53 protein-coding genes (1 of these 53 only partly in view) are annotated in these 56,244 nt (G+C 64.1%); 23 read left to right on the forward strand and 30 right to left on the reverse strand.

Translation table 11 applies throughout. The features are described from left to right. From folD to ACO2Q4_RS15230, 5 genes are all read right to left on the reverse strand, one after another. A partial coding sequence (folD, locus tag ACO2Q4_RS15210) for a bifunctional methylenetetrahydrofolate dehydrogenase/methenyltetrahydrofolate cyclohydrolase FolD (protein WP_423320320.1) occupies positions 1-745 on the reverse strand: 745 nt, incomplete at its 3' end. Continuing rightward, complete coding sequence (locus ACO2Q4_RS15215) at positions 742-1,290, reverse strand: sarcosine oxidase subunit gamma (RefSeq protein WP_423320322.1); 549 nt, start codon at positions 1,288-1,290, stop codon at positions 742-744. The genes ACO2Q4_RS15215 and folD, both read right to left, overlap by 4 nt. Continuing rightward, positions 1,283-4,213, reverse strand: coding sequence for a sarcosine oxidase subunit alpha family protein (locus tag ACO2Q4_RS15220; protein WP_423320324.1), 2,931 nt, complete (start codon positions 4,211-4,213; stop codon positions 1,283-1,285). Before ACO2Q4_RS15220 ends, ACO2Q4_RS15215 begins: the two co-directional genes overlap by 8 nt. Further along, positions 4,210-4,491, reverse strand: coding sequence for a sarcosine oxidase subunit delta (locus ACO2Q4_RS15225; protein WP_395133885.1), 282 nt, complete (start codon positions 4,489-4,491; stop codon positions 4,210-4,212). Before ACO2Q4_RS15225 ends, ACO2Q4_RS15220 begins: the two co-directional genes overlap by 4 nt. 25 nt (positions 4,492-4,516) lie before the next feature. Next, complete coding sequence (locus ACO2Q4_RS15230) at positions 4,517-5,767, reverse strand: sarcosine oxidase subunit beta family protein (protein WP_311759539.1); 1,251 nt, start codon at positions 5,765-5,767, stop codon at positions 4,517-4,519. Between the two features lie 136 nt (positions 5,768-5,903). Between ACO2Q4_RS15230 and ACO2Q4_RS15235 the strand changes: the two genes are divergently transcribed. Together ACO2Q4_RS15235 and ACO2Q4_RS15240 are read left to right on the forward strand one after the other, a co-directional pair. Next, positions 5,904-6,881 carry a GlxA family transcriptional regulator gene (locus tag ACO2Q4_RS15235; RefSeq protein WP_311759540.1) on the forward strand — a complete coding sequence of 326 codons (978 nt, stop codon included), beginning with the start codon at positions 5,904-5,906 and terminating at the stop codon, positions 6,879-6,881. A gap of 246 nt (positions 6,882-7,127) precedes the next feature. Next, positions 7,128-8,924, forward strand: a complete 1,797-nt coding sequence (locus tag ACO2Q4_RS15240) for an APC family permease (protein ID WP_311759541.1) — start codon at positions 7,128-7,130, stop codon at positions 8,922-8,924. A 52-nt stretch (positions 8,925-8,976) separates the two neighbouring features. Here the strand turns inward: ACO2Q4_RS15240 and ACO2Q4_RS15245 are convergent, their stop codons facing one another. The 6 genes from ACO2Q4_RS15245 to ACO2Q4_RS15270 all read right to left on the reverse strand — a co-directional run bounded on the left by ACO2Q4_RS15245 (position 8,977) and on the right by ACO2Q4_RS15270 (position 16,582). Next, entirely contained in the window at positions 8,977-10,017 is a 1,041-nt protein-coding gene (locus tag ACO2Q4_RS15245; RefSeq protein ID WP_395133889.1) for a heme-dependent oxidative N-demethylase family protein, read from the reverse strand. Positions 10,018-10,029: 12 nt separating this feature from the next. Beyond that, entirely contained in the window at positions 10,030-10,959 is a 930-nt protein-coding gene (locus ACO2Q4_RS15250; protein WP_311759543.1) for a PDR/VanB family oxidoreductase, read from the reverse strand. Then, entirely contained in the window at positions 10,959-11,561 is a 603-nt protein-coding gene (locus tag ACO2Q4_RS15255) for a dimethylamine monooxygenase subunit DmmA family protein (RefSeq protein WP_311759544.1), read from the reverse strand. The genes ACO2Q4_RS15250 and ACO2Q4_RS15255 overlap by 1 nt, the downstream gene beginning before the upstream one ends. Before the next feature lie 69 nt (positions 11,562-11,630). After that, entirely contained in the window at positions 11,631-12,770 is a 1,140-nt protein-coding gene (locus tag ACO2Q4_RS15260) for an aminomethyltransferase family protein (RefSeq protein WP_423320328.1), read from the reverse strand. Positions 12,771-12,808: 38 nt separating this feature from the next. Beyond that, complete coding sequence (locus tag ACO2Q4_RS15265; RefSeq protein ID WP_423320330.1) at positions 12,809-15,181, reverse strand: DUF1989 domain-containing protein; 2,373 nt, start codon at positions 15,179-15,181, stop codon at positions 12,809-12,811. Between the two features lie 57 nt (positions 15,182-15,238). Next, a complete protein-coding gene (locus ACO2Q4_RS15270) occupies positions 15,239-16,582 on the reverse strand; it encodes an NAD(P)-binding domain-containing protein (protein WP_423320332.1) in 1,344 nt (447 codons plus the stop codon). A gap of 167 nt (positions 16,583-16,749) precedes the next feature. Between ACO2Q4_RS15270 and ACO2Q4_RS15275 the strand changes: the two genes are divergently transcribed. After that, complete coding sequence (locus ACO2Q4_RS15275; protein ID WP_423320334.1) at positions 16,750-18,015, forward strand: ABC transporter substrate-binding protein; 1,266 nt, start codon at positions 16,750-16,752, stop codon at positions 18,013-18,015. Here ACO2Q4_RS15275 and ACO2Q4_RS15280 read toward each other — a convergent pair. The 7 genes from ACO2Q4_RS15280 to ACO2Q4_RS15310 form a co-directional block, all read right to left on the reverse strand. Next, the gene (locus tag ACO2Q4_RS15280; protein WP_423320336.1) at positions 17,999-18,715 is read right to left on the reverse strand and encodes a FadR/GntR family transcriptional regulator; all 717 of its coding nucleotides are present in this window, start codon (positions 18,713-18,715) and stop codon (positions 17,999-18,001) included. The two genes, ACO2Q4_RS15275 and ACO2Q4_RS15280, sit on opposite strands and share 17 nt — an antisense overlap. A 106-nt stretch (positions 18,716-18,821) precedes the next feature. Beyond that, positions 18,822-20,165 (reverse strand): type III glutamate--ammonia ligase, encoded by a 1,344-nt coding sequence (gene glnT, locus ACO2Q4_RS15285; protein WP_311759550.1) that lies wholly within the window; start codon positions 20,163-20,165, stop codon positions 18,822-18,824. Between the two features lie 55 nt (positions 20,166-20,220). After that, positions 20,221-21,546, reverse strand: a complete 1,326-nt coding sequence (locus ACO2Q4_RS15290) for an FMN-binding glutamate synthase family protein (RefSeq protein WP_311759551.1) — start codon at positions 21,544-21,546, stop codon at positions 20,221-20,223. Between the two features lie 11 nt (positions 21,547-21,557). Continuing rightward, on the reverse strand, positions 21,558-22,241 hold the full coding sequence (locus tag ACO2Q4_RS15295; protein WP_311759552.1) for a GXGXG domain-containing protein: 684 nt from the start codon (positions 22,239-22,241) through the stop codon (positions 21,558-21,560). Position 22,242: 1 nt separating this feature from the next. Further along, complete coding sequence (locus ACO2Q4_RS15300; RefSeq protein ID WP_311759553.1) at positions 22,243-23,130, reverse strand: class II glutamine amidotransferase; 888 nt, start codon at positions 23,128-23,130, stop codon at positions 22,243-22,245. Positions 23,131-23,385: 255 nt separating this feature from the next. Then, positions 23,386-23,682, reverse strand: coding sequence for a hypothetical protein (locus tag ACO2Q4_RS15305; protein WP_423320339.1), 297 nt, complete (start codon positions 23,680-23,682; stop codon positions 23,386-23,388). Between the two features lie 118 nt (positions 23,683-23,800). Continuing rightward, on the reverse strand, positions 23,801-26,089 hold the full coding sequence (locus tag ACO2Q4_RS15310) for an arginine/lysine/ornithine decarboxylase (RefSeq protein ID WP_311759555.1): 2,289 nt from the start codon (positions 26,087-26,089) through the stop codon (positions 23,801-23,803). Between the two features lie 290 nt (positions 26,090-26,379). Between ACO2Q4_RS15310 and ACO2Q4_RS15315 the strand changes: the two genes are divergently transcribed. Both ACO2Q4_RS15315 and ACO2Q4_RS15320 read left to right on the forward strand, forming a co-directional pair. Further along, positions 26,380-26,769 carry a DUF6152 family protein gene (locus ACO2Q4_RS15315; protein ID WP_395133902.1) on the forward strand — a complete coding sequence of 130 codons (390 nt, stop codon included), beginning with the start codon at positions 26,380-26,382 and terminating at the stop codon, positions 26,767-26,769. Between the two features lie 4 nt (positions 26,770-26,773). Continuing rightward, a complete protein-coding gene (locus ACO2Q4_RS15320) occupies positions 26,774-27,244 on the forward strand; it encodes a DUF2214 domain-containing protein (protein WP_423320342.1) in 471 nt (156 codons plus the stop codon). Positions 27,245-27,265: 21 nt separating this feature from the next. Here the strand turns inward: ACO2Q4_RS15320 and ald are convergent, their stop codons facing one another. After that, positions 27,266-28,384, reverse strand: a complete 1,119-nt coding sequence (gene ald / locus ACO2Q4_RS15325) for an alanine dehydrogenase (RefSeq protein WP_311759558.1) — start codon at positions 28,382-28,384, stop codon at positions 27,266-27,268. Between the two features lie 162 nt (positions 28,385-28,546). Continuing rightward, on the reverse strand, positions 28,547-29,011 hold the full coding sequence (locus ACO2Q4_RS15330; protein ID WP_423320345.1) for a CYTH domain-containing protein: 465 nt from the start codon (positions 29,009-29,011) through the stop codon (positions 28,547-28,549). Between the two features lie 153 nt (positions 29,012-29,164). Here ACO2Q4_RS15330 and ACO2Q4_RS15335 point away from each other — a divergent pair, with 153 nt between their 5' ends. Next, entirely contained in the window at positions 29,165-30,223 is a 1,059-nt protein-coding gene (locus ACO2Q4_RS15335; protein ID WP_423320621.1) for a bifunctional transcriptional activator/DNA repair enzyme AdaA, read from the forward strand. A gap of 6 nt (positions 30,224-30,229) precedes the next feature. On the opposite strand, the gene ACO2Q4_RS15340 is transcribed toward ACO2Q4_RS15335, so the two are convergent. Then, the gene (locus tag ACO2Q4_RS15340) at positions 30,230-30,691 is read right to left on the reverse strand and encodes a YaiI/YqxD family protein (RefSeq protein ID WP_311759561.1); all 462 of its coding nucleotides are present in this window, start codon (positions 30,689-30,691) and stop codon (positions 30,230-30,232) included. 152 nt (positions 30,692-30,843) lie between these two features. Between ACO2Q4_RS15340 and ACO2Q4_RS15345 the strand changes: the two genes are divergently transcribed. From ACO2Q4_RS15345 to ACO2Q4_RS15365, 5 genes are read left to right on the forward strand one after another with little or no spacing between them, the layout of a single operon-like run. Next, on the forward strand, positions 30,844-32,343 hold the full coding sequence (locus ACO2Q4_RS15345; protein WP_423320347.1) for an alpha-N-arabinofuranosidase: 1,500 nt from the start codon (positions 30,844-30,846) through the stop codon (positions 32,341-32,343). 3 nt (positions 32,344-32,346) lie between these two features. Then, a complete protein-coding gene (locus ACO2Q4_RS15350; protein ID WP_423320349.1) occupies positions 32,347-33,414 on the forward strand; it encodes an ABC transporter ATP-binding protein in 1,068 nt (355 codons plus the stop codon). Positions 33,415-33,457: 43 nt separating this feature from the next. Further along, positions 33,458-34,738 carry an extracellular solute-binding protein gene (locus ACO2Q4_RS15355; protein ID WP_423320351.1) on the forward strand — a complete coding sequence of 427 codons (1,281 nt, stop codon included), beginning with the start codon at positions 33,458-33,460 and terminating at the stop codon, positions 34,736-34,738. A gap of 55 nt (positions 34,739-34,793) precedes the next feature. Beyond that, positions 34,794-35,678 (forward strand): carbohydrate ABC transporter permease, encoded by an 885-nt coding sequence (locus tag ACO2Q4_RS15360; RefSeq protein ID WP_311759565.1) that lies wholly within the window; start codon positions 34,794-34,796, stop codon positions 35,676-35,678. Beyond that, on the forward strand, positions 35,675-36,505 hold the full coding sequence (locus ACO2Q4_RS15365; RefSeq protein ID WP_423320353.1) for a carbohydrate ABC transporter permease: 831 nt from the start codon (positions 35,675-35,677) through the stop codon (positions 36,503-36,505). Before ACO2Q4_RS15360 ends, ACO2Q4_RS15365 begins: the two co-directional genes overlap by 4 nt. On the opposite strand, the gene ACO2Q4_RS15370 is transcribed toward ACO2Q4_RS15365, so the two are convergent. Further along, positions 36,495-37,265 carry a FadR/GntR family transcriptional regulator gene (locus ACO2Q4_RS15370; protein ID WP_311759567.1) on the reverse strand — a complete coding sequence of 257 codons (771 nt, stop codon included), beginning with the start codon at positions 37,263-37,265 and terminating at the stop codon, positions 36,495-36,497. The two genes, ACO2Q4_RS15365 and ACO2Q4_RS15370, sit on opposite strands and share 11 nt — an antisense overlap. A 258-nt stretch (positions 37,266-37,523) precedes the next feature. Between ACO2Q4_RS15370 and ACO2Q4_RS15375 the strand changes: the two genes are divergently transcribed. After that, complete coding sequence (locus ACO2Q4_RS15375; protein ID WP_423320356.1) at positions 37,524-38,690, forward strand: HPP family protein; 1,167 nt, start codon at positions 37,524-37,526, stop codon at positions 38,688-38,690. Positions 38,691-38,747: 57 nt separating this feature from the next. On the opposite strand, the gene ACO2Q4_RS15380 is transcribed toward ACO2Q4_RS15375, so the two are convergent. After that, on the reverse strand, positions 38,748-39,023 hold the full coding sequence (locus tag ACO2Q4_RS15380; protein WP_423320358.1) for a hypothetical protein: 276 nt from the start codon (positions 39,021-39,023) through the stop codon (positions 38,748-38,750). A gap of 2 nt (positions 39,024-39,025) precedes the next feature. Then, positions 39,026-39,358 (reverse strand): hypothetical protein, encoded by a 333-nt coding sequence (locus tag ACO2Q4_RS15385; RefSeq protein WP_423320360.1) that lies wholly within the window; start codon positions 39,356-39,358, stop codon positions 39,026-39,028. Positions 39,359-39,535: 177 nt separating this feature from the next. Between ACO2Q4_RS15385 and ACO2Q4_RS15390 the strand changes: the two genes are divergently transcribed. Then, complete coding sequence (locus ACO2Q4_RS15390; protein ID WP_423320362.1) at positions 39,536-40,162, forward strand: dihydrofolate reductase family protein; 627 nt, start codon at positions 39,536-39,538, stop codon at positions 40,160-40,162. A gap of 203 nt (positions 40,163-40,365) precedes the next feature. Here ACO2Q4_RS15390 and ACO2Q4_RS15395 read toward each other — a convergent pair whose 3' ends face one another. The 3 genes from ACO2Q4_RS15395 to ACO2Q4_RS15405 form a co-directional block, all read right to left on the reverse strand. Continuing rightward, the gene (locus ACO2Q4_RS15395; protein ID WP_423320363.1) at positions 40,366-41,298 is read right to left on the reverse strand and encodes a DMT family transporter; all 933 of its coding nucleotides are present in this window, start codon (positions 41,296-41,298) and stop codon (positions 40,366-40,368) included. A 107-nt stretch (positions 41,299-41,405) separates the two neighbouring features. After that, positions 41,406-42,335, reverse strand: a complete 930-nt coding sequence (gene dmeF / locus ACO2Q4_RS15400) for a CDF family Co(II)/Ni(II) efflux transporter DmeF (RefSeq protein ID WP_423320365.1) — start codon at positions 42,333-42,335, stop codon at positions 41,406-41,408. Then, a complete protein-coding gene (locus tag ACO2Q4_RS15405; protein WP_311759574.1) occupies positions 42,332-42,610 on the reverse strand; it encodes a metal/formaldehyde-sensitive transcriptional repressor in 279 nt (92 codons plus the stop codon). The genes dmeF and ACO2Q4_RS15405 overlap by 4 nt, the downstream gene beginning before the upstream one ends. Before the next feature lie 112 nt (positions 42,611-42,722). Between ACO2Q4_RS15405 and ACO2Q4_RS15410 the strand changes: the two genes are divergently transcribed. From ACO2Q4_RS15410 to ACO2Q4_RS15445, 8 genes are all read left to right on the forward strand, one after another. Further along, positions 42,723-43,289: an isochorismatase family protein gene (locus ACO2Q4_RS15410; RefSeq protein ID WP_311759575.1), complete on the forward strand. Its 567-nt coding sequence runs from the start codon at positions 42,723-42,725 to the stop codon at positions 43,287-43,289. A gap of 87 nt (positions 43,290-43,376) precedes the next feature. Beyond that, complete coding sequence (locus ACO2Q4_RS15415) at positions 43,377-44,420, forward strand: YeiH family protein (RefSeq protein WP_423320368.1); 1,044 nt, start codon at positions 43,377-43,379, stop codon at positions 44,418-44,420. Next, the gene (locus ACO2Q4_RS15420; RefSeq protein WP_311759577.1) at positions 44,417-45,337 is read left to right on the forward strand and encodes a LysR family transcriptional regulator; all 921 of its coding nucleotides are present in this window, start codon (positions 44,417-44,419) and stop codon (positions 45,335-45,337) included. The genes ACO2Q4_RS15415 and ACO2Q4_RS15420 overlap by 4 nt, the downstream gene beginning before the upstream one ends. 200 nt (positions 45,338-45,537) lie before the next feature. Continuing rightward, positions 45,538-45,903 (forward strand): hypothetical protein, encoded by a 366-nt coding sequence (locus tag ACO2Q4_RS15425; RefSeq protein ID WP_423320370.1) that lies wholly within the window; start codon positions 45,538-45,540, stop codon positions 45,901-45,903. A gap of 9 nt (positions 45,904-45,912) precedes the next feature. After that, positions 45,913-46,638, forward strand: a complete 726-nt coding sequence (locus ACO2Q4_RS15430; protein WP_311759579.1) for a hypothetical protein — start codon at positions 45,913-45,915, stop codon at positions 46,636-46,638. After that, a complete protein-coding gene (locus ACO2Q4_RS15435; protein ID WP_395133925.1) occupies positions 46,635-47,294 on the forward strand; it encodes a hypothetical protein in 660 nt (219 codons plus the stop codon). The genes ACO2Q4_RS15430 and ACO2Q4_RS15435 overlap by 4 nt, the downstream gene beginning before the upstream one ends. 1 nt (position 47,295) lies before the next feature. Continuing rightward, a complete protein-coding gene (locus ACO2Q4_RS15440) occupies positions 47,296-47,751 on the forward strand; it encodes a hypothetical protein (RefSeq protein ID WP_423320373.1) in 456 nt (151 codons plus the stop codon). 24 nt (positions 47,752-47,775) lie between these two features. Continuing rightward, the gene (locus ACO2Q4_RS15445) at positions 47,776-49,560 is read left to right on the forward strand and encodes a PHA/PHB synthase family protein (protein WP_423320375.1); all 1,785 of its coding nucleotides are present in this window, start codon (positions 47,776-47,778) and stop codon (positions 49,558-49,560) included. Positions 49,561-49,878: 318 nt separating this feature from the next. On the opposite strand, the gene ACO2Q4_RS15450 is transcribed toward ACO2Q4_RS15445, so the two are convergent. Then, on the reverse strand, positions 49,879-50,427 hold the full coding sequence (locus tag ACO2Q4_RS15450; RefSeq protein ID WP_423320377.1) for a hypothetical protein: 549 nt from the start codon (positions 50,425-50,427) through the stop codon (positions 49,879-49,881). Between ACO2Q4_RS15450 and ACO2Q4_RS15455 the strand changes: the two genes are divergently transcribed. Beyond that, positions 50,392-51,588, forward strand: coding sequence for a glycosyltransferase family 61 protein (locus ACO2Q4_RS15455; protein ID WP_423320379.1), 1,197 nt, complete (start codon positions 50,392-50,394; stop codon positions 51,586-51,588). The genes ACO2Q4_RS15450 and ACO2Q4_RS15455 overlap by 36 nt on opposite strands. Before the next feature lie 30 nt (positions 51,589-51,618). Then, positions 51,619-52,341 carry a hypothetical protein gene (locus ACO2Q4_RS15460; RefSeq protein ID WP_423320381.1) on the forward strand — a complete coding sequence of 241 codons (723 nt, stop codon included), beginning with the start codon at positions 51,619-51,621 and terminating at the stop codon, positions 52,339-52,341. A 15-nt stretch (positions 52,342-52,356) separates the two neighbouring features. Here the strand turns inward: ACO2Q4_RS15460 and ACO2Q4_RS15465 are convergent, their stop codons facing one another. Further along, positions 52,357-55,446 carry a polysaccharide pyruvyl transferase family protein gene (locus ACO2Q4_RS15465; protein WP_423320382.1) on the reverse strand — a complete coding sequence of 1,030 codons (3,090 nt, stop codon included), beginning with the start codon at positions 55,444-55,446 and terminating at the stop codon, positions 52,357-52,359. 29 nt (positions 55,447-55,475) lie between these two features. Next, a protein-coding gene (locus ACO2Q4_RS15470) for a glycosyltransferase family 61 protein (RefSeq protein WP_423320384.1) crosses the window boundary here: on the reverse strand, positions 55,476-56,244 show its 3' portion. The gene runs 617 nt beyond the window's last position; only the last 769 of its 1,386 coding nucleotides appear in the window; the start codon falls outside the window, past its right edge; it ends in the stop codon at positions 55,476-55,478.

Here is a 56,244-nt window from a genome sequence, read left to right on the forward strand (position 1 = left end):
TCTCGAAATCGACATCGCCGACCAGGCGGGTGCGGCCGCCCTCGTCGATGCGGTTGATGCCGACATCGATCACCGTCGCGCCCGGCTTGATCCAGTCGCCGGGGATCATCTTCGGACGACCGACCGCCGCGACCAGGATGTCGGCGCCCCGGCAGACCTCGGCCAGGTTCTTGGTCCGGCTGTGGGCGATGGTCACCGTGCAGCTGTCGCCCAGCAGCAGTTGCGCCATCGGCTTGCCGACGATGTTGCTGCGCCCGACCACGACCGCGTTCAGCCCGGACAGGTCGCCCAGCCGGTCGCGCAGCATCATCAGGCAGCCCAGCGGCGTGCAGGGAACCATCGCCTTCTGCCCGGTCCCCAGCAGCCCCACGTTCAGGATGTGGAAGCCGTCGACATCCTTTCCGGGCTCGATCGCGTTGATCACCGCCTCGGCGTCAAGATGGCGGGGCAGCGGCAGCTGCACCAGGATCCCGTGCACCGCCGGATCGGCATTCAGCGCCGCCACCTGCGCCATCAGAGCCTCTTGCGTGGTGTCGGCGGGCAGCTTGTGCTCCCACGAGTTCATCCCCGCCTCGCGCGTCTGGATGCCCTTGTTGCGAACATAAACCTCCGATGCCGGATCCTCGCCAACAAGCACAACCGCAAGACCGGGAACAATTCCCAAACCAGAAAGCTCGGTGACGTGGGCCGCGACGCGGCCACGGATCGCAGCGGCAAATGCCTTGCCGTCGATGATGTTCGTCATGCCGCGACCTCCAGTCGTTCGGCGGCCTCGGCAAGCCCGTGCCAGATCGTGCCCGCGGCCGAGCGCATGCCCAGGATCGCAAGCCGGTTTTCGGCACGACGGATGACGAAGATGCTCATATGGTGAAAGCCGGTCCGCGTGGCCGAACCGGGGCCGAAGCGCCCGGCATCGACATTGACCAGCCGTTCCAGCAGCTGGACGATGGCGGGGGCGGGCCCCTCGGCCTCGAAGGCCACGAAGCCGTCGGTCTGTTCGGTCACCGAGGCGCCGGGCGCGCGGGTTGCGATCTCGGCGGCAAAATCCGTCTCGGCGCGGCCCGGACCCTCAACCATCCATTGTTCGGGACCGGTCCAGAACGCGGCAATGCCATCCGCCTCGACCCATTCGCCCGGTCCCGGCAGGGGCAAGGCGGGGGCCGAACCGCCGCGGCGCAGCGCCACCGAGGCAAGCGCGAGGTCAGAATTCTCGGCCAGCGACAGCCCCCCGAAGCGGGCAGTGCGCGGCGTGGGCGCCCCGAGGGCACAGATCGGTTGCAGGTCAGTCACGCAGACGCACTCCTTCGGGGTCGACGAAATGGGCCGAGACGACGCGCATGGCGACGCTTTGCCCTTGCAGCGGGTTTGCGGCGACGATCACCTCGCCCATGCGCTCCGCGCCATTTTCCAGGTAGCCAAGGCCAATGGCCGAACCGACATGCGGCGAGAAGCAGGCCGAGGTGATCCAGCCCTGATCCGTCGCCGTGCCCTGCGCCGCGCCTTCGGTGAAAAGATGCGAACCCGCGACCACCGGTTCGCTGGCATCAACAGGTTGCAGCCCGACCAGCACGCGCCGTTCGGCGACCATGCCCGCGCGCCGCGACATCACCGCGCCGATCGAGTCTTTCTTGGTGCTGACCATCTTGCCCATGCCCAGCATCTGCGCGGTGGTCTGGCCGTTCAGCTCATTCCCGGCGGCATGGCCCTTTTCGATCCGCATGACGCCAAGCGCCTCGGTGCCGTAGGGGGTGGCGCCCAGATCAGCGCCTTTTTCGATCAGCCGGGCCATAAGCGCGTGGCCATAGCGGGCAGGAACCGCGACCTCATAGGCCAGCTCGCCCGAGAAGCTGATGCGGAACAGGCGCGCTCGCAACCCGCCGCACACCGTCAGGGGGGCGCAGGCCATGAACGGGAAGGCCTCGTTCGACAGGTCGAACCCGTCCACCACGCGCTCAAGCAGCTTGCGGGCATTCGGTCCCGCGAGCGATATCTGCGCCCAGGCGTCGGTGGTCGAGATCAGCTGCACGTCCAGATCCGGCCACAGGCCTTGGCGGCAGAACTCCATATGGCGATAGATGGTGCCGGCATTTGCGGTGGTCGTGGTGACGACGTAGTGATCCTCGGCCAGACGGGCACAGGTGCCGTCGTCCCAGGCAAAGCCGTCCTCGCGCAGCATCAGGCCATAGCGGACCATGCCGACTTTCAGGCTTTTCATCGCGTTGGCATAGACGCGGTCCAGGAATTCGGCCGCATCGGCCCCCTGCACGTCGATCTTGCCCAGCGTGGTCACGTCGCAGATGCCAACGCCCTTGCGGGTGGCCAACACCTCGCGATCCACGGTCTGGCGCCAGGTCGTCTCGCCCGGCTGCGGGAAGTATTGCGCCCGCATCCATTGCCCGACCTCGACAAAGACCGCGCCCTGCGCCTTGGCCCATTCATGGGTGGGCGTCAGGCGGCGGGGCCGGAAATGCGGCCCGGTATCGCCTCCGCCCAGAACCGACAGGGAAACCGGGGTATAGGGCGGGCGGAAGATCGTGGTGCCGGTCTGGTTGATGGTCCGGCCGGTCAGTTCCGCCATGACCGCCAGCGCCGTCACGTTCGCAGTCTTGCCCTGATCTGTGGCCATGCCCAGCGTGGTCCAGCGCTTCAGATGTTCGACCGGACGCATGTTTTCCTGATGCGCCAGCTTGATGTCCTTGACGGTGACGTCGTTCTGGAAATCGACCCAGGCTCGGCCCTTGCCGGGGACATGCCAAAGGGGGTGCTGGTTCTGCGCCGCGTCCTCGGCCTTGGGCAGGTCGGGCAGGGTGGCGGTGATGCCAAGCGCCTCCAGCGCCGCGCGCGCGGCTTCCGCCCCCGAGGCCAGAGCCTGCGTGGTCGTGCCCTTGCCCGCCGCAGCGCCTGCGATGGTCAGGCCCGGGACATTGCCGTCTTCCGCCAGGAAGGCCTGCGCGGCGTCGTCCCATTGCGGGCGACCGCGGTGATGCGAGGCAAGATGCAGGTTCGGGTTCCATCCGCCCGTGACGCCAAGCGCGCCGCAATCCAGCCATTCGGACTTGCCGCCCTGCATGATCTCGATCCGGGTCAGGCCCAGGCGGCCCTTGCTGCCCGTCACATGCCCGCCGGCGATGGTGCGATAGCCACCCTGCGACGCCGCGCCGCTGCGGGCGTCGATCACGGCTGCGATCTCGACCCCCTTGGCGGCCAGATCCAGCGCGGTGCGATGGCCGTCGTCATTGTTGGTGAAGATCGCAACGCGCTTGGCCGGGCTGACCGCCCACCGGTTGGCATAGGTCCGCATCGCGCCCGCCAGCATGATGCCGGGGCGGTCGTTGTCGGCAAAGGGAATGTGGCGCTCGGTCGCGCCGGCGGCCAGGATGGCGCGCCGCGCGGTGATCTTCCACAGGGTCTGGCGCACGCGCTTGCCCGGCACCGCAAGATGGTCCGACACACGCTCGACCGCGCCATAGACGCCGTCGTCGAAGGCGCCCCAGACCGTGGTCCGGCGCATGACGCGCAGGTTCGGCAGGCTGGCGAATTCGGCCTCGACACCGGCGATCCAGTCGGGGGCCGGCATCTCCAGCGGGTTGCTTTCGGCAAGCAGGCGGCCGCCGAGGCGGAAATCCTCGTCGGCGAGGATCACGCGGGCCCCGCTGCGCGCCGCCGTCAGCGCCGCCGCAAGCCCGGCCGCACCGCCACCGATCACCAGCAGGTCGCAATGCAGATAGCCCGCGTCATAGCTGTCCGGATCGGCCTGATGGGTCAGGCTGCCCAGCCCTGCCGCGCGCCGGATCATCGGCTCGTACAGCTTTTCCCAGAAGGCCTTCGGCCACATGAAGGTCTTGTAATAGAAACCCGCTGCGAAGAAGGGCGACATCAGGTCGTTGACCGCCAGCAGGTCGAAGCTGAGCGAGCCGACGCGGTTCTGGCTTTTCGCCTCAAGCCCGTCGAACAGCTCGGTCACGGTGGCGCGGGTGTTCGGCTCTTGCCGGGGGCCGCTGCGCAGCTCGACCAGGGCGTTCGGCTCCTCGGAACCCGAGGAAAAGACGCCGCGCGGGCGGTGATACTTGAAGCTGCGGCCCATCAGCCGCACGTCGTTGGCCAGCAGCGCCGAGGCCAGCGTATCGCCCGCATGCCCCTGATAGGTCTTGCCGTCGAAGGTAAAGTTCAGGCTGCGCGAACGATCGACCAGCCCACCGGAAAGCCGCGTCATGCCGCACCGCCCTTCTTCACGTCGCGGGCCAGTTCCGCGCCCAGGATTTCATGCGTCAGCGTGTTGCGGGTTACGACCAGCCACGAGCGGTCGCCCTGTTCGTGGAACCACAGCTCGCGGTGGACGCCTGCGGGGTTGTCCCGCAGGTGGACATATTCATGGAAGCGTGCGGCCGCGTCCGCGGCCATGCCATCGGGCCGGTCCAGCAGCGAGGCATCGCCCAGATAGCTGAATTCCGAAGAATCGCGCGGGCCGAGAAGGGGATGAGGGATCAGCATGTCGGGTTTCGGTCCAGGATTGCGCTCAATGCAGGTTGGGCGTCGCGCCCATGCCTTTTTCGTCGATGGGATAGCCGCGCTCGAACCGATCAAGGCGCAGGAAGCGCGCGGTTTCGTGCGGGGTGTCGGTTGCAAGCAGATGCGCGAAGGCATAGCCGCTGGCCGGTGTCGCCTTGAAGCCGCCATAGCACCAGCCGGCATTCAGGTAGAGGCCCTCGACCGGGGTCTTGTCGATGATCGGACTGCCGTCCATCGACATGTCCATGATCCCGCCCCAGATGCGCAGCAGGCGCGCGCGGCCGATCATCGGCATCAAAGCCATGCCGCCCTGGGCCACGTCCTCGACCACCGCCATGTTGCCGCGTTGGGCGTAGGAGTTGTAGCCGTCGATATCGCCGCCAAAGACCAAGCCGCCCTTGTCCGACTGGCTGACATAGAAATGGCCCGCGCCAAAGGTGATGACACCGTCGATCGTGGGCTTCAGCCCCTCGGACACGAAGGCTTGCAGCACGTGGCTTTCGATCGGCATCCGCATCCCGGCCATCGCCATGACGCGCCCGGTCGAACCGGCGACCGCGACGCCGACCTTGCCCGCCGCAATATAGCCGCGCGAGGTTTCAAGGCCGCGAAGACGCCCGTTCTCGATCCGCATGCCGGTGACTTCGCAGTTCTGGATCAGGTCGACACCGGCCCGATCCGCGCCACGGGCATAGCCCCAGGCGACGCCGTCATGGCGCGCGGTTCCGGCGCGACGCTGCATCAGCCCGCCCTTGATCGGGAAACGGGCATTGTCGAAGTTCAGCCAGGGATACATGGCGCGCACGCCGGCCTGGTCCAGAAGCTCGGCATCGGCCCCGGCAAGCCGCATCGCGTTCCCGCGCCGGCGATAAGCGTCGCGCTGCGCGTCGGTATGCAGCAAGTTCAGAATGCCGCGCTGGCTGACCATCGCGTTGAAGTTGAATTCCTGCTCCAGCCCTTCCCAGAGCTTCATCGAGAATTCATAGAAGGGCTCGTTTCCCGGCAGCAGGTAGTTCGAGCGGATGATCGTCGTGTTCCGCCCGATATTGCCCGAGCCGAGCCACCCTTTCTCCAGGACCGCGATGCGCGCCTTCCTGAAGGTGTTCGCCAGATAATAGGCGGTCGCAAGACCATGTCCGCCGCCACCCACGATCACATAATCATAGGCGGGTTGCGGATCAGGATTGCGCCAGATTGGCTTCCAGCCCTTATGGCCGGTCAGCGCCTCCTTGATGACCCTAAGCCCCGAATATCTCACGGTTCCTGCTTTCTCGCTTCGTTGTCCTTGACCTTCAGATTAGCCCCGGCAAGGGGCGTTCGTTTGCCCTTGGGGGACAGGTTCTTGCCTGTTGCGGACAGGCCGGGATATATTTTCGTGAAGACGAGGTTTCGCCATGCCCACGACCCCGCCAGCGCCCCTGCGCGTCGGCTTCATCCTGACGCGTGATTACTCGCTGATGTCGCTGACCTCGGCGGTCGAGCCGCTGCGCGCGGCGAATCATCTGGCTGGGCACGAGCTTTACCGGCCGGGCTATTACTCGGTCGAAGGAGGCTTCTCGGCCTCGACCTCGGGCGGGGGATTCCCGACGCTGCGGCTGGCCGAGGCGGGGCCGATGGATCTTGCCTTTGTCGTCGCCGGTGGCAATCCGCTGCGATATGAGGATGCGGCGCTGGCCCGTGGCCTGCGGTCCCTGCAGGCGGGCAAGGTCCGGCTGGGCGGGATTTCCGGCGGTGCCGCAATCCTGGCACGGCTAGGGCTGATGGAGGGGCGGCGCTTCACCCTGCATTGGGCCCATATCGATGCGCTGGCCGAGAACATGCCCGACCTGCTGATCGACCGAGCCCTGTATGTCGTGGACCGCGACCGCTATACATGCGCGGGGGGCGTCGCGGCGCTGGACATGATGTGCGCGCTGATTGCCCGCGACCACGGGGCCGAATTTGCCCGCAGCGTCGCGGACTGGTTCATCCACCCCCGCACCCGCGGCGCGGACGAGCCGCAGCAATCCCCGACCGCGGAACGGTTCGACCTGCGCCATCCGATGTTGGCGGCGGCGGTCGACCTGATGTTCAGCCACCTGTCCGACCCGCTTTCGCCCGGACAGCTTGCCGCGCAGGCCGGGTGCAGCCCGCGCCAGTTGCAGCGGTTGTTCAACGATCAGCTTGGCTGCTCGATGATGCAGTTCTATCGCGAGATGCGGCTGAAAAAAGCCGACGAGCTGATCCAGCAAAGCGCGTTGTCGGTCCTGGACATCGCGCTGATCACCGGCTTTGTCAGCGCCGCGCATTTTTCCCGATGCTTTGCAGAACGATACGGGATGACACCCAGCCGTCGCAGGCAGGGCGCGCGCCCCGGCAGGGCATCGGCCTGATCCCTTCCGCAGCCCGCGTGGACTGGCCGGGAGAGGAAAATAATATTCCTGAGCGTAAGTTTTTCTTGCCTGTCGGGGCCTTTCGGCACAGCCTTTCCGCAAGGGCGAAACGCGACGAATTGACGCAGTAAGGCTGGAAAATCCAACTGCGCGCCGCATGAGCTCCAGCGGGAACGACGGTCCGAGAAACGAGGCCGCGGCCCTGAAAACGATAACAATGGGGAACTGTCTGATGGAGAGGGTGTCATGTCTTCGGTATCTACCGAGACGTCTTCGGCTGCGACGGAGGATCAGGGCTCACTGATCCGCTCGCTCAGCTGGAAAGGCGCGTTCTGGATCGCGGCGGGCGTGCCGCCGCTGGTCCTGTTTTCGATCGGAGGGATCGCCGGAACCACCGGCAAGGTCGCCTTCGTGGTGTGGACCGTGTCCATGCTGATGGGGTTCCTGCAATCCTTCACCTATGCCGAGATGGCGGGCATGTTCGGCAACAAGTCGGGCGGCACCTCGGTCTATGGCGCGACCGCCTGGTTGCGCTATTCCAAGCTGATCGCGCCGCTGTCGGTCTGGTGCAACTGGTTCGCCTGGTCGCCTGTCCTGTCGCTTGGCTGCGCCATCGCCGCGGGCTATGTGCTGAACGCGCTGTTCCCGGTGCCACTGGCGACCTCGCAGCCGGTGCTGGACTGGGTCACGGCCCATCTGGCCAGCCTGCCACCGGGCAGCCCGCGCGTCGCGGAATACCTGGCCGCCAATCCCGCGATCCCCGAGGCCGATGCGATCCGGTCGCTGCTGACCACCGATGCGGTCGCCGCGCTGACTCCCGCGATCCGGACCTGGTCTGCGCTGGAACTGCCGATCCCCGGCCTTGGCTCGCTGCACCTGAACGCGACCTTCGTGATCGGGACGGTGTTGATGCTGCTGATCATTGCGATCCAGCACAGGGGGGTGTCCTCGACCGCTGTGGCGCAGAAATGGCTGGCGATCATCGTGCTGGTGCCGCTGCTGCTGGTCGGTCTGGTGCCGATCTTCTCCGGAGCGATCGACTATTCGAACGTTACCGCGCTGGTCCCGCCCACCGCCGCCTATTCAGGCGAAAACGGGGCTTGGAATGTCGGCGGCTGGACGCTGGTCCTGGGCGGGCTTTATATCGCGGCCTGGTCGACCTATGGGTTCGAAACGGCGGTCTGCTATACCCGCGAACTGCGTGATCCGCGGCGCGACACGTTCAAGGCGATCTTCTTCTCGGGCCTGCTGTGCTGCGTGTTCTTTATCCTGATCCCCTTCTCGTTTCAGGGCGTCCTGGGGCTGGAGGGGATGCTGGCGCCGGGCATCATCGACGGCACCGGCGTGGCCGAGGCGCTTGGCGGGATGATCGGGGCAGGGCCGGTGATCGCGCAACTGTTCACCATCCTGATGATCCTGGCGCTGTTTCTGTCGATCATGACCGCGATGGCGGGGTCCTCGCGCACGCTGTACCAAGGCTCGCGCGATGGCTGGTTGCCCCATTATTTGGGCCATGTGAACGAACAGGGCGCGCCGACCAGCGCAATGTGGACCGACTTTGCCTTCAACCTGTTCCTGCTGGCGCTGGCCTCGGATGCGAGCGGATATTTCTATGTCCTCGCGATCTCGAACGTCGGCTACATCATGTTCAACTTCCTGAACCTGAACGCCGGCTGGATCCACCGTATCGACAGCCCGCATCTGCCGCGGCCATGGAAGGCACCGGTGCTGCTGATCGGTCTGAACACGGTGCTGGCCTTCGTCAACGCGCTGTTCCTGGGCGCGGGTGCCAAGGTCTGGGGCTATTCCAACGCGCTGGTCTCGGGGCTGATCTTTGCCGCGCTGATCATCCCGGTCTTCTGCTGGCGACATTACATCGTCGACAAGGGTCGCTTCCCGAAAGAAGCGATGGAGGATCTGGGTCTCAGCAATGACGATACCAGCCTTGGACCGCGGCGCGCCGGCATCCTGCCCTATCTCGCGCTGATCGCCGGGGCTGTTCTGGTGGCCTGGGCGAACTGGTTCTTCGTGCTACCCACGTAAATCAAAGGGGCTGGCCTCAAGGGCCAGCCCCATCCCGACACGGCCAGGCGTCTCAGTCCGGATAGATGCCCGGAGAGGTCGGCGCCCCGTCGTCAAAGCGCGACAGATAGTCGACGATCATCGGGCGGTTGACCAGGAAGCCCTTGTAGGTCGCCAGATCCTCGGGCAAGTCACGCAGCACGCGGTGGAACCGGCGTCCCCATTTCGGCACCGTCACCAGGTCCTGCAACGAAATCAGATAGCAGCGGATCGGAAAGGCCAGCCCGTTCGAACGCGGCAGCCGCCAGAAGGATTGCAGCTCGACCCGCAGATACTGTTTCTGTCCCAGGTTTTCGGGGGTCAGGCTGCGCTTTTCCGGGCCCCATTCGGGATAGGTCTCGGGGCTGGTGTCCAGCCGTGGATTTACCGTCATGGTCCAGTTCAGCCGCCGCGCGGGCGTGTCCTGGCGGACGTTCAGCAGGAATTTCAGTGCCCGCTGAAAGATCCCCATTTCGGCCGCGCGTGGCACCGGGGCGTGCCATTCGAAGAAATTCATGCCGATGTCGAAGTCCAGGCTCCAGTCCGCCTGGCTTGTGACCATGCCGGCATCCATCCACAGGTTGCCCTCACGCTGGTCCAGAACCGCGAAATCCCCCTGGGTCTGGCGGGTGATGTATTCCATCGGGCCATAGGGCAGGGTGGATTCGTCAAGGAAGGTGAAGGTCTCGTCGATCCCCAGCGGCCTGTTGATCCAGCGCCAGCGGTCCCCGTCACGATGCAGTTCGAAATGTTCGGGGTAATCCTCGGCCTTGCTGGTCATGATCAGTTCCAGCAAGTCCCAGCCGGCCAGCGTCATGTGCGGCAGTGACTGGCAACGGCCCGGATCGCGCATCAGGGTGATGGCGCGGTCTTCCATCTCGGCGACGTAATGTTCGTCGACGTCGAAGCGGGCCTGGAAGACACTCCCATCTGGGCCGCCCTTATGCGGCTCCATATTGACCGAATACATGTATTCGTCCCGGTCGAAGGGGAACGGAAAGCGTCGGATTGCGGCGGGAGAGTTGTAGTAGCTGTAATCGCCGCGGAAGGTCTCTTTGTTGAATTGCATGATCATCACGGGGATTCCCTATCGGTCGATGGTCAGAAGCCTGCCCCGGAATCGGGAAACGCAGGGCATGATCTTGCGCTTGCGTTCCTCGGGTTCCAGCCAGTGGTCGTGATGGTCGATCGTCCCGTCGCAGGACAGGACGTCGGTTTCGCATTGCCCGCAGGCACCGCCGCGACACAGCCATGGTGCATCGATCCCCGCGGCTTCAAGTGCCTCGAGCATGCTTTGATGCGGGCCGACGGTCAGGGTGCGGTTGGATCGCGCACAGGCGACCTCGAAAGGTTCGCCCGGCGCGGGTGCAAGGAATTCCTCGGCATGCAGGGTATCGCCCGGCCAGCCAAGCGCGGCGGCCGTGTCCAGCACCGTTTCGATCATCCGGGCCGAGCCGCAGACGTACAGATGCGTGCCCAGCGGCTGTGCCGACAGGATCGCGTCAAGATCCATGCGCGAGCCTTCGCCGCTGACATGCAACCGGGTCGTGTCGGGCAGCATCGGCAGGGCCGCCAATTCGTCCCGCGCCCGGACCGCGTAATGCAACTCATAGGCCGCGCCCAGCCGCGCCAGCTCCGGCAATTGAGCCAAAAAGGGCGTGATCCCGACTCCGCCCGCGATCAGCAGGTGCTTACGCGCGGCCAGGTTCAGCGAGAACAGGTTCACCGCCGGCCCGATCTGCATCAGCATTCCGGGCTGGGCGTCACGGTGCATGAACAACGAGCCGCCGCGGCCATGATCCTCGCGCTGGACGGCGATTTCATAGCCCGAGCAATCCAGCGGGTCCGAGATCAGTGAATAGGCGTTGCGGCGCAGGACGGGACCGTCCTGCATCTCGACCATGACATGGGCGCCGCCGGAAAAGACCGGCAGGGGCGCACCTTCCGGATGTTCAAAGCGGAACCGTGTGATACGGGGGGAAAGCGGTTCCTTGCGAGTCAGTTTCAAGGTTTGCATCAGATCCGGATCTCCACGGATTCAGGCACTTCGCCCGGTGTTTCGGCATCGATGCAGACGCCCTGGAACGCCCCCACCCGGCGCGAGAAATGGTCGCGCACATAAAGCGACCGCCCGCAGCCGGGGCAGATGTAGGGATCGACGGTCACATCCTCGGCCACGGTCTTGCAATGGACGCATTGCATCCGCCGTGCGGCGGTGCCGCGATGCTCGGCCTGGATCGCGCCCAAGGGCACGCCCGCCGACAGCAGTTGCGACTGGACCTGCGCGATCAGTCCCTCGGCCCCGGCCAGAAAGACCTGAAGGCCCATGCGCGCGTCGCCAAGCAGCGTCGCGATCGCCGGCGAAAGCCCGGCCGTAGACGAGGTTTGCAAAAGCCGCGCCGCCCCGCGCGCCTGCAGGGCGGGGGCGTGTTCGGCTGCATCGCACAAGACCACGCTGGCCTTGGACATAAGTTCGGGGGCGTCATCGGCCAGCGCAAGCAGGGCGGCTGCGCCGGATTTGTCCGCAACCATCAGCGCGGCCCCGCAGCGCCGCGTCTGAAGACGGGCATAACGGGGCCGGCTGGCAATCGGTGCAGGTGGTGGTGGGGTGGCGCTCATTCCAATCATCCCTGGCAGGTTGCAAAAGGCTGCCGGAGGGAGTGTCGGACGCCCCCCGGCCAGGGGGGCCTATCCTTTGGCGGTACGACGCTTCTTGTCGGGATCGAAGAAGGGCATGGTCCCGGTCGTCGCGGCGATCTGGCCATGCGTCTCGCAGTTCACGGTCAGCTTGGTCCCGTCATTGGCGCAGTCGACCGGCAGGCGCGCGATCGCGACGGTCCAGTTGTTCAGCGGAGAATGCATGGCCTGAGTCACGACGCCGATCTGCTTGCCGTCGCGCAGGACCGGAGCGCCGTTTCCGGGAACTTTGTCGCCTTCCAGCTTCAGGCCCCAGATCTTGAAACGTTCCTTGCCCTTCAGGCGGTAATGTTCGTCGGCACCGCGGAAGCCCTGCTTGCCGGGCGAAACGGTGAAGTCCAGCCCCAATTCCCACAGCGTGTCGCCGCCGGGCTGATCCGCAAAGGGGTACATCTCGGAGTTGTCGTAGGGGAAGAACAGCAGGTAGCTTTCAGTCCGAAGCATGTCGAGCGTGGTGAACCGGCAGGGGATGATCCCCATCTCGGCGCCTTCCTCAAGGATGCGGTCCCAGACCATCGGCGCGTCCTGGCCGCGCACGAACAGTTCATACCCGCGCTCGCCGGTATAACCCGTGCGCGAGATCATTGCGGGCTTGCCGAACAGCGAGGTCTGCAGATGCGCAAAATAGGGCAGCTCGCGGATGCCCGGCACATGCTTGGCCAGATAGTCGACGGCCAGCGGCCCTTGCAGCGACAGGTCATGCAGGTTGTCGTCAAAGCGGATCGCGACATCGCGGCCATTTGCCGCCATGCTCAACTGCTCGAACCCCTGGCCCGAGCCGTGGACGACCATGAAGGCATTCGGGCCGGTACGATAGACGACGCAATCGTCGACGAACTTGCCCGCGTCGTTTAGCATCGTGGCATAGACCGACCGGCCCGGCATCAGCTTTTCCATGTTCCGCGTCGTCGCGCGGTCAATGACGTGGCTGGCGGCGGGGCCGGTGATATGGACCTTTTTCAGGCCCGAGACGTCCATCAGCCCGGCCTTGATGCGGATGGCCATGTATTCGGCATCAGGGTCGCCCTTGGCATAGGACCAGGCGGTGCCCATGCCGCTCCAGTCCTCAAGCTCGGACCCAAGCGCGCGGTGGCGATCGGCAAGGGTCGAGAAGCGCCAGGATGCTGTCATGTTCTTTCCTCCGTGTTGTCTCTGACTCCGCGCCCGTCTCAGGACCGCGGCCGTTCCTTTTTCGGGTCGTAATGGGGGAAGGCGGTGATGCGCGCGGGCAGGCGCTTTTGCTGCCCGTCAAGCTTGCCGACCTCGATCGTGGTGTCCTCGGTGGCATGGGTCACATCGACGCGGGCCAGCGCGATCTGGCTGTCCAGCAACGGCGACCACATGGCCGAGGTGATCTCGCCCACCTGCGCGCGCCCGACATGCAGGCAGTCGCCGTGATGGGCGGGAATGCGGCTTTCGATCACCAGCCCGACCAGCTTGCTTCGGGGGGTTTCCTTGCGCCGGATCAGCGCCTCGCGCCCGACGAAATCGTCGGTCTTGGATTTCAGCGGCACGGTGAAGCCCACGCCCGCCTCGAACGGGTCAGTCTGGTCGGTGAATTCGTAATCGGCAAAGACCAGTCCCGCCTCGATCCTGAGCAGGTCCAGCGCGGCAAGGCCCATTGGCTTGATCCCGCGTGGAGCGCCCGCCTTAAACACGGCTTCGAACACAGCCGCGCCGTCCTTCGGGTGGCAGAATATCTCATAGCCCAGTTCGCCGGTATAGCCGGTGCGCGAGACGACGACCGGCGCGCCTTCGGGGCCGCCGACGCGACCGGGCGTCCAGCGGAACCAGCCCAGTTCCTGGATCGCGGTCTGGTGCGGCGCGGTCCAGATCACTTCGTCCACAAGATCGCGGCTTTTCGGACCCTGCACCGCGAGGTTGTGCAACTGGTCGGTCGAGGAGCGGATCATCACGTTCAGGCCAAGCGCCTCGGCCTGTTCGCGCATCCATTCCCCGCCGTAATCGCTGCCGCCGATCCAGCGGAAGCGGTCCGGACCCATGCGGAACAGCGTGCCGTCGTCGATCATGCCGCCATGCGGATAGCACATCGCGGAATAAACGACCTGGCCATTGCCCAGCTTCTTTACGTCCCGCGTCAGCACCCATTGCATCAATGCCTCGGCATCGGGGCCGGTCACCTCGAACTTGCGCAGCGCCGACAGGTCCATCGCCACCACGCCTTCGCGGCAGGCGCGGTATTCCTCTTCCGGGCTTGAATTCGGGAAGGTGCTGGGCAGCCAGAAACCCTTGTATTCGACAAAATCGCGGGTCAGCGCGGCGAACTGGTGATGGAAGGCGGTCTGGCGGGTCATGATTGGCTCGGAATCCGGCATGGGGCGCCAGGCGACGGCGCGTTGGAACCGCTCATTGGCGGCATAGCTGCGGACATGGATGTCGCTCAGGTGCCAGCCATTGGCGGGAGAGGTGTCATCCGGGCAGGCCGAGGACACGCAGACGATATCGGTCAGCGCGCGCATCAGGACGTAATCGCCGGGCCGAGACCACGGCTCGTCCGTCATCAGCACGCCATGCGCGTCGATCCAGGTGTTGAAGAAGAAGTTCGCGGCCATCCAGCCCTTGCGCGGATCGACCCCATAGGGCTTCAGCGCGGCATTGAAGTTGTCCGAGCAGTTGGCGTGCCCCGGATATCCGATATCGTCGTAATACTTGGACGCGCAGGCCATGGCAAAGGCATCGTGCCGGCCACAGGTGTCCTGCACGACCTCGATCAGCGGCGTCATGTCCTGGTCGAAATATTTCGAATGCAGGCCTGGCATCGCATAGCTGTGGCCAAGGATCGTACGCGTCGTGGTGACGTCCAGAGGGTTCTGGATGCCGCGGTCAAGCTTCCTTGCGTCGAAGCACTGAAAATCGGTGCATTGGCGTCCGTCGACATCAAGGACCTGGATATATTCACCGGCGCGGACCAGATAGGCGCTGGCCGTCGCGGACTTGATGCGGATGTCCAGGATCGGGTCGGCCAGCGGGTCGGGCAGTTCGAACCCCTGCATCGCGCGGGGCCGCGCGCGCCTGATCAGCAGCGTCAGGGGGGTCGCGGTTTCTCCGCTTTCCGGATCCATCGGATCGGCAGGGGCGGCGACGATCAGCCAACCGGGCTGGGCCGCCGTGAACTCGACCCGGTCGCCCGCCGGGCTGTCCGCCCCGAAAACCACGGTGGCGCAGGGCTTGCCAAGATCGATGCCGCGCGCGGCGATGCCACGGCGAAGCCGGGTCAGGCTTTCTTCGCCCGACGTCAGCGCGCGACGCAGACCGTGGGGTTCGTCCTGCGCGGGAACACCCAGGACCGTGCCATCGGTCCGCCCGTCCATTCCGGCGGCGATGATCTCAGCCCGCTGGGCGCCTTCGGCATTGATGACGGCGACGTGGTCGCCCTCGGCCAGCGCCAGAAGTAGTCCGCCGGCACCGGGGACGGTGTGGCGTTCTTCCGTCGGGGCCTTGCCCACCGCCGATGCCACGCGCAGCCCACTGGGCTGCGGTGGACCGGGACGGAACAGGCGGGGATAGGTGACGCTGGTCATTGCACCATGCCTTGCAGAAAAAGAGGAGCGGTGGGGAACCTCCGCTCCAGTAAGGGATCAGTTGCGAAGATAGGCTTCCATCGAATCGTCCAGCGCATCCTTCCACGGCGTGTGGTGCGGGGGCGCCATCGTCCCGGTGATGACCGAGCGATACGAATGGTTGCGGAAACCCATGATGTCGTCGACCTTGTGATGCTTCCATTCATAGAAAGCCTCGCAGGCACCATCGACGTCGAAACTGGGATAGTCGGTTTCGGCGATCAGTTCCTTGACGTAGTCGCCCTGATACTTGATCGCGTATTTCACGTCCTCGCCCGCTTCCTCGCGCGCCTCGCGCTCGGCCACGTCGGACATCATGGTCTGCTTTTCGTCCGGGACCTGGATCCGGTCCAGGATGATGTCGCGGACATACCAGGCCTGGGCGTCGAACATGTTGAAGGTGAACCACTGGTCCTGCATGCCCAGATAGAACAGGCGCGGGTTGTGGACATAGACGACCCCCTTGTAGAGATCGGCCGCCGCCAGGCGGTTCGCCGTCTTCAGCCGGAGGTCATCGGGCAGGAAAGGGAAGTAATGCCTGTAGCCGGTGCACAGGATGATCGAGTCGATCGCCTTGCTGCTGCCATCGGTGAAATGTGCGGTCTTGCCCTCGACCCGGACAAGCGCGGGCTTTTCTTCCCAGTTGTCGGGCCAGGCAAATCCCATCGGCGCCGAACGATAGCAAGAGGTCACCGATTTCGCGCCGTATTTCCAGCATTGCGAACCGATATCCTCGGCCGAATAGGACGAGCCGACGACCAGCACGTCCTGCCCTTCGAATTCGCGCGCGTCGCGGAAGTCGTGGGCATGGGTGATGCGGCCGTAGAATTGCGAGAAACCAGGATACTCCGGCACGTTCGGGCTGGAGAAGTGGCCTGACGCGATAATGACGTTGTCGAAGCGTTCCTTGTAGACATGGTCGTTCGCCATGTCGTGCACGGTCATGGTGAAATCGTCGTTCTCGGCATCGTACTCGACCCAGCGGACCACGGTGTTGAAGCGGATCCAGTCGCGGACGCCGGCCTTCTTCACACGACCCTCGATATAATCGACCATGACGGCGCGCGGCGGATAGGACGCGATCTGTTTGCCGAAATGTTCTTCAAAGGAATAGTCGGCGAATTCCAGACCCTCTTTCGGGCCGTTGGTCCACAGATAGCGGTACATCGAATTGTGGACCGGCTCGCCATGCTCATCGGTGCCGGTGCGCCAGGTATAGTTCCAAAGGCCGCCCCAGTTCGCCTGCTTCTCGAAGCAGACGATTTCGGGAATCTCGGCCCCTTTGCGGGCGGCCGACTGGAAAGCCCGGAGCTGGGCCAGCCCAGAAGGCCCGGCGCCGATGACGGCGACGCGTTGCGACATTTCAATCTCCCCGACTTTTGGTTTGGACCAGTTTTCGATTCCGATCCATTTGGTGTGATCCAATTGAGCGACCAATTTTTGCGTCGGTCAAGAATTTTTCCTCGGAGAATAATTAATGCGTCATATTTCGCCTTCCGAGACTATTTTTCGCGATCTAGGATCACGCGATGCGCACATCCCTTGCACAGCGTCTTTCGGTCAGCGGCAGCCTTCCGCGTGCGATGCGCAAGGCGCCCGATGCGGTGCCCATCGGTTTCCTGGCACCGCTGACCGGACCTTCGGCCCCCTGGGGGCGTCCGGGGCTGGAAGGCTGCCAGCTTTGGGCGGATTGGGTGAATGAACATGGAGGGTTAGCGGTCGGGGGACTGCGCCTGCCGGTTCATATCGTGGCCCGCGATGCCGCGCTTTCGGGTGCCGAAACGGTGATCGCCGCCCGCGAACTGGTCGAGCAAGCGGGGGCGCGGCTGGTCCTTGCGCTTGGCGGCGACAGCCTTGCCCCGGCCTTGCCCTGGCTGATGGCGCGCCGGGTCCTGACCACCACGTTGCTGCCGTTCGATCTGTCTCCCCATACACCCAGCCTGATCGCCCCGGCCGAGGTGCATCCGCTGTTTTCCGTTACCGGGGCCGAATGGCTGGCCGCGAATCGGCCCGGTTTCCGGCGGGTCGCGCTGTGCAGCCAGGATGACATGATGGGCCTGCCCTCGCTTGCCACCTATCGCGCGGCCTTTGCGGCCGAAGGGATGCCTGTCGTGCGCGAGATCCGCTATTCCCCCGAACGGCGCGATGCGGCCGCGATGGTGCAGGCCATGCTGGCCGCGGATCCACAGGTCCTGTGCTGGTGTTCGTCCGAGCCGCACATGGTTCACGCGCTGACCGAAGCCGCGTTCGAGGCCGGTTTCCGTGGTCCGATACTGTCTTGCACCGGTGACAATTACAGACGGTTGGTCGGCGTCACTTCGACCGCCTTCATGCAGGATTTCATCTTCCAGTTTCCGGATTTCGACGATCCGCTGTTGAACGGAACCGCCTTTTTCTTTCGCCAGCCGCAGGCGTTCCATGCCGACTACCGTCAGCGATTTCCGGGCCATTGGTCGGCGGTCAGCTGGGAATACGCCTCGATTCTGGACCTCTGGCAATCGGCGGTGGAAATATGCGGCCGGACCGAGCCGATGGCGGTGCTGGACGCGATGAAGCGCGGCGGCCAGATGATGCAGGCATTCGGTCCCGCGCGTTGGTATGGGGATGCGCTGTTCGGCATCGACAATGCGCTGATCGGGTCATGGCCGGTGGTCAGGGTGGAAAACGGCACCGCGCGGATCCAAGAGTTCCGCTCGGTCCTGGATTGGCTGGGACGGCACGAAGCACTGCTGCTGCGGGAAATGGCCAAGCTGGGGCTGCTGTGGCAGCAGCGCGCGCTTAGTCCTCCTGCATAAGCTGGCGCTGTTCGTCCATCAGCTCCTGCTGCACCAGGTCCAAGGCGCGCGCGATGTCGCGGTCCGAGATCGCCCCGACAAGTGCCGCGTAATCCGCGCGCAGGCGGACGATGTTTTCGGGCGTCAGCCGCCGACGCTGCAGTCCGGCGCGGTGGCGCTGGCGCCCGGCCTTGACCAGCAACCCATAGCAGGCCAGCAGCAGCGGGTTGCCGGTTCCTTCAGCCAGTTTCAGGCGGAACTCCTCTTCCAACCTGGCGAAGCGCGCGGGGTCGATGGCGGCTTCCATCCGCTGGACGATCTCGTTCAGTTGATCGATGGCCGAAGGCGGCATGTGGATCAGCGCCAGCCGGATCATCTCGGGCTCAAGGATGCCGCGCATGACCTGCAAATGCAGCGGACCGGTCGCGGCGGCGATCGGGGCAGCCTCATCCCAGGTGCCGGGATCGGCGACATAGGAACCAGCGCCAGCGCGGCGGGTGATCAGGCCTTTGCGTGACAGAAGGTCCAGCGCCTCGCGCAGGGTATTGCGCGCGATGCCCAGGCTGGCGGCCAATTCGCGTTCGGCCGGCATCCGGCTTCCATGCGGATATTCGCCCGAGGCGATGCGATGGCCCAGGGTTTCGGCGACCATCTGGACAGTGGAACCCGAGGCGGTGGATTCCACCAGGGCCGTTGGAACATTGCGCGGCAAAGAGGTCACGTCGCCTCCGGGATGCTGGACAGCCCGATTGAAACCGGGCTGAACCTTTTGCGCAAGTGACGATGAACCAATTATACCAATTAAGTTCGCCGTCGTGGCTTCCGGGTCAGATATCCAGCGTGTTGTCGCGTTCCCATTGCGACAGATGCGCGGAATAAGTGTCCCATTCCTTGGTCTTCAGCTTGATATAGGCATTCGAGAACTCGGTCCCCATCGCCTCTTTCAACTCGCTATCCGCGTCAAAGACCCGGATCGCGTCCAGAAGGTTGAGCGGCAGCTTGGGCGCGTCTTTGACGATGTGACCCTCGGCATACATGTCGATGTCCCAGCGCTTGCCCGGATCGGCCTTGGATTTCAGGCCGGAAAGCCCCGCCGCGATGATGACCGCCTGCAGAAGGTAGGGGTTCACCGCGCCGTCGGGCAGACGCAGCTCGAACCGGCCGGGACCGGGGACGCGCACCATGTGGGTCCGGTTGTTACCGGTCCAGGTGACCGAGTTCGGCGCCCAGGTCGCGCCCGAACTGGTGCGCGGGGCGTTGATGCGCTTGTAGCTGTTGACCGTCGGGTTGCAGATAGCCGCCAGTGCCGAGGCATGCTTCATGATCCCGCCCAGGAAGTGGCGGCCGCTGTCCGACAGGCGCAGCTCCTTGCTGTCATCGGCGAAGGCGTTCTTGCCGCTGGCGATGTCCCAGACCGAGATATGGGCGTGGCAGCCATTGCCCGTCATGCCCATGATGGGCTTCGGCATGAAGGTCGCGCGCATGCCGTATTTCTCGGAAATGGCGCGCAGCATGAACTTGAAGAAGCTGTGCTTGTCGGCGGTCTTCATGGCCGAGTCGAACTTCCAGTTCATCTCGTACTGGCCGTTCGCGTCTTCGTGGTCGCACTGATAGGGTTCCCAGCCCATCTCGAGCATGTAGTCGGTCAGCTCGGCCATCATGTCGAAGCAGCGCAGCACGACCTGCTGATCATAGCAGGGCTTGACCGAGCAGTCCTTGCCGTCGAACAGCGCCTGGCCTTCGGGGGTCAGCAGAAAAAATTCGGGCTCGACGCCAGTTTTGACATCGAGCCCGAGATCTGCTGCCTGAGCCACCAGGCGGGAAAGCACATTGCGCGGTGCCTGGCTGAGATCCTCATCGTTCATGATACAACGAGCGGGAACCCAGGCGACCTCCTTTTTCCAGGGAAGCTGGACCGCGGCGGAGGGGTCTGGAACCGCCAGCATGTCCGGGTGGGCGGGGGTCAGGTCCAGCCAGGTGGCGAAGCCCGCAAAGCCGGCACCGTCCCTTTCCATGTCGGCAATGGCCTGTGCCGGCACGACCTTGGCGCGCTGCGCGCCCATCAGGTCGGTGAACGAGACCATGAAATACTTGATCCCATTCTCGCGGGCGAAGTTCGTCAGCCGGCTCGCCTTGCTTTTTTCATGATTGAATGTGCTGAGGTCGGTCATCTCTAATCCTGTTGGGTTGGTGGAGACGGCTCATTTTCGCCGTCTCTCATTCACATCAGAAGCCTGACTGACCGGGGATCCAGCTGGTCCCGGCAAGGGGCACACCCGCCATGGCGGCCGCTTCGATCGTCAGGGCGCAAAGGTCTTCGGGCTCCAGGTTGTGGACATGACTCTTGCCACAGGCGCGGGCGATGGTCTGGCATTCCAGCGTCATCACGGCAAGGTAGTTGCGCAGACGGCGCGCCGCTTCGACCGGGTCCAGGCGCTTCATCAGCTCGGGATCCTGGGTGGTGATGCCGGCCGGGTCCTTGCCCTCGTGCCAGTCGTCATAGGCATCCGCCGTGGTGCCAAGCGCCTCGTATTCGGCGGCCCATTTCGGATCGTTCTCGCCCAAGGCGATCAGCGCGGCGGTGCCGATGGCCACCGCATCCGCGCCAAGCGCCAGCGCCTTGGCCACGTCTGCGCCCGAACGGATCCCGCCCGAGACGACCAGCTGGACCTTGCGGTGCATTCCCAGATCCTGCAGCGCCTTCACCGCGGGACGAATGCAGGCGAGGGTTGGCTGGCCGACGTTCTCGATGAAGACGTCCTGCGTCGCGGCGGTGCCGCCCTGCATCCCGTCCAGCACCACGACATCCGCGCCTGCCTTGACCGCCAGCGCCGTGTCGTAATAGGGGCGCGCGCCACCGATCTTGATGTAGATCGGTTTTTCCCAGTTGGTGATCTCCCGGATTTCAAGGATCTTGATTTCCAGGTCGTCCGGCCCGGTCCAGTCCGGGTGACGGCAGGCCGAGCGCTGGTCGATCCCGACCGGCAGGTTGCGCATGTTGGCGACGCGCTGGGTGATCTTCTGGCCCAGCAGCATGCCGCCGCCGCCCGGTTTCGCACCCTGACCCACCACGATTTCGATCGCGTCAGCGCGGCGAAGGTCGTCGGGGTTCATGCCATAGCGGCTGGGAAGGTATTGATAGACCAGCTTTTCGGAATGGCCGCGTTCCTCGTTGGTCATGCCGCCGTCGCCGGTCGTGGTCGAGGTGCCGGCCAGCGTCGCGCCGCGACCCAAGGCCTCTTTCGCGGGACCGGAAAGGGCGCCGAAGCTCATCCCCGCGATGGTGATCGGGATCTTCAGCTCGATCGGCTTTTTCGCAAAGCGGGTGCCGAGCACGACCGAGGTGTCGCATTTCTCGCGATAGCCTTCCAGCGGATAGCGGCTGATAGAGGCCCCAAGGAACAGCAGGTCGTCGAAATGGGGAACCTTGCGCTTCGCGCCGCCGCCACGGATGTCGTAGATGCCGGTATCGGCGGCGCGGCGGATTTCGGCGTTGATGCCGGGGGAATAGGTCCAGCTGTCACGCGGCAGGGTCTGCGGGGTTTTGTCCATGATGTCTCTCATCAATAGGCTCCGGCATGATCGACGTGGAAGTTGTAAAGCTTGCGGGCAGAACCGTAGCGCTTGAACTCCTCGGGCTTGGCATCGGCGCCCGAACGTTCCAGCAGGTCGCGCAGGATTTCCAGATGCTCGGGCCGCATTTCCTTTTCGATGCAGTCCGAACCCAGCGACTTGACCTTGCCGCGCACGAACAGCCGCGCTTCGTAAAGCGAGTCTCCCAGCGCGTCGCCGGCGTCGCCCAGCACCACCAGGTTGCCCGATTGTGCCATGAAGGCGGACATGTGGCCGATATTGCCGTGGACGACGATATCAATGCCCTTCATCGAGATCCCGCAGCGGGACGAGGCATTGCCCTTGATGACCAGAAGGCCGCCATGACCGGTCGCCCCGGCATATTGGCTGGCATCGCCGTCGATGACGACGGTGCCCGACATCATGTTTTCGGCGACGCCCGGACCGGCCGAGCCGGTCACGCGGATCGTTGCCTGCTTGTTCATGCCGGCGCAGTAGTAGCCGGTCGAACCCTTGACCGTCACCTCGATCGGGGCGTCAAGACCGACGGCCACCGCATGGGCACCCTTCGGGTTTTCGATCACCCAGGCGGTCTGGTTGGTGGCCAAGGCCTGTCCCTGCAGGGTGCTGTTCAGTTCGCGCAGCGGCGTGTTCGCAAGATCGATGGTCTGCATCTCAGCGTTCCCAGAAATAGACGGTGGCGGGCTCGGGCTCCCAGACGCGGGCGTTCTCGATCCCCGGAAGATTGGCGAGCGCGCGGTATTCGGAACCGAAGGCGACGTAATCATCGGTTTCGGCCATCACGGCGGGCTTGCAGGCGATCGGGTCGCGCACGACACCGAAGCCGTTCTTGGTCCCGACCACGAAGGTGAAGAAGCCGTCCAGATCCTCAAGCGTGCCTTCCAGCGCCTCGCCCAGGTTCGCGCCATCTGCGAGCCGCGAAGAGATGTAGCAGGCCGCGACCTCGGTATCATTCTGGGTCTGCGGGGCGAAGCCCTTCTGCGTCAGTTCGCGGCGTAGCTGGTTGTGGTTCGACAGCGAGCCGTTATGGACAAGGCACTGGTCCGCACCGGTCGAGAAGGGGTGTGCGCCCAGCGTCGTCACCGCGCTTTCGGTCGCCATGCGGGTGTGGCCGATGCCGTGGCTTCCTGCCATGTCGCGCAGGTGAAAACGATCTGCGACGTCCTTGGGCAGGCCGACTTCCTTGAAGATCTCCATCGAGTGGCCGGCGCCCATCACGCGGATACCCTTTTCGGCCATGAAGGCACGGGCCTGGGCCTCGGTCCCTTCGGGCAGCGTCAGGACGGCGTGGGTGTCCACGACCCGCATCGACACCGGCCCTTCAAGGGCGTGGGACAGCGCGGTGTCGAGACCGTGGAACGTCTCGTCCGGGGTGTCCGACTGGACGGTGATCTTCAGTTTTCCGCTGTGGTCGCCATAAATCGCGATCCCGGCGCTATCCGGGCCCCGATCGGTCATGGTGATCAGCATGTCGGTCAGAAGATCACCAAGCTTCGGGCGCAGGTCTTCCTTTTTGAGGAAGAGGCCAACAATGCCGCACATCCTTGTCTCCAGTGTTGCGTTGCGTCTTCCTATATAACCGCTAAGAAAATTAAATTCGCAACAGGAAAATTGATGGCGATGAAAAGGCGGCTGCGAAAAGCCGGTCTGCCCGATTTGGCGTCAGGGCAAAGCCCGCTCGGGCACGGGTTTGGCCCGCGCCTGAAAGGGCAATTCTGCCAACGAATTCGCAGTGGAATTTCAGGAAAAGCAGGGTGGGGGACCGGAGTTTTCCGGTGCCGGAGGCATCGGCGCGGCTCAGCCGTGCTCGGCCAGCGTGCAGATGCCGTTTGCCCCTTTAGGCCCGGTATAGGACAGGCTGGACGAGCCGTCGGGATTGATCGAGATCGAGATCACGACCTTGCCGTGCTGGGCCTCATAGTAATTGTCGTTGAAGGTCTTCAGCTTGGCTTCCTGCCCGTTCACATAGACCGGACCGCCTTCATCCGCGTGGACTTCGATCTTGCCGGGACAGGTGGCGTTGATCAGCGGGATATTTGCCGAAGCGGCGTGTGCCAGAACAAGCAGCGCGATGGTCACGGGAACAAGACGCATGACGATTCTCCCCAAAGGATGGGGAAAGGCTAGGTCGGCGCGTGCGAGGGTTCAAGCGTTGTCGGAAGGCGGGATGTCCCCGGCCGCTGGGGCCGGAGGCGGGGCAGGTCGAGTCGGGTCAGCCGGCGACGCAATCGGCGAAGTAGTGCATCCGCCCGTCTTCGCCGATCTCCTGAACCAGACCGTGGATGTCGGTTTCGAAGCCGGGGCATTCGCGCGCAAATTCGCGATTGAATTTCAGGTATTCCACGATCTTGCGGTTAAAGACCTCGCCCGGGATCAGAAGCGGGATGCCCGGCGGATAGGGGGTGACAAGGCTGGTGGTGATGCGCCCCTCAAGCTCGTCGATCGGCACGCGCTGCGTGGTTCGCTGGGCGATATGGGCAAAGGCGTCGCTGGGCTTCATCGCGGGGGTCAGTTCGCTCAGATACATCTCGGTCGAAAGGACGGCGACGTCGTATTTCGCGTACAGCGTGTGGACGTGCTGGCACAGGTCGCGCAGACCCAGCTGTTCATAGCGGGGATGCTTCGCACAGAAATCCGGCATGGTCCGCCACATCGGCTGGTTGCGGTCGTAATCGTCCTTGAACTGCTGCAGCGCGGTCAGCAGCGTGTTCCAACGGCCCTTGGTGATGCCGATGGTGAACAGGATAAAGAAGCTGTAAAGCCCGGTCTTTTCGACCACGACCCCGTGCTCGGCCAGATATTTGGTGACGATCGAGGCCGGGATCCCCGTCTTCTCGAAGCGCCCGTCCAGATTCAGGCCGGGCGTGATGATGGTCGCCTTGATCGGGTCCAGCATGTTGAAGCCCGGCGCCATGTCGCCGAATCCGTGCCAGCTGTCCTCGCCATCGCGCTGGACGCCGTCGGCATCGGTGCGGCGCAGGACCCAGCTTTTCGTGCTGCCGATACCTTCCTCTTCCAGCTCGTCCGGTCCCCAGACCTGGAACCACCAGTCGTCATCGCCAAATTCGGCGTCGACCTTGCGCATGGCGCGGCGGAAATCCAATGATTCGGCGATGCTTTCCTCGACCAGCGCGGTGCCGCCCGGAGGTTCCATCATCGCCGCGGCGACGTCGCAGCTGGCGATGATCGAATATTGCGGACTGGTCGAGGTGTGCATCAGGTACGCTTCGTTGAACAGGTGCCTGTCCAGTTTAGTGTCCTGCGAATCCTGCACCAGCACATGGCTGGCCTGGCTGATCCCGGCCAGCAGCTTGTGGATCGACTGCGTGGCATAGGTCACGGAATGCTTGGTGCGCGGCCGCTTGCGGCCCATCGCGTGATAGGTGCCATAGAAGGGGTGGAAGGCGGCGTGGGGCAGCCATGCCTCGTCGAAATGCAGGTTTTCGACATAGCCGTCCAGCAGGCCCTTGATGACCTCGGTATTGTAAAGGACGCCGTCATAGGTCGATTGCGTCAGCGTCATGATGCGCGGTTTGACCGCCTCGGCGTCGACGCCGTCCAGCAGCGGGTTCGAACGGATCTTGGCCTTGATGGTCTCGATCTCGAATTCGCTGTAGGGAATCGGACCGATGATGCCGAAATGGTTGCGCGTCGGCTTCAGGAACACTGGAATCGCGCCGGTCATGATGATCGAATGCAGGATCGACTTGTGGCAGTTGCGGTCAACGACGACCACATCGCCCGGCGCGACCGTGTGGTGCCAGACCATCTTGTTGCTGGTCGAGGTTCCGTTCGTCACGAAGAAGCAGTGGTCCGCGTTGAAGATCCGCGCAGCGTTCCGTTCAGAGGCGCCGATCGCGCCATTATGGTCCAGAAGCTGGCCCAGCTCTTCGACCGCGTTGCAAACATCGGCGCGCAGCATGTTTTCACCATAGAACTGGTGGTACATCTGCCCGATCGGGCTTTTCAGGAAGGCGACGCCGCCGGAATGGCCGGGGCAGTGCCAAGAATAGGACCCGTCTTCCGCATAGTCGAGCAGCGCCTTGAAGAAGGGCGGCTGGATGCCTTCAAGATAGCTCTTGGCCTCGCGGATGATGTGCCGGGCGACGAATTCCGGCGTATCCTCGAAGGCGTGGATGAAGCCGTGCAGTTCGCGCAGGATGTCGTTGGGCAGATGGCGCGAAGTCTTGGTCTCGCCATAGATATAGATCGGGACATCTGCATTCTTCCAGCGCACTTCCTCGATGAAGTTGCGAAGGTTGACGACGGCAGGGTCCAGATCTGGACCGGGGCTGAATTCCTCGTCGTCGATCGACAGGATGAAGGCAGAGGCGCGCGATTGCTGCTGCGCGAACTGGGTCAGGTCGCCATAGCTGGTGACGCCCAGGATCTCAAAACCCTCGCTCTCGATGGCCTCGGCCAAGGCGCGAATGCCCAGCCCCGAGGAATTCTCCGAGCGGAAATCTTCGTCGATGATGACGATGGGAAAGCGAAACTTCATGCAGGTCTCCTGACGGGAGGGCAGCCCTGCGGGAAGACACAGCATGTCACGGTTGCTCGTCCTCCTGCTCTGTCTGGTCGGGTTGGGTTCAAAGGGCCGTTTGTGCCATTGAGGGGGTGTCGTCAAGCCTGAATGACCGAGCAGGGCAAAAGCGGCGGATCCCCCCGGCGGGGCGTGCCGCAAATACCGCCGGGCACCCGCTTCGATAACGCGATTGTCACAGCCCGGCGGGGCGGTTCCGGGTTATCCTTGGGCTCTGCGAAGGATCGCCCCCAAGCCGGGAGACGCACATGCTGATCTGTCGCCGTCACGTGATCGCCACCTTTGCCGCCCTGGCCTGCGGGCTGGGGTCCATTCCCGCCTTGGCCCATCACGGCTGGTCCTGGGCCGAGCCCGAGCAGTCGCGGATCGAGGGCACCATCGCCTCGGTCTCGATGAGCCCGCCCCATCCTTCGCTGCGCGTCAAGGCCAAGGACGGGACGCTGTGGCAGGTGGATCTTGCCAACCCGAACCAGACCGCGCGCTCTGGCTTCACCCAGGATGTGGCGCCCGAGGGCGCGGCCATCGTCGTGATCGGAAACCGCAACAAGGACCGCGACCGACCGCACATGAAAGCGGTGCAGGTGGTAATCGACGGCAAGGTCTTCGACATCTATCCCGATCGCATCCGCAAGGATTAGCGCCTTGGACCAGCTCGCCGTCTGGATCGAGCATTGGACCCTGGCCGAGGCGCTGCGCCGACCCGGCGCACTTTATCCCTTGGTGAATGCGGCGCATGTGCTGGGGATTGGCCTGCTGCTGGGCGCGATCCTGCCTCTTGATCTGCGGCTGCTGCTGGGTGGTAGTACGCCCCTGCAGGTGCTGGCACCATTCCTGTCGCGCGCGGCCGGGATCGGTTTGACCCTGGCGTTGCTCACCGGCTTTGCACTGTTCGCGGTCAAGCCGCGGGAATATCTTGGAAATGGCGCCTTCATCTGGAAAATGGTGCTGCTATCGCTGGCACTGATCAATGTCGCGTTGCAGCACCTGAATCCGGGTTGGGCACGCGTGGTTCAGCATGGAACCGTCGATGCTCCGACCCGGATCCTGGCCGCCCTGTCGTTTCTGGCATGGCTGGGCTGCCTTCTGGCGGGGCGCTGGATCGGCTTTCTGTGACCCCGGCCCGCTACGGTCGGATCAACTTGCCAGCAGCTCCTCAGGCGTGAGCGAGGCCAGACCCAGCGCCGCCCCGACCGGGGGCGAGGTCAGCCGCCCCTCATGCGTCGCCAGTCCCGCGCGCAGATGGGGATCGTGCTGGATCGCGCGCCGCCAGCCGTGATCGGCCAGCGCCAGGACAAAGGGCAGCGTCGCGTTCCCCAGCGCCTGGGTCGAGGTCCGCGCCACCGCACCGGGCATGTTCGCGACGCAGTAATGGATGATGCCGTCCACCTCATAGATGGGGTCGTGATGGGTGGTCGGGCGCGATGTCTCGAAACAGCCGCCCTGATCGATGGCCACGTCGACCAGAACCGCGCCGGGTGGCATGGTGGCAAGCTGCGCCCGCGTGACCAGCTTGGGTGCCGCCGCCCCCGGCACCAGCACCGCGCCGATTACCATGTCGGCGGTGGTCAAAAGCTCGGCCGTGGCGGCGCTGCTGGCATATTGCGTGGTCAGCTTGCCCATGAAGATGTCGTCCAGATAGGACAGGCGCGCGACCGAGCGGTCCATGACGGTCACGTTTGCGCCCATGCCCACCGCGACCCGCGCCGCCGCCGCGCCGACTACGCCGCCACCGATGATCAGCACATTGGCCGGGCGCACGCCGGGCACACCCCCCATCAGGACGCCGCGCCCGCCATTGGCCTTTTGCAGCGCCCATGATCCGACCTGCGGGGCAAGGCGCCCGGCGACCTCGGACATCGGCGCCAGAAGGGGCAGGCCGCCGCGCGCATCGGTCACCGTCTCATACGCGATGGATGTCACGCCCGAGGCCAGCAGATCGCGCGTCTGCGCCGGGTCCGGGGCAAGGTGCAGATAGGTGAACAGCACCTGTCCCCGCCTCAGCATGGCGCGCTCAGCCGCCTGAGGTTCCTTTACCTTCACGATCATCTCGGCCCCGGCAAACACCGCCGCGGCGTCGGGCGCGATGCCCGCGCCCGCAGCCTGATAGTCCAGGTCCGTGAAGCCGGAGCCCTGGCCGGCGCCGGTTTCTACCAGAACCTCGTGCCCGCGGCCCACCACTTCGGCCACGGCGGCAGGGGTCAGGCCCACGCGGAATTCCTGCGGCTTGATCTCTTTCGGGCACCCGATCCTCATGGTTTCCTCCTCTGCCCTGCGGATGTTGCTGAGACGAAGTCTGGCACCGCTTGGGCAAAAGATCATGCGAAGCATCAGTGGAAAACGGCGCTCCGGCGGCAGGATTCGCCGCAGAATGGCTCTGTCGCGCAAGAAACGCGCGTTTCGCGCGCCTTGGGTTTTTCAGCTGGCGACGCGGGCGCGCACCATGCTGGTCTTGCGGTAATCGTCGTTGCCGGTGACCTCCTCGCCCAGCCAGGGCGGGGACGAGATGGCCGCATCCTCGGACGGCAATTCAATCTCGGCCAGCACCACCCCTTCAAGCAGGCCGTGATATTCGTCGACCACCCATTCCTGTCCGTCGGCCATAAGGTGGTGGCGCGTCTTTTCCAGGATCGCGCTGTCGCAATGCTGCTCCAGCATGATACGCGCGTCGTTCGCCGGGATCTCGTACTCGAATTCGTCGCGGCTGATGCCGATCCGCTTGCCCTTGACGGTCAGAGTCGCACGGTCGTCATAAAAGCGGATGCGGACCTTGCGGCCATCCTCGACCGCGACAAGGCCGTCGCGCAGGTTGACCTTGCGCAGGACCTGCGCGCGCCACAGATCGTTCGCGACCAGGAATTTTCGTTCGATCTCTTTGGGCATGAACGCTCGGAGCAGGATTCGCGGGCCTTATCGCCGCTTCGCGGGGTTTTGCCAAGACAGACTGGACAGTCCCGGACGAAGGTCGGGCAGAATTTCCGCAATAGACGCCCGATTTCCGGCCCACCGGCCGCGTTCATGGTGCTAACAAAGGCCATGCTGTTCGATCTTCCAGACCACGACACCCTGTATCAGGCCCTGCTGTCCCGCGATGCGCGCTTTGACGGACAGGCCTACGTTTGCGTGGCGTCGACCGGGGTCTTTTGCCGGCTGACCTGTCCGGCGCGCAAGCCCCTGTCCACCAATTGCACCTTCCGCGCCACCATCGGCGAATGCATCGAGGCCGGGTTCCGCCCCTGCCTGCGCTGCCATCCGCTGCAGGCCGCGGCAGGGTCGGATCCGACCATCGCCGCGCTGCTGCGGGCGCTGGACGACCAGCCGGGGCGACGCTGGAGCGAACAGGATCTGAAGGACATGGGTCATGACCTGTCCACCGTGCGGCGCAGCTTCCGGCGGCATTTCGGCATGACATTTCTTGAGATGGCGCGGCAACGGCGCCTGCGCGAGGGGTTCGAGACGCTGTCGGGCGGCGGCCCGGTGATCGCGGCGCAAGTGGATGCGGGCTTCGAATCGGCCAGCGCTTTCCGCGTGGCCTTTGCCCGGATCCTGGGCGCGGCCCCGGCCGAGTTGGCGCAAGGGGGCCATTTGCGCGCAAGCTGGATTCCGACGCCCCTTGGCGACATGGTGGCCGTGGCGAGCGACACCCACCTGCACTTACTGGAATTCGTGGACCGCAAGGCCCTGCCGACGGAATTACAGAAGCTGCGGGCGGCCACACCGGGCGGGCTGGGGCTGGGCCGCACCCGCATCACCGAACAGGCAGCGGCCGAGCTTGAGGCCTTTTTCACCGGGCGGTTGCCCCGCTTTTCCACCCCCGTGCATCAGCTTGGCAGCGCCTTCAGCCGCGAGGTGTGGGACGAGTTGCGCCGCATCCCGGCCGGGGAAACCCGCAGCTATGCCGATGTCGCGCGGCAGATCGGGCGTCCGTCGGCGACGCGGGCCGTGGCGCGGGCAAACGGTGCGAACCAGATCGCGCTGATGGTCCCTTGCCACCGAGTGATGGGCGCGGACGGATCCCTGACCGGATATGGCGGTGGGCTGTGGCGCAAGCAGCGCCTGTTGGAGATCGAGCGCCAGTATCGCCCCATGGCCTAAGTCGGTTCAGCCCCGCGGCACCCGCAGCGCCGCGGTCATCATCCGGTCCAGCGCCTGCAGGAAACGGGCGCGGTCAGCCTTGGAAAACCCGGCCCCGCCGCCCTGCAGGAAGGGATTGGCCGCGCGCAGGTCGCTCATCAGGTCGCGGGTCGCAAGGCGCGGGCCGATATTGGCCATGTCCAGCACCTCGCCATTCGGCTGCACGACCTGCGCCCCGGCTTTCAGGCAGCGGTCAGCCAGTGGGATGTCGGCGGTGACGACGACATCGCCCGGACCGCAATGTTCGGCGATCCAGCGATCGGCCATGTCCGGCCCCTCCTGCACGATCACCAGTGAGACCAGCGGATTGGCGGACGGGCGCAATCCACCATTGCAGACGAGCACCATCGGCAGGCGCAGGCGCGTCGCGACGCGCTCTGCCTCGGCCTTCACGGGGCAGGCGTCGGCGTCGATGTAAAGCGTGGTCATGCGGATTTCCCTGCGAGGACAGTCGGGGCGGCAGTCTTGCACCGGATTGGCGACGGGTGAAAGGGGGCGGGGCGCGCCCTGCCGTGAAGAAGTGTTTGACAGGTCCGACGCCACTTTTTATTTGTAAGACAAATTAAGGGAGAGAGGGATCCATGCGGGTCAACGCCGCCATCCATCGCGATTTCGCGATTTCCGAAATCGACGACAGGCTTTACGCCGCCTTCATCGAGCATATGGGCCGCGCCATCTATTCCGGCATCTATGAGCCGGGCCATGCGCAGGCGGACGGGAACGGCTTTCGCCGCGATGTCGCGCAACTGGTGCGCGATCTGAATATCCCGGCGATCCGTTATCCGGGCGGCAACTTCGTGTCCTCGTATAACTGGGAAGACGGCATCGGCCCCAAGGAAGACCGTCCGGTGCGCCTGGACCTTGCCTGGCGCAGCAAGGAAACGAACCAGGTCGGCATCAACGAATTCGCCACGTGGGCGGATGAACTGGGCATCGACATGATGCTGGCCGTCAACCTGGGGTCGCGGGGGATCGAGGAAGCCCGCAACTTCATGGAATATGTGAACCATCCCTCTGGCAGCTACTGGTCCGATCTGCGCCGCAAGCATGGGGTAGAAAAGCCCTATAACGTCAAGATGTGGTGCCTGGGCAACGAGATGGACGGCCCGTGGCAGATCGGTGCGAAGCAGGCGCGCGAATATGGCCGGCTGGCGGATGAAACCGCCAAGGCGCTGCGCGCGATGACCCCGGATGCCGAACTGATCGTCTGCGGGTCGTCCAACGACCAGATGCCGACCTATCCCGAATGGGAACGCTCGGTGTTGGAAGAATGCTATGAGCATGTCGACTATATCTCGCTGCACAAGTATTTCGGCAACTCGTCGCGCGACACGCTGAACTTCTTCGGCAAGATCGAGGAAACCGGCCGCTATATCAACGCGATCGGCGGGGTGATCGACTTCGTCAAGGCCAAGAAGCGGGCCAAGAACGACGTCTATATCTGCTTCGACGAATGGAACGTCTGGTATCACCGGCGCGAAGAGGATTCGCGGCGCTGGCGCAGCTGGGACTGGCCCGAGGCGCCCGCCCTGCTGGAAGAGGACTACACTTTCGAGGACACGCTGTTCGTCGCTGGGCTTCTGAACGAATTCATCCGCCGCTCGGACCGGGTGAAGATCGCCTGCATCGCGCAGCTGGTGAACGTCATCGCCCCGATCCGCGCCGACAAGGGCGGCAAGGCGTGGCGGCAGTCGATCTACTGGCCCTATCAGCTGGCTTCGCTTTACGGGCGCGGCACGGCGCTGCGTGTCGCGGTGGACGGGCCGAAATATGATTGCGAGGTCGCCTCGGACGTCGATTACCTGGACATCAGCGCCGTCACCCGCGACGGCACGGTCACGGTCTTCATCGTCAACCGCCACCTGACCGAGACGCTGGACCTGCGCCTGTCGCTGACCGGTTATCCCGGCGCGTCGGTAGAGTTCCACAAGGTGATCGAGGGGCATGACCTGATGGCGACGAATGGCCCGGATGCCGAACCCATCGCGCCCACGGACGGCAAGGGTCTTGCGGTCGAGGATGGCGCGCTTGGCGGCAAGCTTGCGCCGCTGTCCTATCACGTCGTCCGGCTGAAGGTCTGACGCATGTCGGGCGTTGTCCTGCGCAATGTGCGAAAGTCCTTCGGTGGCGTCGATGTCATCCGTGACGTGTCGCTGACCGTCGAAAAAGGCGATTTCGGCGTCTTCGTCGGCCCTTCGGGCTGCGGCAAGTCGACCTTGCTGCGGATGATCGCCGGGCTTGAGGACACGACCTCGGGCATGATCCAGATCGGCGGGCGCGACGTGACGCAGGTCGAACCCGCCCGCCGCGGTGTCGCAATGGTGTTCCAGTCCTATGCGCTTTATCCGCATCTGAGCGTGGCCGAGAACATGGCCTTTTCCCTGCGGCTGGCGCGAAAGTCGCGTGCCGAGCGCGAGGAAAAGGTTCGCGAGGCCGCCCGCATCCTGCAACTGACCGACCATCTGGACAAGCGCCCCGCCCAGCTTTCGGGCGGACAGCGCCAGCGCGTCGCCATCGGCCGCGCCATCGTGCGCGAACCCGAGGTGTTCCTGTTCGACGAGCCCTTGTCGAACCTTGACGCGGAACTGCGCGTGCAGATGCGGCTGGAACTCAGCCGCCTGCACAACCAGATCGGTGCGACGATGATCTATGTCACGCATGACCAGGTCGAGGCGATGACGCTGGCCGACGACATCTTCGTTCTGCGCGGCGGAGTGGTTCAGCAGGCGGGCGCGCCGTTGCGGCTTTACGACGACCCCGACAACCGTTTTGTCGCGGGCTTCATCGGCTCGCCCGCGATGAACTTCATGGCTGGGACCGTGATCGCGCAGACACCCCGGGGCATCCGCGTCGCCGCCGAGCAAGGCGAGGTCGAGGTGCATCTGCAGGACCGCCCGTCCGATGGTGCCGCGGTCATCGTCGGCATCCGCCCGGAAAGCCTGGCACCTGCGGAAACCGGCATCCCGGTTACGGTCGAGATGGCCGAGGAACTGGGCGGCAACGCCTTTGTCCATTGTCGGCTGACATCGGGGGCGGACATCGTTTTCGAACGTCGCGGATTGCGCGACCGGCTGGATGGCCAGCGCATCAAACTGGCAGCGGACCCGATGCGGGTCCTTTGCTTCGCACCCGAGGGAAATCGGCTGCGCTGACCAATCCGGACGGGGAGAGTCCGGTCAAAAAGGGGAGAGAAGAATGAAACTGTTTACCTCGCTGGTGACGGCGGCGCTGCTGAGCGGCGCGATGCCGGTCATGGCCGAAACCCAGAACATCACCTGGTGGGATTTCTTCGCCGGCGGCGACGGCGTGCGGATGAAGGCCCTGATCCAGCAGTTCAACGAGGAAAACCCCGACATCAAGGTCAATGCGACAACGCTGGAATGGGGCACGCCCTTCTACACCAAGGTGCGCACCTCGGCCGCGGTGGGGCAGGGGCCGGACGTGATGACCTATCACCTGTCGCGCCTGCCGATGGGGCTGAAGGAAGGCATCCTGACGCCCATCACCGATGCCGACCTTGCCGCAGCTGATCTGAAGCAGGACGATTTTTATGCCCCGGCGCTGGCCGCGGCAAAGGGACCGGACGGCACGCTCAACGCGGTGCCCTTCGACATCCATTCGACCGTGCTGTTCTACAACAAGAAGCTGCTGGAGGGGACGCCCTATCTGGACGCGGACGGCAACCTGACGGGCGTGGATTCGCTGGAAGGGTTCGAAGGCGCACTGGCCGCCGCCAAGGAAAAGGGCTCGACCGCGCCGATTTCCTACGCCACGGGCGATGATGGCGGCGTCTATCGTGTCTTCTATACCTTGCTGGCGCAGCAAGGGGGCGAGCTGATCTCGGCCGATGGCCAGGTCCTGCCCGGCGACAGCGCCGACAAGGCGGTGCGCGCGGTCGAGATCATGACCAAGTGGTACGAGAACGGCTGGCAGCCCGAACAGGCGCTTTACGAGGCGTCGGTCGCGCTGTTCACCTCGGGCAAGTCCGCCTTCTTCTTCAACGGCGCCTGGGAAGTCCCGACCATGGTCGATCTGGAGGCGAAGAAGGAACTTGGCTTCGAATGGGGCGTGGCCGAAATCCCGCCGCTGATGGGCAAGCAGACCAACTGGGCCGATAGCCACGGCTGGGCGATCCCGATCCAGGGCAAGTCCGAGATGTCGCCTGAAAAACGTGCGGCCGTGATGAAGCTGATCGGCTGGATGGAGAAGCATTCGCTGGCCTGGGCGGCGGCGGGCCATATCCCGGCCTACAAGCCGGTCGCCTCTTCCGACGAGTTCAAGGCGATGAAGCCGAACTCGAACTATGCCGGCCTTGCCGATCACGCCACCTATGATCCGCGCAGCCCGGTCGCTGGCGTCGCCTCGCCCGTCTATGACGCGGCGGTCAACGTCCTTGCCCCCGCGATCCACGGCTACATGCCCGCGGATGAAGCCATCGCGCAATTCCGTGCCGAAATCGAAGGGGCGATGAAGTAGGACCATCACGGCCCCCGGATCATTCCGGGGGCCGCGCACCCGAAAAGGACCGCCCATGGCGATGATACGAAACCAGAGGCGGCACCGGCTTGTCGCCTATTCCCTGATCCTCCCCTTCGTCGCGATCTTCGCGCTGGTCTTTGCCTATCCGATCACCGAGGTCATCCGGCTGAGCTTTACCAACGCGACGCTGATCGGCGGCGGGGACTGGATCGGGCTTGAAAACTACCGCCACCTTCTGGCCGACCGGCTGTTCTATACCTCGCTGAAGAACAACGGCTATTTCGTGCTGCTGACGGTGATCCCGACCACCGCCATCGCGCTTGGCATCGCGCTGATGGTGCAGCGCCTGTCGGGCAGGGTACAGGCGCTGGCGCTGGCGCTGTTCTTTCTGCCCTATATCCTGCCCGTCTCGGTCGTGACCCAGATCTGGGCCTGGATGCTGGACTTTCAGTTCGGCATCCTCCAACCCGTGCTTGAGCTGATTGCCGGAAAGCCGGTGCCGGTCTTCAAGAACCCGCATTGGGTCATGCCGATGATCGCGCTGGTCACGGTCTGGTGGACCAACGGCTTCAACGTGCTGCTGCTGCTGGCTGGGCTGCGCAACATTCCCCAGGATCTTTACGAGGCCTCGGCGCTTGACGGGGCGACCCGCTGGCAGCAATTCACCCGGATCACATGGCCGCTTTTGTGGCCGGTCGTGACACTGGTGCTGACGCTGCAACTTATCCTGCAGCTAAAGCTGTTCGACCAGGTCTATCTTCTGTCCGAGGGCGGGCCGTTCAACTCAAGCTCGGTCCTGCTGCTGATGGTCTATCGCGAGGCGTTCCAGCAGAACAACGGTGGTTACGCGGCGGCGATCTCGCTGGTGGTGTTTTTGCTGATCGTGGCCGTCTCGGTCTTTCAATATCAGGTGCTGCGCATCAGGGGGCGTCGATGACACGGCAAAGACGGTTCGAAAACCTGGCGCTGACCGCCTTCACGCTGGTCGCAGGCGCGATCTGGATCTTTCCGCTTTACTGGGCCTTCGTGACCTCGATCCGGACCGAGAACCGGGTGGTGTCGGAACATGCGGGCCTGCTGCCGGACGAATTCAACCTGAGCGCTTATCATGACGCGCTGTTCAATTCGAGCTTGCTGAAATGGTATGTGAACTCGATCGGCACCTCGCTGATCATCACGGCGGTGGTGCTAATCGTGGGCATGATGTGCGCTTATGCCATCAGCCAGATGGAGTTTCCGGGCCGCCGCCTGCTTTACGGCGTCGTGCTGGGCAGCTTCATGGTTCCGGCGCAGGTGCTGGTCGTGCCGCAGTTCATCCTGATGAACGATCTTGGCCTGATCAACAAATGGGGCGGGATCATCCTGCCGCAGCTGGTCGTGCCTGTGGTCATCATTGTCTACAAGCAGTTCTTCGACGCCGTCCCGAAAGAGATGAAAGAGGCGGTCGTGCTGGACGGGGGCAGCGATTACACGATGCTGTTCCGCGTCTATCTGCCGCTGAACTGGGGCATCACCACGGCGCTGGCGATCATCACCTTCATTTCGTCCTGGAACGCGTTCCTGTGGCCCTTCCTGGTCATCACGACCGAGAACATGATGACGATCCCGGTCGGGATCACGCAGGTGAACGATGCCTTCGGCGTCGCCTATGCCCGCGTGATGTCGGTCGCGCTGCTGGGGGCGGCCCCGGTCGCCATCGCCTATCTGCTGTTCCAGAAGCGCGTGACCGAGGCGGTGATGATCTCCTCGGGGGTCAAGGGCTGACCTGGCGCAGGTCGAAGACCGTTCTGCCCGAGGTGTCGAGCAAGGCTGTATCGACCAGCTCCGCCATCAACTGCCGGGCGCCCGCGGCATCGCGGGCCTCGATCCGTTCGAAGACGGCAGCATGTTCCTCCACCGGATTGCGGGTGTGGGGATTGGGCATGTCGCGATAGCGGAAGGCGGTGGTAAAGGCCACCGCCGCGCAGATCCCCGCCTCAAGCGTCGCCAGAACGGGGTTGTGCGAACTGCGCAGGATCGCGCGGTGAAAGCTGGCATCCGCCTGGTGCCAGCTTGTCTCGGTCATGTCGCAGGTCCGCATCGCGTGGAGCGCCGTGCGAAAAGCGACAAGGTCGTCGTCGCTGCGCCGCGTCGCCGCCAGCGCCGCGGCCGAAGGTTCGACCATCGCGCGCAGTTCATAGATCGCGCCGATGAACCAGTCCGGCGGTGTTCCGGATTCAAAGAACCAGCGCACGACATCGGGGTCCAGAAGGGTCCAGCCTTCGCGTGGAGCAACGCGGGTGCCGCTGCGGGTGCGGCTGATCAGCATCCCCTTGGCTGCGACTTGACGCAGCGCCTCGCGATAGGCGCCGCGCGAGACGCCGGCCATTTCGCCGAACTCCATCTCTTTCGGGACGGGTTCGCCCACGGCAAGCTTCCCGGCGACGATCTGCCGTCCCAGCCAGTCCGCGATCGAGCCGTGGATGCGCCGCGAACTGTGCGTCGAAAAGACCGGGGCCGTGCCTGAATCATGATCCTTTTTCATCCCACAGTCATAGACGATCGGAGGACCAAGAGCAGCGGGAATATTGTGGGAATCCCTGCTTGCGCGCAGGTTTCGGCGACGGGCTGGCCACGCCTGTCAAGCATCCGGCGCGTCGCTGGCCATCATGTTCGCGGATAGCTGCCATTTTGGGCACTGCCCGACATTTGGTCACTTTGCACGATTGCGCCCGGCCCGCTGCGGGAGTAGCGGGTTTTGCCATCCGACAACAAAGCAAGAGACTCAGGAATGCCGACGCCGATGACCCATTTCCTGCGTGCGGTCGGCCCCGCCGTTCCCCACGCATCGCCCAGAGAGGCCGTCCGGGCCGGGTTCGGCGCGATCCTGGGTCTGCTCGCGGCCGGTCTGTTCCTGCTTGCACCCTCTGTCGACATCCGGTTGGGGCTTTACCTGATCGCGCCATTCGGGGCGACCTCGGTGCTGGTTTTCGCGGCACCGAACAGCCCGTTGGCGCAGCCATGGTCCGCGATCATGGGCAATGTCGTCGCCGCGCTCGTGGGAATCGCGACCTGCATGGTGATCGCCGATCCGGTGATCCGCGTCTCGGTCGCGGTGGGGCTGGCCATCACCGCGATGATCCTGATCCGGGCCCTGCATCCGCCGGGGGGCGCGGTGGCAATGACCGCCGCCCTCAGCCCCGAAGCAACGCTGAAGCTGGGCTGGTATTTCGCACTGGCACCTGTGGCCTGTGGCACGATCGCGCTGGTGCTGGTCGCAGTTGTCTATGCGCGCCTGACCGGGCGGCGCTATCCCTTTCGCCAGTTCGAGGAAAAGAACGCCCACGGCACCGAAGATCTGGATCCGATCAAGCGCATCGGACTGAGCGAGGGTGAGCTGGTCACGATCCTTGAGCGTTACAACCAGACCATGAACCTTGGCGTCGCCGACCTTGCCCGCCTGATCGGGGCGGCAGAGATGGTCATGGCAAGCCATCACGGCGCAGGCTCTACCGCAGCGGATATCATGGCGCGCGACTTGGTCTCGGTCACCTCCGAGACACCGCTTTTCGAAGTGGCCGACCTGTTCCGCCGCCACGGCTTCACCTCGCTGCCGGTTGTGCGGGGACAGGACGAATTCCTGGGGATCATCTTCCAGATCCACCTGATCCGCCGCGTTGGCGAAAGCTCGCCACGCCGTCCCGGTGGCTTCCGCACCGCGATGGCGCGGCTGACGGGGCGCAGTTCTCCCGCCCGCGCCTGGGAGATCATGGAAACCCGCATCCCGCGCGCGACCCCCCAGACCCCGATCGCAGCGTTGCTGCCCCTGATGGCCGAGGGTCATTGCGAGGCCGTCCCGGTCCTTGAAGATCATCGCATCGTCGGCATCGTGACCCGCACCGACATCATCGCGGCCCTGGCGCATCAAAGCGCGCAGGACCAGCAGGAACAGGTCGGGACGCAGCCTTAACGCCGGGTTTCCCGCGCCCCGTTCCCATCAGGCGGCGCCGGGCGGCGCGGACACTGTCTAGGCTGGCGGGCGCCGGTCCCGTCGCAGGGCGCGGACAAAGCGGAACAGCACATAAACAGCGGACAGGACGTAAAGCGCCCCGCCGATGAACAAGATCCCAATGATGCCCGCGAAAAGCTCTCGGTCATGGACATAGGTGTCGGGATGCAGCACCGCGGAATAGAGGTTGAGCGAGACGAGATAGCCGATCCCGTAGCCCAGCAGCGCGCAGACCGGGACCAGCGCGACAAGGCCAAGGATCAGGACCAAAATCCGGGCGGGCAGGGACTGCATGATCAGAACAGGGTCAGCTGGTCGCGGGAAAACCGGTCGGAGCCCGCCTCGCAGCGATGCCAGGCCTTCAGGGCGTTCGGCTCGGCTTCGTGGCCAAGGCACCAGCCGCGTTCGTTCAGCGCGAGGCCATAGATCAGCATCGACTTGCAGGCGACGGCGATGCGGACATCGGGGCTGGGATTGTGCAGGCAAAGATCGCCCGCCTGGTCGTAAAGCTCCCGCAACTGGTCGTCACTCTCCGTGGCTCCCTGGAAAAGCAGAGTTTGGGCGGCGGCGGGCGGGGCTGGGCCGAAAGTCGCGATAACGGCCAGACAAGCAGGTGCGAGCATGCGCATGGGCCTTCCTTTCTGCATCCAGGTAGGGCGCGGAGGTAGGATCATACCACGATCCGTCAGTCGACCAAACCTTCGGGACCGGGACCGGCGAAGCCCCGCCGGTCGGAGCGGAACTGGCGGGGTCCCGGCCTTCCTGCTATCGTCGGTGCGGAACCGCCCTCAGGGAGAGATGGTGGGATGAGGAAGATCGTCGCGATCACCTATGTCAGCCTTGACGGCGTGATGCAGGGCCCCGGGGGCCCGGACGAGGATCGCAGCGGCGGCTTTGCCTTGGGCGGCTGGACCGTTCCCTTTTGGGACGAGATGATGGGCGGCCTGCTGGCAGGGCTGATCGAGGAGCCATTCGATCTGCTGCTGGGGCGACGAACCTATGACCTTTGGGCGGGCTATTGGCCGCAGAACGCCGACAACCGGATCGGCCGGAAATTTGAAGCAGCGACGAAATACGTCATGACCCGCGGCGCGCCGGACCTTGGCTGGGTGCGCTCGCAGCGCATCGCGGGGGATGCGGCACAAGGCGTCGCGGACCTGAAGGCCGGGGCCGGGCCGGACCTGCATGTCTGGGGCAGCGGGGATGCGCTGCAAAGCCTGATCGCCACCGGGCTGGTCGATGAGTACCGGACATGGATCTTTCCGGTGCTGCTGGGCGACGGCAAGCGCCTGTTCCGGCCCGGCCTGCCCGCGACGTCACTGGCGTTGACCGGGTCGCAGGTGTCCACGACCGGTGTGCTGATCAATACCTATCGCCCGGACGGTCCCGCGCGGACAGGTGCCGTGACCCCGGCCGCTGACGATGGAAGTTGACGCTGTGGCAAGGCATCAAGGCGTCGCTCTCAGATCTGCGACTTGCTCTCATTGATCATCACACCTGCTCGCCCTTCGCGCGGAACGGCGACGAGCAAGTAATGTGGCCCACCAGCAACTGGCCCATCCTTCGAACGACATTGCACGGGACCACGGTGAAACCCGCACGCTTGTATTCAAGATGCGCAGGGCTTGCGGGCCGGCTAGGCCCGCCGCCCCCGACCTTCGCCACGCAGCAGCCTCCACGCGCGGCCGTCGATCGCCAACAGCCCCAGCCCGATCAACACAAGGCCCGCATAGTGGTTCGGAGACAGCCGTTCGCCCAGCACCAGGCTGCCCAGCAGGATGGCGCTGGCGGGGATCATCAGGGTCACCAGAGAGGTGTTCAATTGGCCGATCGTGGACAGGCAGCGGAAATAGATCGCGTAGCCCAAGGCGGTCGAGAACAGCGCCAGCCCGATAAGCGCCGCAACAGTGCTCGGCCCAGGTGCGGCCAGCGTCCAGGGCTGGTCGATGACCGCCGCCAGTGGGATCATCATCGCGGCCGAGGCGGTCAGCTGACCGAATGCGCCCGTGGCGGGGGCGATCCCCATCTGCCGGAAGCGCTGGCCGAAGAACCCGGCGAAGCCATAGGACAGCGCCGCGCCCAGACAGGCGAACATCGGCAGCACAGAAAAACCCTTGTCCGACAGTGCGTCCAGCCCGACCAAAACTGCCACCCCGGCAATCCCGAACAGGATGCCCAACAGGCGGTTCGCGGTCACCTCGGTCTCTGGGGCAAGCGCCTTGGTCACCAGGATGGCGAAGACCGGCGTCGTCGCGTTCAGGATCGAGGCAAGGCCGCTTGCAATCTGGGTCTGCCCCCAGAAGAGCAGGCTGAAGGGGATCACGTTGTTGATCAGCCCCATCCCGAAAAAGGCACGCCAGACCGACCATGACCGCGGGATCTCGCGCCCGCTAGCTCGCAGCCAGGCAAACAGCACCAGCGCCGCCAGCGAGACCCGGACCAGCACGACGGTCAGCGGCGGCAGCTCTGCCAACGCCAGCTTGGACAGGAAGAACGAGCCACCCCACAGCAGCGACAACAGGATCAGGAACGCCCAGTCGAGGGGCTTGATGGCAGGTTGCTGGGACATGTCGCCTCGGCTGCGTTGGAGGGGCCGGCCGCGATCTTCGCGATGCCGGCGCTGCCCATATCTCTACCCGTCCCGCGCGGCGATGCCAGTATTTCCGTGAAGGTTCCTCAACCCACCTCGACCTCGATCGTCAGGTGGGACAGGTCGTGGATATGGGCAAGCCTATCGCGATAGGCCTGCAGGCTTTGCGGCGCGTCCGACCGGATCGAGACGATGGCGCCGTGATGGCCAGGGCCAAGCTGCCAGACATGCAGGTCGGCGATCCGATCACTGCCGGTTTCGATTGCGGCGCGGATTTCGTCGGGAAGATCCTCACCCTCGGGAAGATAGTCCATCAGCACCCGTCCGGTGTCGCGGATCAGGCCCACCGACCAGCGGGCGATGACCAGCCCGCCGACGATGCCCATCGCTGGGTCCATCCAGTTCAGGCCGTAAAGGCTGCCCATGACCAGCGCCGCGATGGCCAGGACCGAGGTCAACGCATCGGCCAGCACATGCAGATAGGCGGCCCGCAGGTTGTTGTCCCCGCCATGCTGGTCGTGATCGTGGTGATCGTGCCCGTGATGGTGGTGGTGATGATCGCCCCGCAGCAACCAGGCGCAAAGCAGGTTCACCGCCAGCCCCAGCACGGCAACGGAAATCGCCTGTGGGAAGCTGATGGCGACCGGGTTGTAAAGCCGGATCAGGCTTTCCCAGCCGATCAGCAGCGCGATCAGTGCCAGCACGACGGCGCTGGCAAAACCCGCAAGATCGCCCAGCTTGCCGGTGCCGAAGGTGAAGCGCGGGTTTCGGACATTGCGCCGCGCGAACAGATAGGCCATCGCCGCGATCAGCATGGCCGCCGCATGGGTCGACATGTGCCAGCCGTCTGCGACCAGCGCCATCGAGCCGAAGATGTTTCCGGCCACGATCTCGGCAACCATCATCGTGGCGGTGATGGCAATCACCAGCCAGGTCCTGCGCTCATTCCGTTCATGGCTGTCGCCCAGGAAGACATGGTCGTGAGGGGTGGAGAGGCGCGAGGTCAGGTTGGTCATTTCAGATAGGTCCTGATGACGTCGATCAGTTCAGCCGCGCCTTGGGCGCGGTCCGTATCGTCGTCCTTGTCGGGGTTCGAGATATGCTCGCGGATGTGATCCTCGATCAATTCGGCCGTGAGGCCCGAGACCGCGCCGCGGACCGAGGCGACAAGGTTCAGCACCTCGCCGCAGGGGGCCTCGGCTTCCAGAGACCGCTCGATCGCCTCGATCTGGCCCTTCAGGCGGCGCACGCGCGCAAGAAGCTTCGATTTCTGCTTGGTGGTATGAGACATGACATAGGGGGGTACCCTATCTTTCGCGCGACGTCAACCTGCGGCGCCCGTTCCCGTCGTCCGCAAGGGGTGCTAGCAGGGGCGCGCAAACGGGCAGGGGAAAGGGAACGCCATGCAGGCACTCGTCATCATCGACATGCAGCTTGAGATACAGCGCCGGATCGAGACCGGGCTGGATCACGTCAATCCCGGAACGCCCACCCGGATCGCAGCGCTAGCCGACGCCTTTCGCCACCGGGGTCTGCCGGTGCTGCATGTGCGACACGCGGATCAAAATCCCGCTTCGGCCTTTCACCCGGCCTCTGCGGGTCACGGTCCGATGCCCTGCGCCGAAGCGCAGGAAGGCGAGGCGGTGTTCGTAAAGTCGACCTCGTCGGCCTTCGCGTCGACCGATCTGGCCGACCACCTGCGCCGGGCGGGAATCCACCGGCTTGTGGTCGCAGGGGCGGTTGCCGGATTCTGTGTTAATTCCACGGTGCGGGCAGGGGCCGATCTGGGATTCGAGATGACCGTCCTGCGTGATGCTATTCTGGGATTCGGGCTGCCAGATGCCGGGCTTTCCGCCCGGACGGTTCTGGATGTCACGCTGGCACTACTGGAGGCAGATTTCGCGCGAGTGCTGCCGACGGCCGAGGTGCTGGCACGGATCGACGCCGATTCATTCGATTTAGCCGATTGATCGGACCAATATATTCAATTGGATTGATTTTCAGGGCGGGTGCTATCTGCACATCCACAGGGCAGCAAAATCCCAAGGATGGCAGATATGGCGACCAAGGCATATGCGGGTAGACCGGCACAGAGGGCGCAAACAGGCAGCACTGCAGGGCGCATCCTGCCGGGGTTGGGACTTGCGGCGCTAATCGCGGCGGCCGCCTTCGGCTTGCGCTCGGTCATCGGGATCGACGCACTCAGTCCCCTGATCCTGTCCATCCTGATCGGCATGGCCTTTCACAACCTGATCGGCACGCCAGCCATCGCCAAGCCCGGCGTGACCTTCTGCCTGCGCCGGGTGTTGCGGGCGGGGATCGTGCTTCTGGGCCTGCAACTGACGATTCAGCAGGTCGGCGCGGTCGGCGGAATCGGGCTGGCGGCGATCGCGGTGACACTGGTCTGCACCTTCCTGTTCACCACCTGGCTGGGCCGCGTGCTGGGGGTGGATCGCGGACTGACCCAATTGATCGCGGCGGGCAGCTCGATCTGCGGGGCATCGGCGGTGGTGGCGACGAACACCGTCACCCGAGCGCGGGACGAGGACGTGGCCTATGCCGTTGCTTGCGTTACCGTCTTCGGTTCGCTGTCGATGGTGCTGATGCCGTTGATCGGGCAGGTGCTGCATCTTGGGCCGCGCGCCTTCGGTCTGTGGACCGGCGCCTCGATCCATGAGGTCGCGCAGGTGATCGCGGCGGCCTATGCCCGCGGACAAGAGGCGGGAGAGTTCGGTACCATAGCCAAGCTGACCCGAGTGATGATGCTGGCGCCGATGGTGCTGGCGCTGGGGGCGGCTGCCGCCCGGCGCGCCCGTCACCAGGGCGGCACCGCCGGTCACGCCGCCCCGCCGATGCCGTGGTTCGTTCTGGGGTTCATTGTCATGGTGGCGCTGGCCAGCACCGGCTGGATGCCCGCTGCCACCGCGCCATATACGACGGCGATCACCCAGTTCCTGCTGGCCACCGCGCTGGCTGCGATGGGGCTTGAAACAGACATCCGCAAACTGGCAGCCGCGGGTCTTCGCCCGGCGCTTCTGGGTGCCGGAGCTTGGATTTTCGTTTCCATTTTCAGCCTGCTTCTGGTTCTCATGCTGGCATGACGCTGGATCAGCTTCGCATCTTTGCCGCCGTCGCCGAGCGTGAGCATGTCACGCAGGCGGCGGCCTTTTTGAACCTGACCCAAAGCGCGGTCAGCGCCGCCATTTCCGCGTTGGAAGAGCGCCATGCCGTCCGCCTGTTCGACCGCGTCGGGCGGCGCATCGTCCTGACCGATGCCGGGCGTTCCTTCCTGGTCGAAGCGCGGGCAATGCTGGGCCGGGCCGAGCAGGCCGAACGGCTGCTGGCGGATCTGGCCGGGCTGAAGCGCGGCACCCTGCGCCTTGCCGCCAGCCAGACCGTCGCGAATTACTGGCTGCCTCCGATCATGCACCGTTTCCACTGCACCTATCCAGGCTTCGAATTGCAGCTTTCCATCGGCAATACCGCCGAGGTCGCGCAGATGGTTCACGAAGCCAGCGCCGATCTGGGTTTTGTCGAAGGCGATATCGAGGATGCTTCGCTGTCGATCCATCCGCTGCCCGGCGACCAGTTGTCGCTTGTGGTCGCGCCGGGCCATCCTTGGGTCGCTCAGCCACCGGTCACGGCCCTAGACCTTGCCGCCAGTCCCTGGGTGCTGCGCGAGCCGGGATCGGGCACGCGCATGGTCAGCGAGGCAGTGCTGCTGGCGCATGGTCTGACCATCGGCGATATTCAGGTGGCGCTGGAGTTGCCTTCGAACGAATCCGTCCGTGCTGCGGTCGAGGCCGGCGCCGGGGCGACCCTGATCTCGGAACTGGTCGTCACGCCCTCGGTCGAAACCGGGCGGTTGGCGCGCATTGCCCTTGACCTCCCGCGCCGCGATTTTCACGTCCTGCACCACAAGGAGCGGCAATTGTCACTGGCCGAGCGCCGCTTTCTGGAAATGGCCGAAACGCCCGGCGACAAGCACGCAGGATCGGCCTCTGCTCAACATCGTTAGATTACATAAGTTTGGTTATCGATGTTATTGGCTGCTGCAAGGGGTGCCCAGGCGCCTCGCCAAAGAGACAGCCGCCTGCCTGAACTTTTGGCGACAGGGAAACAATCTTGCGCCATACCACCTTTGCGAATGTGTTTCCTTTTGCGATCAACCCCGGTTCGTGGTAGAAAAGCTCATTGTTCTATGGGATGGGTTTCCCCATGAGCGTCAAGATTCCATCCAAATTCACCTTTGGGATCGATGTTGACGGCGGCCTCGATCTCGATATTCCGACCAGCTACAGAATCGACATTCCCACGGATTTCACGATGCGGGTAAAAGAACTTGCCCCGATCGAGATCCGCCCGATCGACCTGTCGCTGCGCATCAAGGAGATTCCCGCGATCCGCGGACATCTTCCGCTGAACTACAAGGTAGGATTCAGGCTGTTCGGGCGCGAGATTGCCTGCGTGTCGCTTTGCGGCCAGGGGCAATTCATCACCGAACCCTATGTGCCCTATCCATGCGAGCCGCCGCCGCAGCGGCTGACCAGACCGGATCCGGTCGATCCGGTCCCCGTGGGCTAGGATCGTGCCATGGCCAAGCGCGCTGTCAGCACCCCTGTAGCCTCGCTGGAGTTCGTGGGACCGCCACGCCGCCTGATCGCGGTCGGGACCATCCCGCAGATTGGAGCCGGGGCCGAAGTTTCGGGCCCGGTCACGCGGTTCATGCCCGCGGACGGTCCCCCGGCGCTGAGATTCAGCCCCGAGGGCCGGCGCGGCGCGGCGCGGCTGCGCCTGCGCCTTGATGCCCGAACGCCACCGGGCGCCTATGAAGGAGCGATCGGCGCGGACAAGGCGACCCTGCCCTTTGTTGCACGGGTGCTGCCGGAAACTCGCGTATCGCTGCTGGCGGGTGAGCTGGCGTTTTCCGGTCCGCAGGGGGCGACCCCAATGGCGACGCTGGCCCTTGCGAATGACGGCAATACCGAAATCACCTTGCCGCGCGCATTTGCGATCGGGCTTTTCGACGATGACGGGCTGGAGACGGCCTTTGCCGCCTCTTACGTCCGCCCGATCAAGGGGATCGACGCCTTTGTCGAGACCTTCCACGGCAAGCTGCGCGAGGCGCATAGCGGCATCCTGAAGCTTGCGGTGACGCGGGGCTATGGCCCCCATGCCCCCGGCACCTCATTCGCGGCCGATTTCGCGCTGGAGATCGGCCCGACGCTGCGACCCGGCCATCGCTACCACGGGGTCGCCAGCACCGAATTCGCCGACCTGCCCATTACCGTGACCGTCATCAACGGAGCTGTCAAATGACCTCCAAATGCAAACCAGACATGGATATCAGCGGGGTCGATTCCGCACTTGGCGATCTTATCGCGGCGCAGCTGGGCCTTGGCCGCGAACTGATCAAGGCGTTGGTCGCGGGCGGCGCGCTGCTGGCGGACGGGGCCAAGGGACTGGGCCTGCCCAAGGGCGAGTGCTGCTGCGACATCCCCGAACCCTGTTGGATGCCGCGCGCCGTCGGCGAGGTGAAATGCCGCCTTGCCACCGGGGCCCAGGGTGAGGTCTGCCTGCATGTGACGAATGGCGATTTCCGCCCCCACAAATACGAAGTTCTTGCCGCGGGCGAGGATGCGGGGACGGTTCAGATCGACCCGCAGGATCGTTCGTTCACGCTGGGTCCGAAGGAGCGTCGGACGGTGTCGGTCCGGGTGGTTATGCCCAAGGACGACCGCAACCCGGACCGGCGGCAAAGCTGCTGCGAATGCGACGACCTGGACCTGCTGATCTGGGTCCGGGGTTGCGCAGATCACTACCTGCGCTGGATCGTCTGCCGCGACGACAAGGCGACCAAGCCCTGCTGCCATTGCGTCTGCGTCAGCGACGATCCGAATTATGAACTGCACTGGTACGACCATTTCCATATCCTGCGGCCCTGCCCCTCGGAAGCTGGCAGGGTGGGAGGTTGAGATGGCCGACAGAAAGCTAAGCGAGACGATCCGCGGTGCCTCGGCGGTGAACCTGAAATACTCGGCCGAACTGCTGAACCTGGGGCGCGAATATGTCCGCGCCTTCACCTCTGCCCTGACCGAAGGGAACGGGGCGCCCGAACCCGAAACGCAGCGCCCACCGCTGCTGCTGGCGGGCCGGACCGGAGAGACGGCGAACGCGGCCTTTGCCATCGGCAACCGCGGCGCGATGAAGGGCACGGTGACGGTTTCGGTCAGCGGCGATTTTGCCGATACCAAGGTCAGTGTCGAGCCAGAGCGGCTGGCCTTGGACAATGCCGCCGAAGAGATCATCGTCCGCATCCTGGCCCGGATCGGGCCCAAGACGGAAAGCGGCAAGGATTACATCGGCACCGTCCTGATCCCCGAGATGGATCACAGGTTGACGGATTTCGTGCTGCGCAAACTACCAGACTGACGTGCCGGCTTTTGAGGTCTGCCGATGGAAGACGCGGACGAAGGCGGGCTGCGCGATCGCGACCTGTCGGACATCATCGAGGAGATGCTTTCGGGCGGTCGCAATCCGGTCGACAAGCTGACGCGGCTGCTGCGCGTCGCCTCGGATGTGCTGTCCAGTCCGCCACGGCAGGATGCCGCCCCCGAAGCGGCGACGGGCAAGGGCTTTCTTGAAACCCTTGCCCATATCGTGACGCTGGCGCTGGACGATTCCGACATGCTGGCCCGGCACCTGTCCGCCTTTGCGGGCGACGCCGTCGCAATCCTGCAGCAGTCCGGTGATGCCGTCTTTGAACCCAGCCCCAAGGACCGCCGCTTCCGCGACCCGTTGTGGCGTGAAAGCCCTGTCCTGCGCGGGCTGATGCAGATTTACTTCGCCTGGAACAGTCATGTGCAGGACTGGTTGGACGCGCAACCCATCGAAGCGGCCGACCGCCTGCGCATCCAGTTCGTGCTGGACCAGATGAAGGCCGCCCTGTCGCCCACCAACCTGCCGATCCACCCCTCGGCCATCAAGCGGGCCGAGTCGAGCGCGGGCCGCTCGGCAGTGCAGGGGCTGAAGAACTTCGCGCTGGATCTGCAGGCCAATCGCGGCATGCCACGCCAGATCCGCCCCGGTGCCTATCGCCTGGGTGAGACGCTGGCGATGACACCCGGTGCGGTGATCTTTCGCAACGAACAGCTTGAACTGATCCAGTATGCCCCACAGACCGACCGCGTCCATATGCGCCCGGTGCTGCTGATCCCGCCCCAGATCAACAAGTATTACGCCTTTGACCTGAAGCCGCAGAACAGCGTGCTGGGCTATCTTGTCTCGCAGGGGTTCCAGGTCTTTACGATAAGCTGGAAGAACCCCGGCCCCGAATCCGCGCTTTGGGGGATCGAGACCTATCTGACCGCGATCCTGCAGGCCATCGGGGCCATCCGCGTGGCGACCGGCGCGGACAAGGTCAACCTGATTTCGGCCTGCGCGGGTGGGCTGACGGCGATTTCGCTGCTGGGGCATCTGGCGCAGGTGAATGCACCGCTGGTCGCCAGCCATTCGTTGCTGGTCACGGCGCTTTACCCCGGCAACGGCTCGATTCTTGAGGCGTTCACCACCGCCGGGAATTTGGAACTCGCCCGCCGCATTTCCGAGGCCGAGGGGACGATGGACGGGCTGGACCTGTCGCATCTGTTCGTCTGGCTGCGGCCCGAGGATCTGGTCTGGAGCTTCTGGGTCAACAACAACCTTCTGGGGCGACAGCCGCCGCCGCTGGATGTGCTGTATTGGGACAATGACCCGACACGGGTGCCGGCACGGCTGCATTCCGATTTCATCGACGTCTTCCTGTGGGATGTCTTCCGCACCCCCGGCCGCCAGATCCTGTTCGACCGCCCGATCGATTACGGACTGGTGCGGGTGCCGACCTATTTCGTCGGCGGGCTTGAGGATTACCTGATGCCCTGGCGCGGCATCTATCGCGCGGTGGACGCCTTCGGCGGGCAGAACCGCTTCGTGTTGTCCACCAGCGGTCATGTGCAAAGCATCCTGCGCCCACCAAATCTGGCCAATACCGAGTATTTCGTGAACGACGACCATCCACCCGATCCGGACCGCTGGCTGCTTGAGGCAGAGCGCCGCCCCGGCACCTGGTGGGTGGACTGGACGGCATGGCTGCGCGGCCACGCAAGCGAGGAACGCCCCGCCCCCGCCGCACTGGGCTCGGCCGAATTCCCGCCGCTTTGTCCCGCGCCGGGGCGCTATGTGCAGGAACGGATGCTGCCATAGGGTCTGGAAGGCAGGCGAAGCCGGACCGCGGATAGCGGCAAGCGGGCTGCAATTCCCGCTGCGATCCCGCGTGATAATTCGGCTATCAATCGAAATGGTACATTACGATTCGAGAATTCCGGGTTTCGGGGCGGGAAAGGAAAGAAAGTCCAGGCAGGCCAGTAGTTGCGGAAAAAACGGGCACAGTTGATGTCAATGTCCCCAGCCCTGCTTTGCCTGTCGCAGAAGACGGCTTCTGTTACGCGGATCGGCCGGGGCGTTTCCGGCCAATCCTTCAGTAGGGTACAGTCCGGTCATGCAAGCCGGAGATAACGAGGGCTAATGTTCAAGGATGCAAGCAGGATTTCGTTTTTCGACGTCGGCAGGGACAGCGTCGCTGCGTTGCGCGATGGTGATCTGCACCCGAGATACGAAGATGCCGCCTGGCTTGGCGCCGTGGTTGCGACAAACAACCAGCAGCAAAGACTTGGCCTTTACAAGTTCATCCGCAACTATCGGGACGAAAAAAGGGCGCGGAAATGCGTCGTCTTTCGGTCTTTTCCAATTATCGTCGAAAATTTCCGCTATGTCGGTAAAGTTCCGATGGTGAATGATCGCATCCTTCTGGCGGGCGCATCTGCATTGCGCGTCAGGATGAAGTTGGCCAAGAACCTTCCGGGAGAGGAGGTCGACAGGCGCATCATGGCAGAGACGGTATCGCGACATGCCGCCAATGACGCCGCCGCGACTAGCGAAATGGCCGAGATTGACCGCGCCCTGCCCTTCGTGATCGAATGCCGAAACTTTTTCAATTTCTACCACTTCACGACGGAATCCCTGATCTATTTTCAGATGTATCGGGATTATGGGCTGACCGGTGAAATTCACCTGATCTCCAGCAGCGATGAGATCAAGGGCTTCATCGGCAGACTGATCGGTGATCTTTATCCGGATCTTGTGGATCGAGTGAAATATGTCTCGGGCAAGGTCACGTTCAAGCGCGCGATCATTCCCTTCAACACCAATCACCTGTATCATCAGGCGACGCCAGAGGTCATCGAAGATATCGAGACCAAGGCCCGTTTCGCCAAGCTTGAACAAGATGGTGCGCTGCGCCCGCCCTCGATCGCAAATTACAAGCGGATCTACAACAACAGCCGCGACGAATATATCGACAGGCACCGCCTGAATGCTTTGGCGCATTCCACACCAAAGCAACCGGGCGCGCGGCTTTACGTCTCGCGTCGACCCGGCGCGGGCAAGGACCGCGAACTGAAGGGCGAAGACAGACTGGAAGAAATGCTTTCAAGGCATGATTTCAAGAAGATATATCTTGAAGACCTGTCCCCTCGCGAACAGATCGACCTGTGCCGGGATGCCGATATCTTCCTGTCGGCGCATGGCGCTGGCTTTGCCAACATGATGTATGCCCGGCCGGGCGCATGGTTTATCGAGTTGAGCCATCTGCAAACTGCGCGCCATCGTTTCGGTGATTTCAACATGCATGCGGCAGTCTCCGGCGCGCGCTATCTGCATTTCTTTGCCGATCACGCAACAAATGGCGCTGACGGGACGCCGAAGATGGAGGAAGCCGGTCATGCCGGGATTCACCTGACGAAGTTTGCGCTGGATCGGCTTGAGGGGCTGGTATCCATCATCACCGATGTCCATGCCTATAAAGGCACGTTGATGCACATCAAAAATGCACTGCGGGAATCCCGTCCAGATATTGTGAAATCCTTTGTCGAAAAATGCCCCGCCTATCTTAAAGGTTGTGCAGAAATTTGCCTTGTCGCGGCTGAAGCCTGCATGATGCAGAACAAGCCCGAAAAAGCCATGCGCCACCTTTCCCGGGGGATAGATATTGCACCGTTCCGCGCCGATCTTTGGGACCGTTACCTTGAAATATCGCAGGCCACGAATTCAGATGGCGCCGCCGCGCCAGAAGTCGGGATGAGGCATGCATTCCGCAATTTCCGCTGGATGCGCTCGGCACAGGATGTCAGCGGCGCAACGCTGATGCAGGTTCCCGAAGGATACCGGAAGTAAAACTCCGCAACACCCTTCCGAAAGGTCACGATGGACATCCTGATCGACGATGACGGCTGCCGGGTCGAAATCGACCGGGCGGCCTTGCCAACGGCGGAGCGGATCGTCGTCACCTTTGCGGGCGTCGGGCGAGGTCGTATTCCGAAAGGAATTCCGGTTCCGCAATTCATCGGATCGGCATCGCGTTATGGCGCTGCCGTTTCCGTCATCGACAAAAACCGGACCTGGGGGAATGGCTTGAACATTCCCGCGATCGCTTCTTGTATTCTTGACCTGGCCGACGGGCGACCTGTCTTCACTCTGGGAACAAGCATGGGAGGATTTCTGGCAATCCTGTTCAGCACCCCCTTGCGCGCGGAGCGAACCGTTTCGGCCGGGGCACAGTATTCGGTTTGCCCAAGCGTGATGTCTTCTGAGCATCGCTGGGATTACTTCGCACGGCGCATTGGGGAATGGTGGTATCCCAGCCTGAACGGATATTTCAACCTTGCGACCAAATACGTCACCCTGAACGGGAGTATCTGGCAGGAACGTCGTCACTGGTCGCAATTCCCGCTGCAAGAAAATGCGCAACATTACGTGATCGAGGGGATGGGCCATAACCTTGCCGCTCGCCTGAAGGATGCGGGCGCGTTGCCCGGCATCCTAGATCACGCCTTCCTTGCTGATTGGGGCAGCGACATGATCGACGCGGGCGTACTGGGCTTTCCAGCGCGCAGACTGGCGCCGAAAGGCCCGCATCCGGTGGGATAGCGGACCGGGGCGTTGTTACGTCCCGGCATCGGCCAGTGCAGCAACTCCGGTCCTTTGCGTTTCGGGCAGCAGCGGTTCCAGCATCGCCAGATCCAACTCTCGGCTGCGCAGCTTGCGCCGCAGCCAGCGCGTCATCGTGGCGATGGCCGGAACATCTGCACGACCAGGGCCAGAGGCAGGGACTAAGGCTGCCAGCAGCGCATCATAGATTTCCTGCGATTGTTTCTTGCGGGCCGTCGTCACCGCCTGCAACCGCTCGCGTGAGGCCCGCATCCGTCGGTTGAAAACCGCAGCATTGCCGCTGTCGGGCCAGAAGCGCAGGCTGTTGGCCCGCACCCTTTCGCGCAATACCTGCACGAGCATGTCGGCGGCGGCGACCTCTTTCTCGACCCGGGTTCGGCAGGCGGGGATCGGCAAGTCGGTAAATTTGCGGCTGGTCCAAAGACGGAACTTCAGCGCGTTCATCTTGTGGTTCAGCCCACCGCTTTGGGACCGCAGCACTAGATCGATCGGGGCGGTTTCCATCGTCAGCTCGCCCGCCGCGATACCGTCCCGGATGATCCGATCCGCCAGCGGGTTGCGGGTGACCACGACGCTGGTCCCCATCCCGTCGCGGTTGTATTCGGGGATCCAAGCATCCCCCAGCGAGATGTCGGCCAGTTCGGTCAGCACATCAGTGCAGAAATCGCAGGCCTTGTTCTTGAACAAACCCGATCCCCACATGTCGCCCAGCCGCCGCATGCGGATCCGTCGCGTCCGCAGGGTCTGGTCGCTGGCCGAAAAGAAATAGTCGTTGGCCTCTCCTTCGGGGTTCTTCACGCGGTATTGCGCATCGGTATAGCTGCCCTGGATCCCGGCGCTTTGCGCCAGGAAGTCGGTATAGTGGCGGCTTTTCAGGCCACCGCAGATGATCCCGACCAGAAAGCGAATCCGTTCGCGCAGTTCGGGGTGGTAATGCTGCTTCAGGCGGATCGCCTTGACGAAGCAGGCGACGCCCGACACTGCGACGCGGCCCGGGGTCTTCTGGATGATGGGGAACAGCTCGTCCATCGTGACCGGGAAGTAGCGTGTTTTCGAGATCGACAGGATGGCCTTTTCGTCGCGAAAGACGGCATAACGATAGCCGCCGTCGGCATCACCCTGAACCACGTAAAGGTAATCGACCTCGTCTCGGCGCAACAATTGCTGAAACACATAGGTTGCGACCCCGCCCGAGGACGAGGAGGGCCGGAACGCGTTGCTATGCCCGATATAGCTGTTCTCGAAATGCCCTCCGCGCGGATGGATGTTGGGGGCACGGCCGTGAAAGATCCGGCCCAAGGCATCCTCATCCCTGACCTCGGCCTCGGGCGTCGGGTTGAAGGGACAGACACGGACCGCTTCGGCCGGGATCTGCTTTCCGGTAGGGCGAGGCGACCAGAACCCTTCCTTGTCCCAGGTCATGGCCAGACTGCCCTGCGATTCAGACACGCAGACCCCGCAGCCCGTGCACATCACCTTCAGGGGATTGGCGCTGGCGATGCGGGCCTGTGGACGCGCGGGCACCGGCATGCGGGTCGGGGGTGGCACGTCGGGCGGCACGGTTTCCCGCCGCGCTTTGGGCGGCTTCGGCGCAGGGGCGTCGGTCGGGACCAGTGCATCGCGCAGGAACCCGATCGAGCTTTCGCGCAGCCCGTCTAACCGTCGGTTGACCGACAGCCAGTCGATCGGCTTGAGAAGCGCAGCGCTATCTGCGGCGGCGGCATCGACGATCAGCCGGTCCTGCAAGCCAACTGCGCGCAGGATCGAGGTGAAGCGCGCCATGCCCCGGTTGGGATTGGCAAAAGCGATGAAGGGTTTGTTGAAGATGATCGAGAATGCTACCCCGTGGAAGGAATCCGTAACCACGAAATCGGCCTGATAAAACCCCATCAGCCACGCTTCGACCGACTTGTCGCCTCCGCCGGTGGCGGGCTTGACATCCATTGCCAGTCGTTTGGCGATATCCCCGACCAGCCGCGATTTTTCCGGGTTGGGATCAAGGATATAGCTGGTGATCCTGCGGCCCGCCGCAGGGTCCAGCCTGTCGGCGAACAGGCTGCGGTAGCGCTCGGGCGGCAGCAACAAGGTCGGGTCCAGGACATGGCGCGCCTCGACCCCCAGATTGTCCCGGCAAAGCGCCACCGCGCTGTCTTCGCGGACCGAGACGGCATCGAACAGGGCAAGGCGGCGCGCGGCATCGCGGGTTTGCGTCTCGTCATATTCCCAGCTGTCCGCCCCGAACGAGGCGGCATAGCTGATCCGCCGTATGTCTCGGCGTTCGGGGTCCAGATAGCCGTGAAAGAAGTCGGCCAGAATACCCCGCGCATATTTCGGTCGCCAGACTTGGTCGCTGCCCGCAATGACCGCGTCCAGCCCATAATCCCCCAGCCGGGCGCGAAGCTCGGCCGAGTTGCGGAAAGTCCGGGTGATTGGCAGGACGTGGCGTTCGATGAATGCGCTGTTCTGGCACTCCGTCTCGATCTCGATCCGGTTGGTGATCGCCGGGACTTCCGCGTCCTTGGGAGACTTGGCCGGACCCTGCGCGGCATAGCGGCGGTTGATCAGGACAGGGTCGCAATCCAGGTCGCGCAGCACCTGCATCAACGCAAGAGCCTGCAGGTTGCCGCCGTAATTCTTGCTGAGTGGCAGTGTCAGGATGCCGACCTTGCGTCGGTGCTTGGGTTCGGGGAGCGCCTCTGGCTGCACCTGCTTCGCCCCGCCCGTCGCGCGGAAGGCGTCGATCTGCCCGGTCAGCTTTCCCGCCCTGTCCACCAGTGCCGCGATGGCATCGTTCCGGTCCGCGCCGGTGGTCAGGACCAGCTTCCTGCTGTCGTCACCGGTCACCGAAAACGCCATCTGCGGATTGCCCCGCCGCACCAGCGCGACTGACAGCCCGCCTGCGTCGGGAAGGGTCAGGTCAAAGCCGAAGCCGATCCGGCGATAGGCGAAATCCACCACCAGGCAGCGTTTCTGAAAGACCCAGATCCGCTTCAGGTGCTGGCCCAGATCAGTGCTTGCCAGCGCCTCGATGACCGCAGCGGTCAGTTCTTCGGCCTTTTCAGGGCTTATCTTCGCATCGCTCATCTGCTGTCCTTGCTGGCTGGGGCCGCGACCTAGCGCGTCCCGGTCATTCTGTGCTGGGGTGCTTCGAGAGGGGCCGAGGCGCGGCCAAGCACCTCGCCAACGATCGCGATCACACGGTCGGTCGCATTCCGCCCGACCCGGATCCCGCGATGCCCGTCCGACATCGCGGGCACTCGCGCATCTGCATCGACCCCCTCGATATCGGCAAAGACCGTGTCATAGTTGCAGCGCGACACATGCGCGCATTTCAGGAAATCGCCCCAGCGGTGCAGTTGTGTCTGCCGGGTGCCGATCTCGATCACGGTCGCGCCGGGCCGGGCATAAATCATATTGGCCAGCCCCGCGCCATGCGGCGCGATCACGATGTCGGCGCCATTCATCGCAGCGACCTGCTCCAGCGGCGAAAGATGCTCGAACGCGACCTGTTCAAAGCCAAGCGCCGCCAGTTCCTCAAGCAGGGGCTTATGACCCTCGATCCCGCGGACGCGGGCGCCCTGCCCTTCGTCCCGGCCCATCCAGATCAGCCGTGGGGTGGAGGAGTGCCCTGCGCGTGGAAGCTGTGCCAGCGCGGCTTCTCGCAGCAGGCGCAGGCTGCTGTCATAGGTGAATTTCGCCGCCTGCTTGAAGCGGGAGGGGTCGCGCAGCACCGGGGGCCAGCGCGGATCGACCCCCGCCAGCACCGCATCGATCATGGGGTCGCGCACCGCGTAAAGCAGATGCTGGTGACTATAGACCGAACGGACCCGGTCATAATCCCCGGCCGCGCGCTCGAACGTGATGCGGTCGGCCAGGCTGGGA

Source organism: Paracoccus sp. KR1-242 (genome assembly GCF_049446195.1).
GTDB lineage: Bacteria > Pseudomonadota > Alphaproteobacteria > Rhodobacterales > Rhodobacteraceae > Paracoccus > Paracoccus broussonetiae.

Coding starts and splice junctions, on each gene's coding strand:
- ACO2Q4_RS15220 (WP_423320324.1), bottom strand. CDS start 4,213: ATGACGCGGCTTTCCGGTGGGCTGGTCGATCGTTCGCGCAGCCTGAAC.
- ACO2Q4_RS15225 (WP_395133885.1), bottom strand. CDS start 4,491: ATGCTGATCCCTCATCCCCTTCTCGGCCCGCGCGATTCTTCGGAATTC.
- ACO2Q4_RS15235 (WP_311759540.1), top strand. CDS start 5,904: ATGCCCACGACCCCGCCAGCGCCCCTGCGCGTCGGCTTCATCCTGACG.
- ACO2Q4_RS15240 (WP_311759541.1), top strand. CDS start 7,128: ATGTCTTCGGTATCTACCGAGACGTCTTCGGCTGCGACGGAGGATCAG.
- ACO2Q4_RS15245 (WP_395133889.1), bottom strand. CDS start 10,017: ATGATCATGCAATTCAACAAAGAGACCTTCCGCGGCGATTACAGCTAC.
- ACO2Q4_RS15250 (WP_311759543.1), bottom strand. CDS start 10,959: ATGCAAACCTTGAAACTGACTCGCAAGGAACCGCTTTCCCCCCGTATC.
- ACO2Q4_RS15255 (WP_311759544.1), bottom strand. CDS start 11,561: ATGAGCGCCACCCCACCACCACCTGCACCGATTGCCAGCCGGCCCCGT.
- ACO2Q4_RS15260 (WP_423320328.1), bottom strand. CDS start 12,770: ATGACAGCATCCTGGCGCTTCTCGACCCTTGCCGATCGCCACCGCGCG.
- ACO2Q4_RS15265 (WP_423320330.1), bottom strand. CDS start 15,181: ATGACCAGCGTCACCTATCCCCGCCTGTTCCGTCCCGGTCCACCGCAG.
- ACO2Q4_RS15270 (WP_423320332.1), bottom strand. CDS start 16,582: ATGTCGCAACGCGTCGCCGTCATCGGCGCCGGGCCTTCTGGGCTGGCC.
- ACO2Q4_RS15275 (WP_423320334.1), top strand. CDS start 16,750: ATGCGCACATCCCTTGCACAGCGTCTTTCGGTCAGCGGCAGCCTTCCG.
- glnT (WP_311759550.1), bottom strand. CDS start 20,165: ATGACCGACCTCAGCACATTCAATCATGAAAAAAGCAAGGCGAGCCGG.
- ACO2Q4_RS15290 (WP_311759551.1), bottom strand. CDS start 21,546: ATGGACAAAACCCCGCAGACCCTGCCGCGTGACAGCTGGACCTATTCC.
- ACO2Q4_RS15295 (WP_311759552.1), bottom strand. CDS start 22,241: ATGCAGACCATCGATCTTGCGAACACGCCGCTGCGCGAACTGAACAGC.
- ACO2Q4_RS15300 (WP_311759553.1), bottom strand. CDS start 23,130: ATGTGCGGCATTGTTGGCCTCTTCCTCAAAAAGGAAGACCTGCGCCCG.
- ACO2Q4_RS15305 (WP_423320339.1), bottom strand. CDS start 23,682: ATGCGTCTTGTTCCCGTGACCATCGCGCTGCTTGTTCTGGCACACGCC.
- ACO2Q4_RS15310 (WP_311759555.1), bottom strand. CDS start 26,089: ATGAAGTTTCGCTTTCCCATCGTCATCATCGACGAAGATTTCCGCTCG.
- ACO2Q4_RS15315 (WP_395133902.1), top strand. CDS start 26,380: ATGCTGATCTGTCGCCGTCACGTGATCGCCACCTTTGCCGCCCTGGCC.
- ald (WP_311759558.1), bottom strand. CDS start 28,384: ATGAGGATCGGGTGCCCGAAAGAGATCAAGCCGCAGGAATTCCGCGTG.
- ACO2Q4_RS15330 (WP_423320345.1), bottom strand. CDS start 29,011: ATGCCCAAAGAGATCGAACGAAAATTCCTGGTCGCGAACGATCTGTGG.
- ACO2Q4_RS15335 (WP_423320621.1), top strand. CDS start 29,165: ATGCTGTTCGATCTTCCAGACCACGACACCCTGTATCAGGCCCTGCTG.
- ACO2Q4_RS15340 (WP_311759561.1), bottom strand. CDS start 30,691: ATGACCACGCTTTACATCGACGCCGACGCCTGCCCCGTGAAGGCCGAG.
- ACO2Q4_RS15345 (WP_423320347.1), top strand. CDS start 30,844: ATGCGGGTCAACGCCGCCATCCATCGCGATTTCGCGATTTCCGAAATC.
- ACO2Q4_RS15350 (WP_423320349.1), top strand. CDS start 32,347: ATGTCGGGCGTTGTCCTGCGCAATGTGCGAAAGTCCTTCGGTGGCGTC.
- ACO2Q4_RS15355 (WP_423320351.1), top strand. CDS start 33,458: ATGAAACTGTTTACCTCGCTGGTGACGGCGGCGCTGCTGAGCGGCGCG.
- ACO2Q4_RS15360 (WP_311759565.1), top strand. CDS start 34,794: ATGGCGATGATACGAAACCAGAGGCGGCACCGGCTTGTCGCCTATTCC.
- ACO2Q4_RS15365 (WP_423320353.1), top strand. CDS start 35,675: ATGACACGGCAAAGACGGTTCGAAAACCTGGCGCTGACCGCCTTCACG.
- ACO2Q4_RS15370 (WP_311759567.1), bottom strand. CDS start 37,265: ATGAAAAAGGATCATGATTCAGGCACGGCCCCGGTCTTTTCGACGCAC.
- ACO2Q4_RS15375 (WP_423320356.1), top strand. CDS start 37,524: ATGACCCATTTCCTGCGTGCGGTCGGCCCCGCCGTTCCCCACGCATCG.
- ACO2Q4_RS15380 (WP_423320358.1), bottom strand. CDS start 39,023: ATGCAGTCCCTGCCCGCCCGGATTTTGGTCCTGATCCTTGGCCTTGTC.
- ACO2Q4_RS15385 (WP_423320360.1), bottom strand. CDS start 39,358: ATGCGCATGCTCGCACCTGCTTGTCTGGCCGTTATCGCGACTTTCGGC.
- ACO2Q4_RS15390 (WP_423320362.1), top strand. CDS start 39,536: ATGAGGAAGATCGTCGCGATCACCTATGTCAGCCTTGACGGCGTGATG.
- ACO2Q4_RS15395 (WP_423320363.1), bottom strand. CDS start 41,298: ATGTCCCAGCAACCTGCCATCAAGCCCCTCGACTGGGCGTTCCTGATC.
- dmeF (WP_423320365.1), bottom strand. CDS start 42,335: ATGACCAACCTGACCTCGCGCCTCTCCACCCCTCACGACCATGTCTTC.
- ACO2Q4_RS15405 (WP_311759574.1), bottom strand. CDS start 42,610: ATGTCTCATACCACCAAGCAGAAATCGAAGCTTCTTGCGCGCGTGCGC.
- ACO2Q4_RS15410 (WP_311759575.1), top strand. CDS start 42,723: ATGCAGGCACTCGTCATCATCGACATGCAGCTTGAGATACAGCGCCGG.
- ACO2Q4_RS15415 (WP_423320368.1), top strand. CDS start 43,377: ATGGCGACCAAGGCATATGCGGGTAGACCGGCACAGAGGGCGCAAACA.
- ACO2Q4_RS15420 (WP_311759577.1), top strand. CDS start 44,417: ATGACGCTGGATCAGCTTCGCATCTTTGCCGCCGTCGCCGAGCGTGAG.
- ACO2Q4_RS15425 (WP_423320370.1), top strand. CDS start 45,538: ATGAGCGTCAAGATTCCATCCAAATTCACCTTTGGGATCGATGTTGAC.
- ACO2Q4_RS15430 (WP_311759579.1), top strand. CDS start 45,913: ATGGCCAAGCGCGCTGTCAGCACCCCTGTAGCCTCGCTGGAGTTCGTG.
- ACO2Q4_RS15435 (WP_395133925.1), top strand. CDS start 46,635: ATGACCTCCAAATGCAAACCAGACATGGATATCAGCGGGGTCGATTCC.
- ACO2Q4_RS15440 (WP_423320373.1), top strand. CDS start 47,296: ATGGCCGACAGAAAGCTAAGCGAGACGATCCGCGGTGCCTCGGCGGTG.
- ACO2Q4_RS15445 (WP_423320375.1), top strand. CDS start 47,776: ATGGAAGACGCGGACGAAGGCGGGCTGCGCGATCGCGACCTGTCGGAC.
- ACO2Q4_RS15455 (WP_423320379.1), top strand. CDS start 50,392: ATGTATCGGGATTATGGGCTGACCGGTGAAATTCACCTGATCTCCAGC.
- ACO2Q4_RS15460 (WP_423320381.1), top strand. CDS start 51,619: ATGGACATCCTGATCGACGATGACGGCTGCCGGGTCGAAATCGACCGG.
- ACO2Q4_RS15465 (WP_423320382.1), bottom strand. CDS start 55,446: ATGAGCGATGCGAAGATAAGCCCTGAAAAGGCCGAAGAACTGACCGCT.